The organism is Buttiauxella sp. JUb87 (assembly GCF_004361975.1).
Classification (GTDB): Bacteria; Pseudomonadota; Gammaproteobacteria; order Enterobacterales; family Enterobacteriaceae; genus Buttiauxella; species Buttiauxella ferragutiae.
Genome location: NZ_SNVY01000001.1, coordinates 1416517 through 1474187 on the forward strand (window position 1 = coordinate 1416517; position 57671 = coordinate 1474187).

At 51.0% G+C, this 57671-nt stretch carries 48 protein-coding genes, 2 tRNA genes and 1 pseudogene (1 of these 51 running past the window's edge); 6 read left to right on the forward strand and 45 right to left on the reverse strand.

Annotation, left to right across the window (positions count from 1 at the left end; translation table 11 throughout):
• Positions 1–5: 5 nt before the first annotated feature.
• The 15 genes and pseudogenes from EC843_RS06665 to mngA form a co-directional block, all read right to left on the reverse strand.
• Positions 6–81: transfer RNA gene (locus tag EC843_RS06665), tRNA-Lys, on the reverse strand.
• A gap of 63 nt (positions 82–144) precedes the next feature.
• Positions 145–220: transfer RNA gene (locus tag EC843_RS06670), tRNA-Lys, on the reverse strand.
• A 164-nt stretch (positions 221–384) separates the two neighbouring features.
• Positions 385–1182 (reverse strand): cell division protein CpoB, encoded by a 798-nt coding sequence (cpoB, locus tag EC843_RS06675; RefSeq protein WP_064544888.1) that lies wholly within the window; start codon positions 1180–1182, stop codon positions 385–387.
• A gap of 9 nt (positions 1183–1191) precedes the next feature.
• Positions 1192–1713, reverse strand: coding sequence for a peptidoglycan-associated lipoprotein Pal (gene pal / locus EC843_RS06680; RefSeq protein ID WP_064544887.1), 522 nt, complete (start codon positions 1711–1713; stop codon positions 1192–1194).
• A gap of 26 nt (positions 1714–1739) precedes the next feature.
• Positions 1740–3032 carry a Tol-Pal system beta propeller repeat protein TolB gene (gene tolB / locus EC843_RS06685; RefSeq protein WP_064544885.1) on the reverse strand — a complete coding sequence of 431 codons (1293 nt, stop codon included), beginning with the start codon at positions 3030–3032 and terminating at the stop codon, positions 1740–1742.
• Positions 3033–3163: 131 nt separating this feature from the next.
• On the reverse strand, positions 3164–4420 hold the full coding sequence (tolA, locus tag EC843_RS06690) for a cell envelope integrity protein TolA (protein WP_064544883.1): 1257 nt from the start codon (positions 4418–4420) through the stop codon (positions 3164–3166).
• 28 nt (positions 4421–4448) lie between these two features.
• Entirely contained in the window at positions 4449–4880 is a 432-nt protein-coding gene (tolR, locus tag EC843_RS06695; RefSeq protein ID WP_064544880.1) for a colicin uptake protein TolR, read from the reverse strand.
• 10 nt (positions 4881–4890) lie between these two features.
• Positions 4891–5577, reverse strand: coding sequence for a Tol-Pal system protein TolQ (gene tolQ, locus EC843_RS06700; protein WP_072009447.1), 687 nt, complete (start codon positions 5575–5577; stop codon positions 4891–4893).
• Complete coding sequence (gene ybgC / locus EC843_RS06705; protein WP_064544878.1) at positions 5574–5978, reverse strand: tol-pal system-associated acyl-CoA thioesterase; 405 nt, start codon at positions 5976–5978, stop codon at positions 5574–5576. The genes tolQ and ybgC overlap by 4 nt, the downstream gene beginning before the upstream one ends.
• A gap of 147 nt (positions 5979–6125) precedes the next feature.
• Positions 6126–6419: a cyd operon protein YbgE gene (ybgE, locus tag EC843_RS06710; protein ID WP_133521948.1), complete on the reverse strand. Its 294-nt coding sequence runs from the start codon at positions 6417–6419 to the stop codon at positions 6126–6128.
• Complete coding sequence (cydX, locus tag EC843_RS06715) at positions 6419–6532, reverse strand: cytochrome bd-I oxidase subunit CydX (protein ID WP_064544874.1); 114 nt, start codon at positions 6530–6532, stop codon at positions 6419–6421. The genes ybgE and cydX overlap by 1 nt, the downstream gene beginning before the upstream one ends.
• Positions 6533–6546: 14 nt before the next feature.
• Positions 6547–7686, reverse strand: coding sequence for a cytochrome d ubiquinol oxidase subunit II (gene cydB / locus EC843_RS06720; protein WP_064544872.1), 1140 nt, complete (start codon positions 7684–7686; stop codon positions 6547–6549).
• 15 nt (positions 7687–7701) lie between these two features.
• Positions 7702–9270: a cytochrome ubiquinol oxidase subunit I gene (cydA, locus tag EC843_RS06725; RefSeq protein WP_064544870.1), complete on the reverse strand. Its 1569-nt coding sequence runs from the start codon at positions 9268–9270 to the stop codon at positions 7702–7704.
• 752 nt (positions 9271–10022) lie between these two features.
• Positions 10023–12632: pseudogene (gene mngB / locus EC843_RS06730) on the reverse strand (mannosylglycerate hydrolase); the annotation flags it as partial.
• Between the two features lie 25 nt (positions 12633–12657).
• Positions 12658–14577 carry a PTS 2-O-a-mannosyl-D-glycerate transporter subunit IIABC gene (mngA, locus tag EC843_RS06735; protein ID WP_133521950.1) on the reverse strand — a complete coding sequence of 640 codons (1920 nt, stop codon included), beginning with the start codon at positions 14575–14577 and terminating at the stop codon, positions 12658–12660.
• A 184-nt stretch (positions 14578–14761) separates the two neighbouring features.
• On the opposite strand from mngA, the gene EC843_RS06740 reads away from it, so the two are divergent.
• Both EC843_RS06740 and EC843_RS06745 read left to right on the forward strand, forming a co-directional pair.
• Positions 14762–15478, forward strand: coding sequence for a GntR family transcriptional regulator (locus EC843_RS06740; protein WP_166642044.1), 717 nt, complete (start codon positions 14762–14764; stop codon positions 15476–15478).
• Between the two features lie 443 nt (positions 15479–15921).
• Positions 15922–16116, forward strand: coding sequence for a hypothetical protein (locus EC843_RS06745; RefSeq protein ID WP_133521951.1), 195 nt, complete (start codon positions 15922–15924; stop codon positions 16114–16116).
• 24 nt (positions 16117–16140) lie between these two features.
• Here EC843_RS06745 and sucD read toward each other — a convergent pair whose 3' ends face one another.
• From sucD to sdhC, 8 genes are all read right to left on the reverse strand, one after another.
• Positions 16141–17013 carry a succinate--CoA ligase subunit alpha gene (gene sucD / locus EC843_RS06750; protein WP_064544863.1) on the reverse strand — a complete coding sequence of 291 codons (873 nt, stop codon included), beginning with the start codon at positions 17011–17013 and terminating at the stop codon, positions 16141–16143.
• Positions 17013–18179 carry an ADP-forming succinate--CoA ligase subunit beta gene (gene sucC, locus EC843_RS06755; protein WP_064544861.1) on the reverse strand — a complete coding sequence of 389 codons (1167 nt, stop codon included), beginning with the start codon at positions 18177–18179 and terminating at the stop codon, positions 17013–17015. The genes sucD and sucC overlap by 1 nt, the downstream gene beginning before the upstream one ends.
• A gap of 133 nt (positions 18180–18312) precedes the next feature.
• Complete coding sequence (odhB, locus tag EC843_RS06760) at positions 18313–19539, reverse strand: 2-oxoglutarate dehydrogenase complex dihydrolipoyllysine-residue succinyltransferase (protein ID WP_064544859.1); 1227 nt, start codon at positions 19537–19539, stop codon at positions 18313–18315.
• Between the two features lie 14 nt (positions 19540–19553).
• On the reverse strand, positions 19554–22361 hold the full coding sequence (gene sucA, locus EC843_RS06765; RefSeq protein ID WP_064544857.1) for a 2-oxoglutarate dehydrogenase E1 component: 2808 nt from the start codon (positions 22359–22361) through the stop codon (positions 19554–19556).
• A 275-nt stretch (positions 22362–22636) separates the two neighbouring features.
• Positions 22637–23353 carry a succinate dehydrogenase iron-sulfur subunit gene (locus EC843_RS06770; RefSeq protein ID WP_064544855.1) on the reverse strand — a complete coding sequence of 239 codons (717 nt, stop codon included), beginning with the start codon at positions 23351–23353 and terminating at the stop codon, positions 22637–22639.
• 15 nt (positions 23354–23368) lie between these two features.
• The gene (gene sdhA / locus EC843_RS06775) at positions 23369–25135 is read right to left on the reverse strand and encodes a succinate dehydrogenase flavoprotein subunit (RefSeq protein ID WP_121815192.1); all 1767 of its coding nucleotides are present in this window, start codon (positions 25133–25135) and stop codon (positions 23369–23371) included.
• Positions 25135–25482, reverse strand: a complete 348-nt coding sequence (gene sdhD, locus EC843_RS06780; RefSeq protein WP_064544851.1) for a succinate dehydrogenase membrane anchor subunit — start codon at positions 25480–25482, stop codon at positions 25135–25137. The genes sdhA and sdhD overlap by 1 nt, the downstream gene beginning before the upstream one ends.
• On the reverse strand, positions 25476–25880 hold the full coding sequence (gene sdhC / locus EC843_RS06785) for a succinate dehydrogenase cytochrome b556 subunit (protein WP_166642045.1): 405 nt from the start codon (positions 25878–25880) through the stop codon (positions 25476–25478). Before sdhC ends, sdhD begins: the two co-directional genes overlap by 7 nt.
• A gap of 642 nt (positions 25881–26522) precedes the next feature.
• On the opposite strand from sdhC, the gene EC843_RS06790 reads away from it, so the two are divergent.
• A complete protein-coding gene (locus EC843_RS06790; protein ID WP_064544847.1) occupies positions 26523–27809 on the forward strand; it encodes a citrate synthase in 1287 nt (428 codons plus the stop codon).
• A gap of 115 nt (positions 27810–27924) precedes the next feature.
• Here the strand turns inward: EC843_RS06790 and EC843_RS06795 are convergent, their stop codons facing one another.
• The 7 genes from EC843_RS06795 to EC843_RS06825 all read right to left on the reverse strand — a co-directional run bounded on the left by EC843_RS06795 (position 27925) and on the right by EC843_RS06825 (position 34098).
• On the reverse strand, positions 27925–28452 hold the full coding sequence (locus EC843_RS06795; RefSeq protein ID WP_232886232.1) for a hypothetical protein: 528 nt from the start codon (positions 28450–28452) through the stop codon (positions 27925–27927).
• Positions 28453–28544: 92 nt separating this feature from the next.
• Positions 28545–29336: an endonuclease VIII gene (nei, locus tag EC843_RS06800; protein ID WP_133521953.1), complete on the reverse strand. Its 792-nt coding sequence runs from the start codon at positions 29334–29336 to the stop codon at positions 28545–28547.
• 17 nt (positions 29337–29353) lie between these two features.
• Positions 29354–30286: a 5-oxoprolinase subunit PxpC gene (gene pxpC, locus EC843_RS06805; protein ID WP_064544844.1), complete on the reverse strand. Its 933-nt coding sequence runs from the start codon at positions 30284–30286 to the stop codon at positions 29354–29356.
• The gene (pxpB, locus tag EC843_RS06810) at positions 30280–30936 is read right to left on the reverse strand and encodes a 5-oxoprolinase subunit PxpB (RefSeq protein WP_064544842.1); all 657 of its coding nucleotides are present in this window, start codon (positions 30934–30936) and stop codon (positions 30280–30282) included. The genes pxpC and pxpB overlap by 7 nt, the downstream gene beginning before the upstream one ends.
• A gap of 20 nt (positions 30937–30956) precedes the next feature.
• Positions 30957–31700 carry a type 2 GTP cyclohydrolase I gene (locus EC843_RS06815; protein WP_133521954.1) on the reverse strand — a complete coding sequence of 248 codons (744 nt, stop codon included), beginning with the start codon at positions 31698–31700 and terminating at the stop codon, positions 30957–30959.
• A gap of 10 nt (positions 31701–31710) precedes the next feature.
• Positions 31711–33129, reverse strand: coding sequence for a deoxyribodipyrimidine photo-lyase (gene phrB / locus EC843_RS06820; protein ID WP_133521955.1), 1419 nt, complete (start codon positions 33127–33129; stop codon positions 31711–31713).
• A 12-nt stretch (positions 33130–33141) separates the two neighbouring features.
• Positions 33142–34098: a 2-thiouracil desulfurase family protein gene (locus tag EC843_RS06825; protein WP_133521956.1), complete on the reverse strand. Its 957-nt coding sequence runs from the start codon at positions 34096–34098 to the stop codon at positions 33142–33144.
• 382 nt (positions 34099–34480) lie between these two features.
• On the opposite strand from EC843_RS06825, the gene EC843_RS06830 reads away from it, so the two are divergent.
• Positions 34481–36268, forward strand: coding sequence for a methyl-accepting chemotaxis protein (locus tag EC843_RS06830; protein ID WP_064544834.1), 1788 nt, complete (start codon positions 34481–34483; stop codon positions 36266–36268).
• A gap of 125 nt (positions 36269–36393) precedes the next feature.
• Here EC843_RS06830 and nuoN read toward each other — a convergent pair whose 3' ends face one another.
• The 14 genes from nuoN to lrhA all read right to left on the reverse strand — a co-directional run bounded on the left by nuoN (position 36394) and on the right by lrhA (position 53263).
• Positions 36394–37851, reverse strand: a complete 1458-nt coding sequence (gene nuoN / locus EC843_RS06835; protein WP_064544832.1) for an NADH-quinone oxidoreductase subunit NuoN — start codon at positions 37849–37851, stop codon at positions 36394–36396.
• 6 nt (positions 37852–37857) lie between these two features.
• Positions 37858–39387 (reverse strand): NADH-quinone oxidoreductase subunit M, encoded by a 1530-nt coding sequence (gene nuoM, locus EC843_RS06840; protein ID WP_064544830.1) that lies wholly within the window; start codon positions 39385–39387, stop codon positions 37858–37860.
• 129 nt (positions 39388–39516) lie between these two features.
• Positions 39517–41358, reverse strand: coding sequence for an NADH-quinone oxidoreductase subunit L (nuoL, locus tag EC843_RS06845; protein ID WP_133521957.1), 1842 nt, complete (start codon positions 41356–41358; stop codon positions 39517–39519).
• Complete coding sequence (gene nuoK / locus EC843_RS06850; RefSeq protein ID WP_034458791.1) at positions 41355–41657, reverse strand: NADH-quinone oxidoreductase subunit NuoK; 303 nt, start codon at positions 41655–41657, stop codon at positions 41355–41357. Before nuoK ends, nuoL begins: the two co-directional genes overlap by 4 nt.
• Entirely contained in the window at positions 41654–42211 is a 558-nt protein-coding gene (gene nuoJ / locus EC843_RS06855) for an NADH-quinone oxidoreductase subunit J (RefSeq protein ID WP_064544827.1), read from the reverse strand. Before nuoJ ends, nuoK begins: the two co-directional genes overlap by 4 nt.
• 12 nt (positions 42212–42223) lie before the next feature.
• Complete coding sequence (gene nuoI / locus EC843_RS06860) at positions 42224–42766, reverse strand: NADH-quinone oxidoreductase subunit NuoI (protein WP_064544825.1); 543 nt, start codon at positions 42764–42766, stop codon at positions 42224–42226.
• 14 nt (positions 42767–42780) lie between these two features.
• Positions 42781–43758: an NADH-quinone oxidoreductase subunit NuoH gene (gene nuoH, locus EC843_RS06865; protein WP_064512669.1), complete on the reverse strand. Its 978-nt coding sequence runs from the start codon at positions 43756–43758 to the stop codon at positions 42781–42783.
• On the reverse strand, positions 43755–46478 hold the full coding sequence (gene nuoG / locus EC843_RS06870) for an NADH-quinone oxidoreductase subunit NuoG (RefSeq protein ID WP_133521958.1): 2724 nt from the start codon (positions 46476–46478) through the stop codon (positions 43755–43757). Before nuoG ends, nuoH begins: the two co-directional genes overlap by 4 nt.
• Positions 46479–46680: 202 nt before the next feature.
• Positions 46681–48021 (reverse strand): NADH-quinone oxidoreductase subunit NuoF, encoded by a 1341-nt coding sequence (gene nuoF, locus EC843_RS06875; protein ID WP_133521959.1) that lies wholly within the window; start codon positions 48019–48021, stop codon positions 46681–46683.
• Complete coding sequence (gene nuoE, locus EC843_RS06880) at positions 48018–48518, reverse strand: NADH-quinone oxidoreductase subunit NuoE (protein ID WP_064544821.1); 501 nt, start codon at positions 48516–48518, stop codon at positions 48018–48020. The genes nuoF and nuoE overlap by 4 nt, the downstream gene beginning before the upstream one ends.
• Positions 48519–48520: 2 nt before the next feature.
• Positions 48521–50332 (reverse strand): NADH-quinone oxidoreductase subunit C/D, encoded by a 1812-nt coding sequence (gene nuoC / locus EC843_RS06885; RefSeq protein ID WP_121815184.1) that lies wholly within the window; start codon positions 50330–50332, stop codon positions 48521–48523.
• 89 nt (positions 50333–50421) lie between these two features.
• Complete coding sequence (gene nuoB / locus EC843_RS06890) at positions 50422–51096, reverse strand: NADH-quinone oxidoreductase subunit NuoB (RefSeq protein WP_034458804.1); 675 nt, start codon at positions 51094–51096, stop codon at positions 50422–50424.
• A 15-nt stretch (positions 51097–51111) separates the two neighbouring features.
• On the reverse strand, positions 51112–51558 hold the full coding sequence (nuoA, locus tag EC843_RS06895; protein ID WP_064544817.1) for an NADH-quinone oxidoreductase subunit NuoA: 447 nt from the start codon (positions 51556–51558) through the stop codon (positions 51112–51114).
• 769 nt (positions 51559–52327) lie between these two features.
• A complete protein-coding gene (gene lrhA, locus EC843_RS06900) occupies positions 52328–53263 on the reverse strand; it encodes a transcriptional regulator LrhA (protein ID WP_064544815.1) in 936 nt (311 codons plus the stop codon).
• A gap of 1010 nt (positions 53264–54273) precedes the next feature.
• Here lrhA and alaA point away from each other — a divergent pair.
• Both alaA and yfbR read left to right on the forward strand, forming a co-directional pair.
• The gene (gene alaA / locus EC843_RS06905) at positions 54274–55488 is read left to right on the forward strand and encodes an alanine transaminase AlaA (RefSeq protein WP_064544813.1); all 1215 of its coding nucleotides are present in this window, start codon (positions 54274–54276) and stop codon (positions 55486–55488) included.
• Between the two features lie 80 nt (positions 55489–55568).
• Entirely contained in the window at positions 55569–56168 is a 600-nt protein-coding gene (yfbR, locus tag EC843_RS06910; RefSeq protein ID WP_064544811.1) for a 5'-deoxynucleotidase, read from the forward strand.
• A 93-nt stretch (positions 56169–56261) separates the two neighbouring features.
• Here the strand turns inward: yfbR and EC843_RS06915 are convergent, their stop codons facing one another.
• Positions 56262–57671, reverse strand: partial view of an SLC13 family permease gene (locus EC843_RS06915; protein ID WP_133521960.1) — the 3' portion only. 423 nt of this gene lie beyond the right edge of the window; the window shows 1410 of its 1833 coding nt (coding positions 424–1833); its start codon lies off the right edge, out of view; the stop codon is at positions 56262–56264.

A 57671-nucleotide genomic window follows, 5' to 3' on the forward strand; every position in this document is an offset into this window, starting at 1 on the left:
ATAATTGGTGGGGCGTGCAGGATTCGAACCTGCGACCAATTGATTAAAAGTCAACTGCTCTACCAACTGAGCTAACGCCCCGCAATGCGGTTTACTGCTTCTTCAAACTCTTCACGATTCACTTACTTCGTACTGCTTCGAAATTGGTGGGGCGTGCAGGATTCGAACCTGCGACCAATTGATTAAAAGTCAACTGCTCTACCAACTGAGCTAACGCCCCAATTTCGTGTCACTTTCGGTTTGTTTGATATCCCTTGGCAACGGCGGCATATATTACTGATTTAAGATTTTGACGCAACAAGAATTTCGATCAAGATCACCTAATGGCTTGTGTTTTGCTCGGCTTGACCAGAAAAGCAGCGATATCTGGTCAGGCCGCACTCATTACATCGCATTCAGACGTTTTTGCGCCTGCTTTGCACCATCGGTATTTGGGAACTGTTTGATCACTTGTTGGTAGACAGCTTTCGCTTTGGCGGTATCGCCTTTGTCTTGCATGATCACACCGACTTTAAACATTGCATCCGGGGCCTTAGGAGATTTTGGGTAATTTTTCACCACAGAGGCAAAATAAAACGCCGCATCATCCTTTTTCCCCTTGTTGTAATTCAACTGACCGAGCCAATAATTTGCATTTGGCTGATAAGTTGAATCTGGGTACTTCTTAATAAAACTTTGAAATGCAGCAATAGCTTCGTCCTGGCGGGACTTATCCTGCACCATGGCAATAGCTGCATTGTAGTCACTGTTAGCGTCACCACCTTGCGCAGGGGCTGCTGCTGCAGGTGTCTGAGCTGCCGCACCGGCATCAGGTGTTGCCGCTGCAGCGGCACCCTGATCGGTACTGCCTGCCGCTTGTCCTGCCGCAGCACCACTGCCGAGGCTGTCTATCTGCAATAAAATTTGCTTCTGACGCTCCACAACCTGATTCAACTGGTACTGGTTTTCCTGAATTTGACCACGCAGGGAATCAATATCATTTTGGTTATCAGAGAGTTGTTGCTGAAGTTGGGTTAAGAGTTGACTGTGAGCGTTAGAAATACGCTCGAGTTGAGTGACACGGTCTTCGACCGAGCCTGAGCCGACACTACTGATTGGCGCCTGAGCAGTAGCGGCCCAAGGGGCCGCTATGCCAACCAGTAACGACAGACTCAACAAGTGATGTCTGAGGTTACTGTTCATACTGTTCTCTTAGTAAACCAGAACGGCACGACGGTTTTTAGCGTAAGCCGCTTCGTCATGACCCAGTACTGCTGGTTTTTCTTTACCGTAAGAAACGATGGAGATCTGGTCTGCAGAAACGCCTTTACCTTGCAGGTACATCTTAACAGCGCTAGCACGACGCTCACCCAGGGAAATGTTGTATTCCGGAGTACCACGTTCGTCCGCATGACCTTCTACAGTCACTTTGTAAGATGGGTTGCTACGCAGGAAGTTAGCGTGCGCATCCAGCATTGCAGCGAATTCAGAAGAAACATCATATTTGTCCAGACCGAAGTATACGATGTTGTTCTGTTGCAGCTGTTGCATCTGCAGGCGAGCCTGTTCTTCAGATGACATGTTGCCATTGCTACCGTTAGCGTCCATACCAGTGCCGGCGCCCAGCATACCTTCGCCGCTCTCGTTGTTGGCGCTCTTGTTAGAACTACACGCAGCGATTGCCATAACAGGCAGTGCCAGCATCAGCCCTTTCAGCACTTTGTTCAGTTGCATTTCTTTGATCCTTTAATATTTTATTATCACAGATACGGCGACCAGGCAGGGAATTTAACCTGACCATCGGTTGCCGGAAGACGCGCTTTGAAACGCCCATCTGTTGAGACCAGATTCAGCACAGATCCCATCCCCTGAGAAGAGCTGTAGATTACCATCGTGCCGTTAGGTGCCAGACTTGGCGTTTCATCCAGGAACGTTGACGATAAAGTTTGTACGCCACCCGCTACCAGATCCTGTTTGGCGATATGTTGTTGCCCACCATTGGAGCTCACCATCACCATAAACTTACCGTCGGAACTCACATCTGAATCCTGGTTCTGAGAACCTTCCCAGGAAATACGTTGTGGAGCACCGCCATTTACATTCACTTTGTAAATCTGAGGACGACCAGCCTGATCGGAGGTGTAAGCCAGGTTCTGGCTATCCGGGAACCAGGTTGGTTCAGTGTTATTGCTACGTCCATCAGTCACCTGACGAATCTGGCCAGAGCCAATATCCATTACATACAGGTTCAAGCTACCGGTTTTCGACAATGCGAACGCCAGTTTGCTGCCATCTGGAGAGAAGGCTGGCGCACCGTTATGACGTGGGAAAGAAGCTACCTGACGCACTGCGCCATTTGCCAGAGTCTGGATAACCAGCGCTGAACGGCCACTTTCAAACGTTACATAAGCCAGTTTGCTACCATCTGGAGACCAGGCTGGTGACATCAACGGCTGCGGAGAACGGTGAACCACAAACTGGTTGTAGCCATCGTAATCAGACACGCGCAGTTCGTATGGGAACTGGCCGCCGTTAGTCTGCACAACGTAAGCGATACGCGTACGGAATGCACCTTTGATACCTGAAAGCTTCTCAAACACTTCATCGCTGGCGGTATGACCGGCATAGCGAAGCCACTGTTTGTTCACTTTGTAGGAGTTCTGAGCCAGTACAGTACCCGGTGCGCCAGAGGTATCAACCAACTGGTAAGCAACGGTATAGCTGCCATCACCGTTTGGTGTGACCTGGCCGACGACAACGGCATCAATACCCAGAGCGGTCCACGCTGCCGGTTGCACTTCCTGGGCGGAGCCAGGCTGCTGCGGTAAACGTGAACGATCCAATGGATTGAATTTGCCACTGTTACGTAAATCAGCAGCAACGATGCCACCAATATCTTCTGGTGCAGCACCTGGGCCTGCCCATTTGAACGGCGCAACACCAATTGGACGTGCTGAGTCAACCCCTTGGGTTATCTCAATACGAACTTCTGCGTGCAGTACTGCTGCCCACAGCATTAAAAAACTTAATGCAACTCGAAATGCCTGCTTCATCATATCTCCCTTATCTGGACCCACAGCCCACGATAATTTAGCAGAATGTTAACAAACTCAAATACACAAAACTACCAAAACTCTGTGACACAGCCTGGTTAGTTTTCCCCACTTTCGCGAGGAAAATTTTACTATGGCTTAAAGTCGATAGGCGCGTTTTTGAAAACTTCATAAACGTCCTGGCTAGGCGGTTTCGGAATCTTCGCCAGTCGTGCCGCCGCAATGGCAGCCTGACAAAGTGCCGGATCGCCACCTTCTGATTTGATATCAAGTAATAGGCCATCAGGAGCCAGTTTTATGCGCAATGTGCAAGTCTTGCCGCTAAAGGCAGGATCCTGGTAAAACTTGCTTTCAATTGCTGCTTTTATCTGCCCTGCGTAACCATTGATCTCAGCACCAGTAGCGCCATTTTTTTTATTATTCCCTTTTCCGGCAGCCGCAGCGCTATTACCTTGCGCCCCAGCACCCGTTTTCGGTGCATTCTTACCTGAACTCAGGTCGCCGAACAGATCGTCAACGCCTGCAGCTGCTGCTTTATCGGCAGCGGCCTTATCAGAGGCTGCTTTTTTCTTAGCATCCGCAGCGGCTTTCTTATCAGAAGCGGCTTTTGCAGCAGCAGCCTTTTCAGCCGCGGCTTTATCCGACGCCGCTTTTTCTGCAGCGGCAGTTGCTGCAGCTTCTTTTTTGGCAGCCTCAGCAGCGGCTTTCTTCTCTGCATCTTGCTGAGCTTTCTTCGCTGCTTCTTCCGCAGTTTTCTTCTCAGCTTCTTGCTGCGCTTTTTTAGCCGCAGCCACAGCTACTGCAGCAGCTTTCTTCTCAGCATCAGCCGCTTTTTTAGCAGCCTCTTCAGTCGCTTTCTTCTGTGCATCCGCAGCCGCTTTCTTCGCTGCGTCTTCCGCAACCTTCGCCTGAGCATCAGCTTGAGCTTTGGCATCTGCTTTAGCTTTCGCTGCCGCGGCTTCTGCTTGTTTCTGTTGCTCTTGCGCTTCTTTGGCTGCTTCTTGCGCTTGTTTCTGCTGTTCTGTTTGCTGCTTCGCTTGTTCCTGCGCTTCCAGGCGTTCTTTCTCCAGAGCTTTCAGACGCTGTTGTTCAGCAGCCTGTTTTTCCTGAAGTTCTTCAGCCTGTTGTTGCGCTTGTTTCTCGCGTTGCTCTGCTGCACGTTTGCTACTCGCCTGCTGTTGCTGTTCACGATTGTACTGCTGAACAACTGCACCTGGGTCGACCATGACCGCGTCAATAGCCGAACCCCCACCGCCACCAGCACTACTGGCGTCGATGTTCTCGTCAAACGAACTCCAAATCAGGACTGCAACCAAAATGATATGCAGGATCACTGAGACGATTATCGCGCGCTTGAGCTTATCGTTTTCTATGGTTGCCTTTGACACTATCGGTTCCCAAATATCGCGAGATGGATCAGATTGGCTGCGTCATCAGACCGACGGATTTCACCCCTGCACTATGCAGCAGGTTAAGCGCCTTGATGATTTCCTCGTAAGGAACATCTTTAGCACCACCGATCAAAAAGACCGTTTTTGGATTTGCCTGTAAACGACGTTGTGCTTCCGCAACAACCTGCTCAGACGGCAACTGGTCCATACGATCTTTCTCAACCACCACGCTGTACTGCCCTACCCCGGACACTTCAATAATGACCGGCGGTTCATCATTACTGCTTACCGTTTGCGAATCTGTCGCATCAGGTAAATCAACCTCAACGCTTTGCGTGATAATAGGAGCCGTTGCCATAAAAATGAGCAACAACACTAACAGCACGTCTAGCAGAGGAACGATGTTAATTTCGGACTTTAATTCCCGACGACCACGCCCACGTCCACGTCTGGCCATGACTTACCCCTTACTGCTTATCGCTGCTGGTAAAAGCCTGACGGTGCAGGATAGCCGTGAACTCTTCCATGAAGTTGTCGTAATTCAATTCCAGTTTGTTCACACGTTGGTTCAGGCGGTTATACGCCATAACCGCAGGGATTGCAGCAAACAGGCCGATTGCGGTTGCAATCAGAGCTTCTGCGATACCTGGCGCAACCATCTGTAGGGTTGCTTGTTTTACCGCACCGAGTGCGATAAAGGCATGCATGATCCCCCAAACCGTACCAAACAGGCCGATGTATGGGCTGATGGAACCGACCGTTCCGAGGAATGGAATGTGCGTTTCAAGCGTTTCCAGCTCACGGCTCATGGAAATACGCATGGCACGAGATGCCCCTTCGACGACCGCTTCCGGCGCATGTGTGTTAGCACGGTGCAGTCGGGCAAACTCTTTAAAGCCTGAATAGAAAATTTGTTCAGAGCCAGCAAGATTGTCACGGCGGCCCTGGCTTTCTTGATAAAGACGGGACAATTCAATGCCCGACCAGAACTTATCTTCAAACGCTTCTGCTTCACGAGTAGCAGCATTGAGGATTCGCGTACGCTGAATAATGATTGCCCATGATGCAATGGAAAAACCAATCAAAATCAACATGATAAATTTGACCAGAAGGCTAGCCTTCAGGAACAAATCAAGGATATTCATGTCAGTCACTGCTTGAACTCCGCGACAATAGACTTGGGAAGCGCACGAGGCTTCATTGAGAGAAGATCAACACAAACAATCAGGACCTCAGCTTCATTGAGTACCCTGCCATCGGCATTGACTATTCGCTGCGTAAACACCAAAGATGTGCCACGCATTGATGTAATTTCACTTTGGATTTCGAGTAAATCGTCGAGTCGGGCAGGCGCAAGATAATCCACTGTCATCTTGCGTACGACGAAGGCGATGCTCGCTGCCAACAAATCCTGCTGGTTAAAGTGGTGTTGGCGCAGCATCTCTGTGCGTGCTCTTTCATAAAAAGCAACATAACTGGCGTGGTATACCACACCACCGGCGTCAGTATCTTCGTAGTAGACACGAACCGGCCATCGAAACAACGTTGTACTCACTTTACATCCCGGTAATGCAATTAAACGTTGCTACTATACGCAAGAGGATGGGGGTTGGGAATGGGTAGCACTAAACGTTAGGTAAATATTTATGGGCTTGTTAATGCCCATAAATATTAAGGAAAAATCTTAGCGGTTAAAGAAGCATCAGAAGAAGAAAATAGCCAATCCGGCCAGCAAAACTAATTGCGCAGGTAACGGGCTAAAAACGCCCTGCCACAGCACTTTGCGCGGGCGAAAGCCCACGCCATGTATCACACCGGTGCATACCGCCCACATCAGCAAAAAACCATGCCAGATTTCCAGACCACTGGTTTTCGCTGCGAAACGTGACGGGTCCCAAAACATACATCCGGCCAGAACTAATGCCATGATCAAGGAAAGAGCCCTTAAAGGGCTCTTGTCCATTACCGCATACAACTTTGCGATAATTCCGTCCATTAATGTTCTTCTTTACCCGCTTTAGCAGCTTCTACGTGCTCAAGTGCCAGGGCGGTAATGATGCCGAAAGCACAAGCCAGCAGCGTCCCCAGAATCCATGCAAAGTACCACATAATCAGCTCCTTACTTAGTACAGAGAGTGGGTGTTGCTTTCGATATGCTCTTTGGTGATTCGACCGAACATTTTCCAGTAACACCAGATGGTGTAGATGAGAACGATCGGCACAAATACCGCAGCAACAAAGGTCATCACGTTCAGCGTCAGCTGGCTGGATGTTGCATCCCACATGGTCAGGCTAGCGTTCAGCATGGTGCTCGAAGGCATCACGAACGGGAACATCGCCACACCAGCAGTCAGAATCACACAAGCCAGAGTCAGTGAGGAGAACAGGAATGCCATCGCACCTTTCTCCAGACGGGACATCAACACAGTCAACAGCGGCAATACCACACCCAATGCAGGGATGAGCCACAGAATCGGCATGTTATTGAAGTTCACCATCCAGGCACCCGCCTGACGTGCCACTTCTTTAGTCAACGGATTCGATGCTGCGTGGTGGTTCAACTCTGAAGTCACAACGTAGCCATCGATACCGTAGATTACCCAAACACCCGCCAGTGCAAAGCACACCATCATCACCAGCGCTGAGATTTGCGCCGCCGCTTTGGTACGCAGATGTAGTTCACCTACGGTACGCATTTGCAGGTAAGTTGCCCCCTGAGCAAGAATCATCGATACGCTCACGACACCTGCCAACAGGCCAAACGGATTCAGCAACTGGAAGAAGTTACCGGTGTAGTACAGGCGCAGATATTCATCAACGTGGAACGGCACGCCTTGCAGCAAGTTGCCGAACGCCACACCGATAACCAACGGCGGCACGAAGCTACCGATGAAAATGCCCCAGTCCCACATACCACGCCAGCGCATGTCTTCAATCTTCGAACGGTAGTCAAAACCTACCGGACGGAAGAACAATGAAGCCAGCACCAGAATCATCGCTACATAGAAGCCGGAGAACGCAGCCGCGTAAACCATCGGCCAGGCAGCAAATAGCGCACCACCTGCGGTAATGAGCCATACCTGGTTACCGTCCCAGTGAGGGGCGATGGAGTTCACCATGATGCGGCGTTCAACGTCATTACGGCCAATGATGCGGGACAGCATACCTACGCCCATATCAAAGCCATCGGTGACTGCAAAACCAATCAGCAGAATGCCAACCAGCAGCCACCAGATAAAACGCAATACTTCATAATCGATCATTTGACGACTCCTGTCTTAGCGTGCCGGCTGAGAAGCCACATTGGACTGCTCAAAGTGATAGCGACCTGTTTTCAGACTGCTCGGCCCAAGGCGAGCAAATTTGAACATCAGGAACAGTTCCGCCACCATAAACAGCGTGTAAAGGCCGCAAATCAGTACCATGGAGAAGATCAGATCGCCCACGGTCAGAGAGGAGTTGGCAACCGCAGTCGGCAATACCTCACCAACAGCCCATGGCTGACGACCGTATTCAGCAACAAACCAGCCAGATTCAATCGCAATCCACGGCAGTGGGATACCATACAGCGCAGCGCGCAGCAGCCACGTTTTCGAGCCGATGGCATTACGCGTTACGGTCCAGAAGGAAGCCGCAATGATGAACAGCATCAGGAAGCCACAACCCACCATGATACGGAACGCAAAGTACAGCGGGGCAACACGTGGAATCGAGTCTTTAGTTGCTTTCTGAATCTGATCTTCCGTCGCATCAGCAACATTCGGGGTATAGCGTTTCAGCAGCAAGCCATAACCCAGGTCTTTCTTGACGGACTCAAAGTTATCGCGAACGGCCTGGTCTTTCGAACCAGCACGAAGTTGTTCCAGCAGGCTATAAGCCTTCATGCCATTACGAATACGCTCTTCGTGTTGCACCATAAGGTCTTTCAGACCGATAACCGGTGTATCCACTGAGCGAGTGGCAATGATGCCCAGCGCGTAAGGAATTTGAATTGCGAAGTGGTTTTCTTGCTTATCCTGATCCGGGATACCAAACAGCGTAAAGGCTGCCGGAGCCGGTTGAGTTTCCCACTCGGCTTCAATGGCAGCCAGCTTGGTTTTCTGCACATCACCCATTTCGTAACCAGACTCATCACCCAGCACGATAACAGACAGGATTGCCGCCATACCGAAGCTTGCAGCGATGGCAAATGAACGTTTCGCAAATGCGACGTCACGGCCTTTGAGCAAGTAGTAAGAACTGACACCGAGGATGAACATCGCACCGCACACGTAGCCAGAAGCCACGGTGTGAACGAATTTAACCTGAGCAACCGGGTTCAGTACCAGTTCGGAGAAGCTCACCATCTCCATACGCATGGTTTCGAAATTGAAGTCGGAAGCAATTGGGTTCTGCATCCAGCCGTTGGCGACCAGAATCCACAGAGCAGAAAGGTTGGAGCCAAGAGCCACCAGCCAGGTTACCGCCATGTGTTGAACTTTACCCAGGCGATCCCAACCAAAGAAGAACAGACCTACAAAGGTGGATTCAAGGAAGAACGCCATCAGACCTTCGATGGCCAGCGGGGCACCAAAAATGTCACCCACGTAGTGTGAGTAGTAAGACCAGTTTGTGCCGAACTGGAACTCCATGGTTAAACCAGTGGCCACACCCAAAGCAAAGTTGATACCAAACAACTTGCCCCAGAACTTGGTCATATCTTTATAAATTTGCTTACCTGACAGAACGTACACGGTTTCCATAATGGCCAACAGGAACGCCATACCGAGCGTTAGTGGCACAAACAGAAAGTGGTACATCGCGGTCAAGGCAAACTGTAAGCGCGACAGTTCGACAATATCAAACATCTTGACTCCTTGCTCTTCGCATGAAGACTCCGACCGTGGTTCGCCGTAGGGAAAACCACAACGCATGCCCTAATACAAAAACATTCGCTTCCAGACTTCATCCCTCCGTCATTTTATTTACATGTAACGAAGAAAGATGAAAGGTTACAAACACGTTAATAAAAACCAAAAATAATCCGCAAATATATTACCCTGCAATTTCCCTACGATAAACAGGTAATTGCTTAGTGTTATTTACGTTTCTCGACAGTGATCAATTTATAGCGAAAATGTCGTCTTACCGCCATCTTGATCTGCAACAATTTACGCCCTTTCCCACACCATTTGCTAGTTTTACATATTGATCTAGCGCAATTTTCCCTTCTTTTGTTAATTTAGTTTCTCATTGAGCTTAATGGTAAACCCATTGTTAATGATGTGTTTTATAAAACGTACTATCGTTAATGAAAGGATGATATCTATAAACAAAAGTTATTTATTTGAAGTCAGGTTTGGAAATTAAACTCTCACGAAGTAGTGACGTATTGTGTTAATCACCTCACGGTATTTCTCTGAATTCGTTTCTTTTCTGGCTTGAAATTAACAAATATTTCACCTTTAATAATTATTAATTTAACAAAACATTATTTTTGATAGGGTTAGCAGGTCGTGATGAAGTCAAAAAAAACAAAAAAGCCACGTAAAAACGTGGCTATAAAACACCGATGATGACAATGAAACTATCTTGAGCGGTCTGGTGCCAGGCTAAATGTGCGTGACTGGCAAGGTTGAAGCCGCGCAAAGTGCCCTGCCCTTTCTGATTGTTGTTGCAGCGGATTTTCATCCATTCCTGTTTCCATCCACCCCACGACAGGCAGTGTGCAAGCCACCATGCCTTCCCCACAATGCTGCTCATCAGGGTTAAAAATACGCATAATCAACTCATCACGATCTTCGGCTTTTTTGAGTGCACTGAGCATACAACCGACTGAAGGCATCGTAAGCAGGCTAAATGTGCACGGCGTGGAAAAATCTGCCCGGTTAAGCTTCATCGCATCAAACGGAATTTTGTTATAGCACTGAACCGGTGTCAGCCAGGTACGAGCGTGCTGAGCAATGCCCGCAGTCGTTGGCGAACCGCAAAATGCCATCAGGCTAAAGCGACAGCATAATTTTCCGCGCAGTTGTGAATCTGGCGTCGGCAGTTTGATGCCTGATGGCCTTCCAGGGCGTAATACCAGTTCTTCTTTACCTAATACTCCTACCGAACGGAATAACGTCAGTGCGAAAGTGTCTTTTCTCTCACCGACGATTTCAAATTCACGCAGCCCGTCAGTAAACAGAGCCACTCCATTCTTACCGTCATGCAATGCAGCGTAATTCAACAAATTCCACACCGGGATTGGCGCTTCTTTCCAGCCTTCCTCCTGCCAGTTTTGCATTGCCACATCCTCTACCGGACGCGTGATAGTGCCGAACTGGTTATCCGCCAGCACCGTTGACGAGGCAAATGGCGTTGGGATCAGGACTCGCACACGATGATCGCAGGCCTGGTTATCAAGGCACATTTCGATATCAATGCGGCGGCTGTGATGCGCCAGCGTAACGTGGCATTCCACATCCAGATAACCGCTAGTTTGCCGTTGAGCCCGTTGTTGCAGATTATCAGGCAGCACCATGCGCAATTTCAGCGTTGCGATGCTTTGCCAGGCTTCATGCTTCACCTCACACTGGTGAGCACTTTCTGTCGAGTAAATCAGCCACTCCTCTTTGGCAGGTGAGTAATCGTACTCATCGCCATCATCTGACCCCTCTTCCAGCTGCAAAACCTGGTCGTAACTCAGCCCACTTTGCTTATCGGTAATATACAGTGTGCCGTTTTGATTGAGATTGATACGATAGAAATTGTTTTCCAGCAGCGCTTCACCCGCTTCAGGCAGTACACGTTGCAGTCCTGGTTTTTGCCCTTCAACATACAACGTGCAATACCCCATCGCAGGCAGTACCTGGTTAAGCTGAATATCGTATTCCATGAAGGGATCGTAATTGCCGTAATGGACGATTTGCCTGTCGACCAGGCCTGGGTCAATTTCCCGCGCTTCGCGAATGAAGTACTCCACTTCATTGCCATGTTCATCTTTCAGGGAAAACTCACGGGCACGGATACGAATCGTGGTGTTAATCACCTCTTCGCGTGGATAAGGCATCATGTTGAAAAATGTCAGCTTATCGGCACTTGTTGTCGGCATATTGTCGACAATTTTACGCATATAAAAACGAATCAAATTTTCAGCCATGTCGTCCGCCAGCACAAAGCGGGTCATGATTTCCTGATGCACCTTATCGCTACAGCAGCAACCGATGCTGTCGTGAGCGTGGTTTTTGAGGATCTCTTTCCACATTTTCTCCAGCAGGCCGTGGTGATACTCAAAACCTAGTGACCAAGCGATAGACGCCAGCGGCTCAAGAATATTGACGATTTTGTTTTCAATTTGCGCATGAGCAATTTTGATATCCATGCGAGTGGAGCTGATAGTGCGGTGCACTCGCATATACTTACCATCAATGAACTCCCCTTCCAGCGTGGCAAGTTTGTCGCGTAACGCTTCAATTTTTTCGAATACGTCTTCATAGCGGCTCATGACAAATTCACGTTGCGGGTAAATCTCGCGCAGTTTATCGATAACCGCGAAGATATTTTGTTGCAGTGGCATTTGGTCATGCCCGTTTGGCAGCAAGATTTCCTGCGTGGCGGAAGCGTTTTCCAGCACCTCAAAGTAACTGTCGAGGCGTTTACGCAGGCCGACTTCATCTTCTGGCAAATATTTACCAATCGCATAACCCAACGGCAGTACCTGAGTGACCACTTCACTGCCGTCTTTGCTTTTCCATAAGAATTCGGTTCGGTCTGTTCCGTGACGCTCGGAACAACCTCGCCAGAACATCGCGCGTTTAATACCAAAGCCGTTAAAAATATGCGGCAGTTGTGCCGACATCCCAAACGAATCGGGCAAATAACCAATCTTCATCGACTCGCCAAACGCCATGCAATCACGCATGCCGTACATCAGGTTGCGCACAATCGACTCACCAGAAACAATGGTGGTGTCAGTTTGCGTATACCACGGGCCGATAATCAGCTTGCCCGCTTCTACCATCGCTTTAACACGTGCTTTATTTTCCGGCTTAATCGCGAAGTAATCTTCCAGTACCGCCGTTTGTCCATCGAGCACGTAATATTTATAGTCAGGGTCACACTCAAGGCGTGCCAGAATCTCCTCCATGTTATTAATCAACAGGATGCGGGATTCCTCAGTGGTGAAATACCATTCACGGTCCCAATGCATATGGGGAGTAATATGAACACGAGATACAGCTTTCATTCTTGTTTGCCTTACTTCTGAGTGATTACGATAGAGCGCTTTCTGGGGAATATTTGCCCTGCTTAACGGCGTGCTTACGCCACAAAATCAATACCGATGTTGAAATGACCGTGCCAACCAATGCCGCACCGAACCATCCCGCAGCGGCAGTCAGGCCACTGAAGTCACCGGAATGCAGCAGGAATAAAGAAAAGATGCCCGCACCCGGTGTCGATAAGCCAATATTCATCGCACCAACCATCGCACCAGTGACTACCGATCCCACCAGGAATGAACCAATCACACGGATCGGATCTTCAATTGCCATTGGGATCGCGCCTTCGGTGATCCCTGCCAGCCCGAGCAGCCAGGTTGATTTACCGGTTTCAATCTCAAAATCTTTGAAAAGACGAGGAGCGATTAACGTAGAAGCGGTGACCGTAAAGGCCGATACCATTTTAACCGAGGCGAAAATGGCGTATGGGCCAAACACGCCGTTCGCCATCGCGCCGAGACAAAATGCGTATGAAGCCTTATTCACCGGGCCGCCGAGGTCAAACGAACACATAAAGCCGATAATTGCGCCCAGCAATAAGGCATTGCTGCCGGATAATCCGTTCAACCAGTGGGTGAGCGAAGTGTTGAGCCACGCAACAGGTTCGCCAATGACAAACAGCATCAGGCTGCCCGCGACCAGCGTGCCAATCACCGGATAGAGATAGAAGGTTAAAAAGCCGTTGAAGTTAGGGCTGAGGCGAATGTGTTTTTTCACCCAGCGCATCAGGTAGCCTGCGATTAAGCCACCCACTACCCCACCGAGAAAACCAGAACCAATCATGTTGGCCGCAAGGCCCGCTGCAAAACCAGGCCCGAGCGCGGGTTTATCAGCCAAAGAGTAAGCGGTATAAGCCGCCAGAACCGGCACCATCAGCGTGCCCAGCATTCCGCCGCCAAGTTTGCGGTACATCCACAACCACGAGTTTTCGAGTTCGAACAAATGCTGCAAACCAAAAATCTGCGCCAGCAAAACAGCGACCGCTAACACGGTGCCACCGGCAACAATCAGCGGAACGGCAAAAGAAATGCCGCTGAGTAGCGCCTGCTTTAACTCAGTTTTAAAACCTGGTGCGGATTGCGTTTCATCTTGCTGTTGCAGGCGCTCATCAGAAATGGGTTCCAGCGCCAGCGCCTGCTGCAAAATGCGCTCGGCGTGTTTAATCGGTTCGGCAACAGGGGTACGAATAGCAGGAATACCTTTGAAGCGTTCGGCTTCTTTAATTGCCACTTCTGCCGCAAACACGCAGGCATGTGCCTGATTAATCTGCCGGGCCGTTAACCGCCCTTCAACGCCGTTCGCCCCTTGCTTTTCGACGTAAACATTGATGCCAAGCTTACGCCCGGCTTTTTCCAGATACTCAGCCGCCATATAAGTATGAGCAATCCCTGCCGGACAAGCGGTTACACAAACAATGGTCGGGCGTGTTGTATCTTCATCCCGCGCCACACTTTCTGGCTCACTATTTAGCAACGCCATAAACTCGTCCACGCTGGTCGCACGCAGTGCTTTATCGCGCACCTCGTCATCCACCAATGCAGTGGTCAACGCGGTCAGAAGCTGCATATGTGTTGATCCAGCCTCCCCTTCAGGGATTGCCAGCAAGAAGATCATCTGTACCGACTCCAGCCCGTCGATTCCTTCCCAGTCAATCGGTGACGTCAGCGTCGCGGCTGCAAAAGCCGCTACTTTTACGGCATTCGTTTTGCCGTGAGGGACTGCCAGCCCTTCGCCCAAAGCGGTTGGACCTTGCGCTTCTCGGGAAAATACTTCGGCCAGGAATTGCTCCAGATTATGTAATTTCCCCAATGCCGACAGTTGGCCTGCCATGGCACGAATCGCATCATCACGGCTGTTAAACGTAGTTTGCAGCGTGATCAAATCTGGGTGAGTTAACGCCGTCAGCTTCATTATTTCCTCGTCGGGAATGAGTTTTGATGTTGCGCAGTGTATCGATATAAATAATACCTTTGTGTGATCAATTTAACCTTATCGATAATTTGTATTTAATTTGTATTAATACTTATCGATTAACAGCTGCCATGATTGGGGCTATCATCTGGTGAGATTTCTAACGTTCTAAGAGGACTATGTGGTGGGTAAAAAACCGATGTACCGTCAGATTGCCGATGCTATCCGCTTGCAGGTGGAAAACGGTGAATTGAAAGCGGGTGACGCACTGCCCACAGAATCAGCGCTTCAGGCACAGTTTGCGGTGAGCCGGGTGACTGTCCGTCAGGCGCTCAAACAACTCACCGAACAGCAAATCATCGAGAGCATTCAAGGCAGCGGTTCATACGTTAAAGAGGAAAAGGTCAATTACGACATTTACCAGTTGACCAGCCTCTATGAAAAACTGGCCGACAGAAATGTCGAAACCCACAGCGAAGTGCAGATTTTTGAAGTTACTAAAGCGGATGACATTCTGGCCGCCCACCTGCAACTGGCGGTCGACGACAAAGTCTGGCATGTGAAACGCGTGCGTTTCATTAAACAAAAACCCGTTACGCTGGAAGAAACCTGGATGCCACTCACGCTGTTCCCCGATCTCACCTGGGAGGTGATGGAGAATTCGAAATATCACTTCATCGAGAACGTGAAGAAGATGGTTATCGACCGCAGCGAACAAGAGATAATTCCGGTGATGCCATCTGAAGACGTCGTTAAAGCGTTGGGAGTTGATGCCAGCAAACCGGTTCTGGAAAAGGTGTCGCGTGGCTATTTAAGGGACGGACGGGTGTTTGAGTTCAGCCGTAACGTATTCAAAAGTGACGATTACAAATTTACGTTAGTGGCGCGGCGTAAGCATTAAATTTGTTAAAGCCCTTCCACTTATTTCCCTCATAGCATCATTGAATTCACTACATCAAATGGTGCTATAAACAGCAATCAGTGAGCAAGAGCGCATTCGTATGCAAACTGTGGAATCGATTTGGGTCTGAATGACTTCATCACTCAAAGAGTGGCAATGCTAAAATAACAATGATGATATTGCGTTTAATTCACAACACGAATCCCTTCATCACACCTATCCATGAAATCAATTAATTAATTGATATATAGAATATATATTTACACGCCCTCTGATTTTCAACCTAAAAAGTTGATGTCTTTCACATAATAAAAAACCAGACAGATTATTCTTCTCCCCCTGTTCACGGTGTTTATTTTTTGCCCGCTACGGCGTTGATGTCGTCCGCAGGCAAGCGCCTGAAGCCAATCAATTTTCAGTTATGTAAACAAAAGGATTTGTGTATGACCGGTAAACCCGCGGCACGGATGGGTGACATGACGGCAACAGCCGCGCTGGAATTGGGATCAGGACCGAGTTTTAATGACTCGTTCATACGAACGAAATATGCCAATCATAAAAAAGGCCACTCAATAGAGCGGCCAACCATGTCGAACATTATCCCCTTCCCATTTGAAACTACAGCTTCAACTGCTTAGGGGATTTACTCTTATTTCTTTTACTTACTGAGGCAAAATAGCTTTCAGTGCGTCGCCGATGTCAGCCAGGCTGCGAACGGTTTTCACGCCAGCGGCTTCCAGTGCTGCGAATTTCTCATCCGCGGTACCTTTACCACCTGCAATGATTGCCCCCGCGTGACCCATACGCTTGCCTTTCGGCGCAGTCACACCTGCGATGTAACCAACAACTGGCTTGGTGACATGCTCTTTGATGTAAGCAGCAGCTTCTTCTTCGGCACTACCACCGATCTCACCGATCATCACGATAGCTTCAGTTTTCGGATCTTCCTCGAACATCTTCAGGATATCGATGAAGTTAGATCCAGGGATTGGGTCACCACCGATGCCCACACAAGTGGACTGGCCCAGACCGATATCAGTAGTCTGTTTAACCGCTTCATAAGTCAGCGTACCAGAGCGGGAAACGATGCCCACTTTGCCTGGCAGATGGATGTGACCTGGCATGATACCGATTTTGCACTCGCCTGGGGTGATAACGCCTGGGCAGTTTGGCCCAATCATGCGCACGCCTGCTTCGTCCAGTTTCACTTTCACAGTCAGCATATCCAGCGTCGGGATGCCTTCGGTGATGGTGATAATCAGCTTAATGCCTGCATCGATAGCTTCCAGAATGGAGTCTTTGCAGAACGGAGCTGGAACGTAGATTACCGTTGCAGTTGCACCAGTAGCTTCTACTGCTTCGCGTACGGTGTTAAATACTGGCAGACCCAGATGCTCGGTGCCGCCTTTACCTGGCGTTACACCGCCAACCATTTGCGTACCGTATGCAATCGCCTGCTCGGAGTGGAAAGTCCCCTGGCTGCCGGTGAAACCCTGGCAAATCACCTTGGTGTTTTTATCGATCAAAATGGACATTATTTCCCCTCCACGGCAGCAACAACCTGCTGTGCTGCATCCGTCAGACTTTTCGCTGCAATAATATTCAGGCCACTATCTGCCAGTTTCTTCGCACCCAGTTCCGCATTGTTACCTTCCAGACGTACTACCACTGGAACGTTAACACCCACTTCTGCAACCGCGCCGATGATGCCGTCTGCGATCAGGTCGCAACGCACGATACCGCCGAAGATGTTAACCAGAACGGCTTTCACTTTGTCGTCAGACAGAATGATTTTGAATGCTTCGGTTACGCGCTCTTTCGTTGCGCCGCCGCCAACGTCCAGGAAGTTAGCTGGTTCGCCGCCGTGCAGTTTAACGATGTCCATGGTGCCCATTGCCAGGCCTGCACCGTTAACCATGCAACCGATGTTGCCATCAAGCGCAACGTAGTTCAGTTCCCACTGTGCAGCCTGAGATTCACGTGCATCTTCCTGGCTTGGGTCACGCATTTCACGCAGCTCTGGCTGGCGGAACAGTGCGTTGCCATCGGCACCCAGCTTGCCATCAAGACAAATCAGGTCACCCTGCCTGGTGATAACCAGCGGGTTGATTTCGATCAGCGCCAGGTCGCGCTCAAGGAAGATGTTCGCCAGACCCATAAAGATCTTGGTGAACTGCTGAACCTGTTTACCTTCCAGACCCAGTTTGAACGCCAGTTCACGGCCCTGGTAAGGCATTGGGCCTGCCAGCGGATCCAGTGCAACTTTGTGGATCAGGTGCGGGGTTTCTTCCGCAACTTTCTCAATTTCAACGCCACCTTCGGTGGACGCCATAAACACTACGCGACGGGAACTACGATCAACCACCGCGCCAAGATACAGTTCTTTATCAATGTCAGTTGCAGCTTCAACCAGAATCTGGTGAACCGGCTGGCCGCCTGCATCTGTTTGATAGGTCACCAGGCGTTTGCCCAGCCAGTGTTCAGCAAAAGTACGGATGTCTTCTTTGCTGTTAACCACTTTCACGCCACCCGCTTTACCGCGGCCACCAGCATGAACCTGACATTTTACTACCCACGGGCCTGCACCAATTTTGGATGCCGCTTCTTCCGCTTCACGCGGTGTGTTACAGGCGTAACCGACTGGAGCCGGTAGGCCATATCGAGCAAACAACTGTTTCGCCTGATACTCGTGTAAGTTCATGAGTTCTATCCATCCTTCATAAAAACATGTAGGTCAGTTGTCGCAATTCTCATCGGATGACGCTTCGCTTATCCGACCTACAAGGCAGGTGATAATTGTAGGCCCGGTAGCTTTAACTACCGGGCGTAGGGTACTAAACGTCCAGCAGCAGACGAGTTGGGTCTTCCAGCAGCTCTTTAATTGCCACCAGGTAGCCCACAGACTCGCGGCCATCGATCAGACGGTGATCGTAAGACAGTGCCAGATACATCATTGGCAGGATCTCAACTTTACCGTCGACCGCCATTGGTCGGTCTTTAATAGCGTGCATGCCGAGGATCGCGCTCTGCGGCGGGTTGATGATCGGCGTAGACATCAGTGAACCAAACACACCACCGTTGGTGATGGTGAAGTTACCGCCGGTCAAATCTTCCACGGTCAGCTTGCCGTCACGGCCTTTAACAGCCAGTTCTTTAATACGTTTTTCGATGTCAGCCATACCCAGGGTATCAACATCACGCAGTACTGGCGTTACCAGACCACGCGGTGTGGAAACCGCGATGCTCACGTCGAAATAGTTGTGGTAAACCACGTCTTCGCCATCGATAGAAGCGTTAACTTCTGGGTAGCGTTTCAGTGCTTCAACCACCGCTTTGATGTAGAAGGACATGAAGCCCAGACGTACACCGTGGCGTTTTTCGAAAGATTCACCGTACTGCTTACGCAGTTCCATGATTGGCTTCATGTTCACTTCGTTAAACGTGGTGAGCATGGCGGTGGAGTTTTTCGCTTCCAGCAGACGCTCAGCAACACGCTTACGCAGGCGAGTCATCGGCACGCGTTTTTCGCTGCGGCCAGCCAGTGGAGCAACCGGTGCTTTAGTTTCTGCCGCCGCTTTAGCTTGAGCAGGTTGAGCTGATTTCGCCTGAGTCAGATGTTTATCAACATCTTCACGGGTGATACGACCACCGACACCGCTACCTTTAATGGCATTAGCGTCCAGGGAATGCTCGGCAATCAGGCGGCGAATCGCCGGGCTGAGTGCGTCATTGCTCTGCTCTTCCAAAGAAGCCTGCTGGCGCTGTGCCGGAGTAGACTCTTTGGTTTCAGCTTTCGCAGAAGTCTCTTTACCAGAGCTGTTGCCTTCACGCAGGCGGCCAAGGATTTGACGAGAGGTTACGGTTGTCCCTTCATCTTCCAGTACAGCATCCAGAACACCATCTGCAGACGCCGGTACTTCCAGTACCACTTTGTCAGTTTCGATTTCTACCAGCACTTCGTCACGGGTAACGGTGTCACCCGGTTTTTTATGCCAGGTTGCAACTGTCGCATCGGCAACGGACTCAGGCAGGTCAGGAACTAGAATATCTACGCTACTCATTTTTTATCCTTTAATTAATCGACGTTCAGCGCGTCATTAACCAGATCTTGCTGCTGTTTCTGGTGAACGGACAAGTACCCTACCGCAGGTGATGCGGAGGCTGGGCGACCTGCATAACGCAGGGCTGATCCAAATGGAACGACTTCACGGAAGTGATGCTGGCTGCAGTACCATGCGCCCTGGTTAAGCGGCTCTTCCTGGCACCAGACAAAATCATGTACGTGAGCAAATGGTTTCAATGCTTCCTGCACCGCCTGGTGCGGGAATGGATACAACTGTTCGATGCGCACAATTGCGACATCTTTTTGATCATTCTTACGACGCTGTTCCAGCAAATCGTAATAAACCTTACCAGAACACATTACCACGCGTTTCACGCCTGCCGGGTCCAGCTCGTCAACTTCGCCAATCGCTGGCAGGAAGCTGCCGTTAGCCAGTTCATCCATAGTGGAAACGGCCAGTGGGTGGCGCAGTAAAGATTTCGGTGACATGACGACCAGAGGACGACGCATCCCGCGCAGCGCCTGACGACGCAGCATGTGGTAAACCTGCGCTGGAGTAGAAGGCACGCAAACCTGCATGTTTTGCTCTGCACACAGTTGGAGATAACGCTCAAGACGTGCGGATGAGTGTTCCGGGCCCTGGCCTTCGTAACCGTGCGGCAGCAACATCACCAGGCCACACATACGGCCCCATTTCTGCTCGCCAGAACTAATGAACTGGTCGATAACAACCTGAGCACCGTTAGCGAAGTCGCCAAACTGAGCTTCCCAGATAGTCAGCGTACGTGGTTCCGCCGTGGCATAACCGTATTCAAACGCCAGTACCGCTTCTTCAGACAGGACGGAGTCCCAAACTTTGAACTGGCCCTGGCTGTTGTGAACGTGTTGCAGTGGGGTGTAAGTCGAACCGTTAGTCTGGTTGTGAATCACAGCGTGACGGTGGAAGAAGGTTCCACGGCCAACGTCTTCGCCAGACAGACGCACAGAAACACCTTCATCAACCAGGGTTGCATACGCCAGGTTTTCAGCCGCGCCCCAATCGAATTTCTTGGCGCCGTTAGCCATTTCCATGCGGTCGCTGTAGATTTTCGCCACACGTGACTGCATTTCCACGGTTTCAGGCGCGCTGCTAATACGCTTAGCCAGCTCCTGTAAACGCTTCATTTCTACCTTGTTCGGATAGCTCTCATCCCACTCGTGGTTGAGGTATGGCGACCAGGTAAAGGAATGCATGTTCATCGGGCGGTATTCTTTCACCACACATTCGCCAGCATCCAGCGCGTCACGATAGAGATTCACCATTTCGGTAGCATCTTCTAACGTGGCCAGCTTTTGCTGCTCCAGACGGTCTGCGTAGATTTTACGTGGCGTCGGGTGTTTCTTGATTTTCTGGTACATCACTGGCTGAGTGGCACTTGGCTCATCAGCTTCGTTATGACCATGGCGACGGTAGCAAACCAGGTCGATAAACACGTCGCGCTTAAAGGTGTTACGGAAATCCAGTGCCAGACGGGTGACAAACGCCACCGCTTCAGGGTCATCAGCATTCACGTGGAAAATCGGTGCCATCACCATCTTACCGATATCAGTACAGTACGGTGTAGAACGCGCATCCAGCGGGTTGGACGTGGTGAAACCAATCTGGTTGTTGATAACGATGCGAACAGTACCGCCCACTTCGTAACCACGCGCTTTGGACATGTTCAGGGTTTCCTGAACTACGCCCTGCCCGGCTACCGCTGCGTCACCGTGAATGGTGATTGGCAGAACCTGATTAATACCTGGTTTTTCCAGACGATCCAGACGCGCACGCACCGAACCGATAACCACAGGGCTGACGATTTCAAGGTGCGATGGGTTAAACGCCAGCGCCAGGTGAACCAGGCCACCTTCGGTTTCAACGTCAGATGAGAAGCCCATGTGGTACTTCACATCACCGGTGCCGAGGTGCTCTTTATGTTTACCCGCGAACTCGTCGAACAGTTCCTGTGGTTTTTTACCCAGCACGTTGATGAGCACGTTCAGGCGGCCACGGTGTGCCATGCCCAGAACCACTTCACGTGTGCCGCTCTTACCCGCATGGCGGATCATCTCTTTGAGCATTGGCACCAGTGCGTCACCGCCTTCCAGCGAGAAGCGTTTAGCTCCTGGGAATTTCGCGCCCAGGTAACGCTCAAGGCCTTCTGCTGCGGTCAGTTCGCTCAGGAAGCGTTTTTTCTCTTCAACAGTAAATGTTGAGTGACCGACAACCGATTCAATACGCTGCTGAATCCAGCGTTTCTCTTCGGTGCTGGTGATGTGCATATATTCCGCACCGATTGAACCGCCGTAAGTCTGTTCGAGCGCATCAATCAGGTCAGCCAGCTTCATGGTTTCTTTGCCGCTGGCAAAAGAACCCACGTTGAAGGTTTCCTGAAGATCAGCATCAGTCAGATTATGGAAGGCTGGGTCCAGATCGGGAACCGCATCCTGCTTCCACAGGCCAAGCGGGTCAAGATTTGCAGCTTGATGCCCGCGGAAACGCCAGGCGTTGATCAGCTGCAACACTTTGACTTGCTTAACGTCAGTGTCAGGGTCGGTAATTGCGGTGGAATAACGTGAGGCATCCTTCGCCAGACGACGGAAATAATCACGTGTTTTGGAATGGAATTGATCCGGTCTGGCCCCGGTTCCAGGTAATTGCTGGAACATTGAGCGCCAGTGCGCATCAACAGAGTCAGGATCGGTTAAGAAGTCTTCATAGAGCTGCTCTATCCAGGACTGGTTTGCACCTGCCAGGTAAGAGGAATCCAGCCAGGCTTTCATTTCGCCGTTCTGCATCGTGATCCCTTAAGCATTTATATGCTTATTTCGCCGTGAATAACTATTACGTACAGAATACAGAAGTTGTACGCATTACCGGGGTTCACAACAACGAGCCATTAACTTGTCAGGCAGCTCGCGAAGGAACCTTTAAAAACTGTCGCAACAGGGCAGTTTTTAAAGATTTCCTGCATTTTTATTACTCCCTCTCCCTCAGGGAGAGGGTCGGGGTGAAGGCTGTGTTCAGCATCGATTGCCCTCACCCTAACCCTCTCCCCCAGGAGAGGGGACTATCATGCGCTTCTTTGCAGCAACATCGACTTAATGTGGCCGATGGCTTTCGTCGGGTTCAGCCCCTTAGGACAAACACTGACGCAATTCATGATGCCATGACAGCGGAATACGCTGAAAGCATCACTGATACCGTCAAGACGACTGGCGGTTTCAGTATCACGGCTATCGATCAGGAAACGATATGCCGCCAGTAAACCTGCAGGCCCGATGAACTTATCTGGGTTCCACCAGAAGGACGGACAGGAAGTCGAGCAACATGCGCAAAGAATACACTCGTACAGGCCGTCCAGTTTTTCACGCTGCTCAGGTGACTGTAAATGCTCACGAGCAGGTGGATTTTGTCCATTATTCAACAGGTAAGGCTTAATCTTCTCATATTGAGCATAGAATTGTCCCATGTCCACCACCAGATCTCTCACAACTGGCAATCCAGGTAGTGGCCGGATCACAATCTTTTGCTTTCCATTACCTAATGCGGAGATTGGGGTGATACAGGCCAGACCATTTTTGCCATTCATGTTCACACCATCGGAGCCACAAACCCCTTCACGGCATGAACGACGAAACGACAACGTCGGATCTTTTTCTTTCAACTGCATCAGCGCGTCAAGCAACATCATGTCGCGCCCTTCTTCCCCTTCCAGGGTGTACTCCTGCATACGCGGAGCATCGTCAACATCCGGGTTGTAGCGATAAATAGAGAATTCGAGTTTCATCACTTTGCTCCGCTATTAATAAGTACGCACTTTCGGCGGGAATGCCGGACGCAGTTTCGGTTGCATGTTGACCTCACGGCGCGTCATGCTTTCCGACTCAGGCAAATACAAGCTGTGGCACAGCCAGTTCGCATCGTCACGGTCCGGATAGTCGAAGCGGCTATGTGCGCCACGGCTTTCGGTGCGGAAGTTAGCGGAAACAGCGGTAGCAAAAGCGGTTTCCATCAGGTTATCCAGTTCCAGGCACTCAACACGCTGGGTGTTGAACTCGCTTGAAGTGTCATCCAGACGGGCATTTTTCAGGCGTTCGCGGATGAGTTTCAGTTGCTCAAGGCCTTTCGCCATCGCATCACCTTCACGGAATACCGAGAAGTTATGCTGCATACATTCCTGAAGCGCTTTGCGGATTTGCACGGGATCTTCACCGTCACGGTTGTTGTTCCAGCGGTTCAGGCGTTCCAGAGCGACATTAATTTCGTCTTCGCTGGCATCACGCAGTTCGCCTTGCTCAGCGATACACTCCAGCAGATGCAGGCCAGCTGCACGACCAAACACCACCAGATCCAGCAGCGAGTTACCGCCCAGACGGTTAGCACCGTGAACCGATACGCAGGCAATTTCGCCTACCGCAAACAGGCCCGGAATGACGACGTCTTCGCCCTGCTCGTTCACCGTCAGTGCCTGACCAGTCACTTTGGTCGGAACGCCGCCCATCATGTAGTGGCAAGTTGGGATAACCGGAATCGGTTCTTTAACCGGGTCAACGTGTGCAAAGGTACGTGAAAGCTCAAGGATACCCGGCAGACGAGATTCCAGAACTTCTTTACCCAGGTGGTCGAGTTTCAGTTTAGCGTGTGGACCCCATGGGCCATCGCAACCGCGACCTTCACGGATTTCAATCATGATGGAACGCGCAACAACGTCACGGCCCGCCAGGTCTTTGGCGTTTGGCGCATAACGCTCCATGAAACGCTCGCCGTGTTTGTTCAGCAGATAACCGCCTTCACCACGGCAACCTTCTGTGACCAGTACACCTGCGCCAGCAATGCCGGTTGGGTGGAACTGCCACATTTCCATATCTTGTACTGGCACGCCTGCACGCAGCGCCATGCCAACACCGTCACCGGTATTAATGTGCGCGTTAGTGGTGGACTGATAAATACGGCCCGCACCACCGGTTGCCAGAATGGTCGCTTTCGCTTTGAAGTACACCACTTCGCCGGTTTCGATACACAGCGCGGTAGTACCGACCACAGCGCCATCGGCGTTTTTCACCAGATCAAGCGCATACCATTCGGAGAAGATCGTGGTTTTGTTTTTCAGGTTTTGTTGATACAGCGTGTGCAACAGTGCGTGACCGGTACGGTCAGCCGCAGCCGCTGTACGTGCCGCTTGCTCGCCGCCGAAGTTTTTCGACTGGCCGCCAAACGGACGCTGGTAAATAGTGCCATCATCAAGACGGGAGAACGGCAGACCCATGTGCTCCAGTTCCAGAATCGCTTCCGGGCCGGTTTTGCACATATATTCAATGGCGTCCTGGTCACCGATGTAATCGGAACCTTTTACCGTGTCATACATATGCCATTCCCAGTTGTCTTCGTGGGTATTACCGAGTGCTACGGTAATACCACCCTGCGCAGACACGGTATGGGAACGGGTTGGGAAAACTTTGGACAGTAAGGCGCAAGTCTGGCCTGACTGGGAGATTTGCAATGCGGCGCGCATACCTGCACCACCCGCACCGACAACAACTGCATCAAACTCTCTGACCGGTAACTTCATTACACACCCCACACCACAACGAATCCATAAATGACGTAAACCAACAGTGCAACAACAATCAGCAGTTGCAGCCCAAGGCGAATCGCCACTGGTTTAACGTAGTCGGTCAACACCTGCCACATGCCAATCCAGGCATGGATCAAAATCGAGAACAATGTCAGCAGGGTGAACACTTTGGTGAAGGCGGAGCCGAAGAAGCCACTCCAGACCTCGTAGGTTAAATCGCCAGCGGTGGCGAAGAACCCAATCATATAAATGATGTACAGGGTGATTACGATGGCGGATGCACGAACCAGAATATAGTCATGCACACCATTGCGACCCAATGCGGAGGCATTGCTTACCATACGAGGACTCCTTCGAGAAGTGAAAGCACGACAGTAATAACAAAGGAAATCATCGCGGATCGTTTGCCCGCTATCAGGGTTTCTTCCAGCAAACCGGTGTCCATCATGATGTGGCGAATACCCACAACAACGTGATAAGCCAGTGCTGTGAGGATGCCCCACATAATGAATTTAACAAAGAAGCTGCCCATTATTGCTGACGCAACAAGGAAGCCTTCTGGAGACGAGAGTGACTGGCCTAACAACCACAGTAGGATGCCTACAGCCACAAAGGTGATCACGCCGGATACACGATGGAGGATGGAAGCGATTGCAGTGACGGGGAACCTCATTGTAGTGAGATCGAGGTTTACAGGTCTTTCTTTTTTCGCATTTTTTATCATGAATAGCGCCCACATGCTGTTCTTATTGTTTCCTTCCTCCGGGTCTGCAGGCGGGGTCAGACAGCGTGAACTTTCTATAACTGTGCGTCATGCAAAAACAGCTACATCCAGATGCCAAAAAACTGGCTACAACGCTGGGTGGCTCCCGGTGGCAGGGTATTCCGGAGACCTGGCGGCAGTATAGGCTCTTCACAAATTCATTACAATTAACCTACATATAGTTTGAAGGGTTTTAGTCGGAACAGTGAGCAGGATCACGATAACAACATTATTTTAAATTTTAATCATCTGATTTGACAAAAGTTAAACATTATTGTTACAAACGGAGCCAGAAAAGCCGTATAATTCGTAAAAGTTATAGGGTCAGCCTTTCACCTGATAATAAGTTATGTAACAGTGTGTCAGTCTTGACCCAGTCAATTAGGACGGTTATTAGTGGTATACAGGTTTGAATGATATGGACTGCTAACACCTTGATTTGCTGATTTTTCGCCTGCGTGGCATATGTTACCTGCAAGCGCCCATCGCTCTGTACCCTGGCAGTACACAATCAAAACAGAGCCACGAGCGAACAAAAAACGGGTAACGAACACGATGTGTTTGAACGCAAATCAGGTATCCCGCAGTCTGATAAAATGAGGCGCTAAGGAGACCGTAATGGCTGATAAGAAAGCAACTCTCACCTACAACGGTGATGATGCTCTGGAACTGAATGTGCTAAAAGGCACACTCGGCCAGGATGTAATTGATATTCGTAGTCTTGGTTCTAAAGGTGTGTTTACTTTTGACCCGGGTTTCACCTCTACGGCTTCATGTGAGTCAAAAATCACCTTTATCGACGGTGATGAAGGCATCTTGTTGCACCGTGGTTTCCCAATCGATCAGTTGGCAACCCACTCCAATTATCTGGAAGTCTGCTATATCCTGCTGAACGGCGAAAAACCGACTCAGGAACAATACGAAGAATTCAAAACTACCGTTACCCGTCACACCATGATCCACGAACAAATCACCCGTTTGTTCCACGGTTTCCGTCGTGACTCCCATCCGATGGCGGTAATGTGTGGTGTAACCGGTGCGCTGGCTGCGTTTTACCATGACTCCATGGACGTGAATAACCCACGCCACCGTGAGATAGCCGCGTTCCGTCTGCTGTCCAAAATGCCAACGATGGCAGCAATGTGTTACAAATATTCTATTGGCCAGCCGTTCGTTTATCCACGTAACGACCTGTCCTACTCCGGTAACTTCCTGAACATGATGTTCTCCACGCCGTGTGAGAAATACGAAGTTAACCCGATTCTTGAGCGCGCAATGGACCGTATTCTGATCCTGCACGCCGACCACGAGCAAAACGCCTCTACTTCTACCGTCCGTACCGCAGGCTCTTCTGGCGCTAACCCGTTCGCCTGTATTGCTGCCGGTATCGCATCCCTGTGGGGGCCAGCACACGGTGGTGCTAACGAAGCTGCACTGAAAATGCTCGAAGAAATCAGCAGCGTTGAGCACATTCCAGAATTCATCCGTCGCGCGAAAGACAAAAATGACTCTTTCCGCCTGATGGGCTTTGGTCACCGCGTGTACAAAAACTACGACCCGCGTGCCACTGTAATGCGTGAGACCTGCCATGAAGTTCTCAAAGAGCTGAATCTGAAAGATAACAGCCTGCTGGAAGTGGCGATGGAGCTTGAGCATATCGCGCTTAACGACCCGTACTTCATCGAGAAGAAACTCTACCCGAACGTGGACTTCTACTCAGGCATTATCTTGAAAGCAATGGGTATTCCATCGTCCATGTTTACCGTTATCTTCGCGATGGCGCGTACCGTTGGCTGGATTGCTCACTGGAACGAAATGCATGATGACGGCATTAAAATTGCCCGCCCACGTCAGTTGTATACTGGCTACGCGCAGCGTGATTTCGAATCTGATTTGAAAAAATAAGTTCGATGCTGGAAACAAAAACGCGCCAATCGGCGCGTTTTTTTATGCTTAAAACTGCTGGCATCCCCATGTTTTACATGGGCTTTGTCTTTTCGGAGCGGGGAGTTGGCCAGCATTATACCTGCGGCGTTTCCGGCGTTACTAATGGCGCAGCAGGTGCTTCAGCTTGCGCCGGTTCGGCAGTGACTGGGGCTTCAATTTGCTGCGGCATAACCGGAACGGGTTCTGCGGGAATCGATTCTGACTTCGGTTGCGGAACCGGGGTTGCGGCACGGACGATAAATATCGGTTTGCCGTTCGTAACAGAATAGGTCACATGGCTGATAACATCGCGCGATGACGACACTTCGACAGGCGCTATGGTCACACGGCCAATCAGCGTACGGGCATAGCCGCCGACTTTGTGTTTGCCCTCTGGAAGTTGTACCTCAAGGCTCTCACCCGTCCCCAGCACACCGGCATCCTTGTTATCAATGGTCACGTGTATAGCGGTGCCATCGTCGGTTTTTGTCGGGATATGCGTCACGGTCACCCGCGAGGAGCCGAAATCAAATGCTGGCGCCGGGTCGGTGCTTTTCGATTTTGCACACCCTGTCAGGGCTAAAACGGCTGCCACGGCAGCAATGGCGAAACGATAACTCATAGTGCAACATCTTCCTTTAAGACTTTTTTGTGATCTGCATCTCAATATACTCGATTTCCGCCCTATGAAATAAACGCAATCTTCAGGATTCTCTAATGCTGGCAGCCAGGGCACCAATAAAACGGCCTCGAAGAGAGCATCGTTTTCTCGATTACCCCACCGCAGCGCTCGCATTTCTCCCCTGCCCGATGAAAAACCTTGAAGCTGAAAATCGCCCCATGGTGTTTGTTTTCATCCACAGTGCCACGCGTGTTGTATGAAAACCGTGGAATATCCAGCAGCGCGTAAGACAGTTTTTCGAGTTGTTCAGGGGTTAAATCCTGTGCTTTGTGATGTGCCAGTAACCCAACGGCCCAGAGAATTTCAACCCGCAGGTAGTTTCCCAAACCCGCCAGAAAAGCCTGGTCCAACAGAAGACCACTAAACTGCCGCTTACGAAAGCGTGACGACAATAAACGATCTTTTACCTGCTGTGGCGTCAGCGTCATATCAAGCACATCCGGCCCCACACGCAGCAAGAAAGGATGGTTCGATAGCTGATTTGCATCGAGCATTTCGATATCTGACGCGCTGTAGAGCAGAATGGCTTTATCCGCAGTCTGTAATTTCACGCGTAAGATTCGTGTGGTTTGCGGCATTTCACCGGCATTAACCACGCGCCATACCCCATAAAGCTGATTGTGGCTGTAGAGGATTAAGCCACTGGAAAAGTGTGTCAGTAAAGCTTTGCCGCGCGTTTCTATCCGCGCGACTTTTTGACCAACCAACTCAGTTTCAAACGCCTTCAGTTCCGGAAACGCAAACCAGGCACCCGTTAACGATTTACCTAAAACGGCGTCCTCGAGTTTATCTGCTGCGCGCCGGATTTCTGGGCCTTCTGGCATCACATCATCCTTAATAATCAGTCTTCGTTATTCAGCCGCCAGGCCAACTGTTCAAGATAGATTTGCTGTTCGCGTCGTGCTTTGAGCGCCTCTTCCAGAGTGCAGTGCACAAAATGGATCGGTTCACCAAGCCGTAATTGTGCCAGATTAAACATATCCGCTTCGATAACGCAGGCAATCCTTGGATAGCCACCGGTGGTCTGCGCATCATTCATCAATACGATGGGCTGACCGTTATGGGGGACTTGAACCACTCCCGGCAACAGCCCGTGTGACAGCAATTCGCGGTCGGTGGTGCGCTCCAGACGCTGCCCCTGCAAGCGATAACCCATCCGGTTACTTTGCGGGCTTAGCTGCCATGGTAAACGCCAGAACGCATCCTGCGAGGTTTGCGTAAACTCGTGATATTCCGGCCCTTCCAGTGCGCGTATGCGGTTTCCCCACAGCAGTTGCTTCACCCCACGCGCTTCGCGGAAATGCCGCGTTGCAGGCAGCTGTGGGATTTCATCGCCATCTTTAATTAACCGCCCTTCCAGACCGCCAACCTGTGCTTTCAAATCGGTGCTATAAGAACCCAGCACTTCAGGAATATCTAACCCGCCCGCCACAGCAAGATAGCTTCGCATCCCACGTTCCGGTGCTTTCAGGCGCAGTTGTTGGCCTGCTTTCACTGCCAGGCGCCAGCCTGTCCACACGGCATGACCATCCAGCTCTGCGTGACAGCCCGCCCCGGTTAAGGCAAACCAACCATCCTGAGTGAACTCAATGACACAATTGCCCAGGGTGATTTCTAGCGCCGCACTTTCTGGTGCATTACCCACCAGTAAATTCGCCATTTGCAGTGCTGGCGCATCCAACGCACCACAACGGCTCACGCCCAATTGCCGATAACCATAACGTCCGGTGTCCTGCACCGACATGTGCATTCCTGCACGAATTATTTTCAGCACACACCCTCCTTTTGAGGCACGAAGCGTACGGTATCACCCGGCGTTAACAACGTTGGCATTTCAGCTGTCGGATTGAATAATTGCACCGGGGTCTGGCCGATAAGCTGCCATCCACCCGGTGTCGCGAGCGGATAAATCCCTGTCTGGCTGCCACCAATCCCCACCGAACCAGCAGGAACGATCAAACGCGGTTCAGCACGACGCGGAGTCTCAAGCTTTTGTGCCAGACCGCCGAGATAGGCGAAACCAGGCTGGAAGCCAAGGAAGTAGACGATGTAGTCAACCGAGGAGTGCAACTCCACAACCTGACGCGGCGATAATCCACAATGCCCGGCCACTTCGTCGAGATCAGGGCCGAAACTGCCGCCATAAATCACCGGGATCTCAATGCGCCTGGATTCCGGTACCATCGCCTCACTCTCTTCCCACCAGCGCTGAATCCGCTCAATGCCATCCAGTGCCAGGCTTTGTGGTTCACGCAGAACCACAGTGATGTTGTTCATCCCAGGAATCACTTCCGAAACCGCTGGTGATTCCAATAGTCGTTGAGTTAATCCCCAGATGCGTTGCTGACTTTCTAGCGATAAAGGGGGTTCCAGCTCAAGAACCACTGCGCTTTCGCCTAACAGATAACACCGTGCTCTTTGCACTTTTGCTCCTTGGTTTGGCGCTATGCCGGATTAGGGATATCGATAAAGGTTACGTCCAAATCTGTTTCGCTATTCAGCCAGCCACTCAGTGCCTGAATGCCGCCGCGTTCAGTGGCGTGATGCCCGGCCGCATAGAAATGCAGCCCCTGTTCGCGTGCCGAATGGATCGTTTGTTCGGACACTTCGCCAGTGATAAACGCATCAACACCGAAACGAGCCGCACTATCGATAAAGCTTTGCCCACCACCAGTACACCAGGCGACACGGCGAATTTGCTCAGGACCGGTATCACCGCTCCACAGCGGTGTACGCCCAAGGCGCATCTCAATCCATGATGCCAGTTCGACACCGGAAAGCGGCGTCGGAAACTCGCCCCACGGCACCAGTGGCTCAACCTCACCTTTGGTTTCAATCCCCAGCAGCGCCCCGAGTTGCGCGTTGTTGCCAAGCTGTGGATGAGCATCGAGCGGCAAATGCCAGCCGTAGAGATTGATGTCGTGACTCAGCAACGCTTTCAGGCGATTGCGCTTCATGCCACGAATCACCGGTGACTCTCCTTTCCAGAAGTAACCGTGATGAACAATCACCGCATCCGCTTGCTGGCGTATCGCTTCATCTATCAAGGCCTGACTTGCCGTCACGCCAGTGATAATTTTGCGCACTTCTTCGCGCCCTTCAACCTGCAAACCATTTGGCGCATAGTCGCTGATTGCGGCGCTGTTGAGTTTTTCGTTAATCAGGCGTTCCAGTTCGCTATTTTTCATTTTCTTTCTCTCAAGATTTACGCGCCGCTTCATAAGCCGCGAGTGTCGTTATACGTGCTTGTTTATGGTCAACAATGGGACGGGGATAGTCCAGCGTCAGTGACTGCTTCTCGGCCCAAACCCATGGGGTATGAATGTGTTTATCAGGCACCCTACTCAGTTCTGGCAACCACTGGCGGATAAATTCACCTTTCCCATCGAATCGCTCGCCTTGGGTGGTCGGGTTAAAGATACGAAAATAGGGTGCGGCATCAGTCCCCGTCGAGGCAGCCCACTGCCAGCCACCGTTGTTTGCGGCCAGATCGCCATCAATCAGTTGTGACATAAAGTAGCGTTCACCCTGCCGCCAGTCGACCAATAAATCTTTGACCAGAAAACTGGCCACCACCATTCGTAAGCGGTTGTGCATCCAGCCCGTGGAGCTCAACTGCCGCATCGCCGCATCGACAATTGGAAAACCGGTTCTGCCTTGCTGCCAGGCAACAAACTGAGCGTCATCTTGTCGCCAGGTGACGTTGTCTGTCCATGAGATAAACGGTTGATGACGGCAAAGTTTTGGGTATGCCACCAGCAAATGGCGATAAAACTCACGCCAGATTAACTCGTTTAACCAGACGGCCCCGCCCCCCCCTTCCAGCGCCTGAGGATGCTCTTTCAATAATCTATGCAGGCACTGGCGCGGCGACAACACCCCAACAGCCAAATAAGCCGACAGACGGCTGGTGCCGTCGATGGCGGGAAAATCTCGCTGTTGCGCGTAATCCACGACCGACTGGCGGCAAAACAGGCGCAACTGGTTAATCGCCTGTTTTTCACCACAGGGGAAAAGATTCGGGTCAATGGGCTGGCACGGGTAATCAAATACGGTGAGTTTTTGTGGTTCAGGCATAGTGGTTTTGCGCACTTGCGGCGCTGAAACACATTCAGGCAGACCTTCATTAAGGCGCTTGATAAATGCTCTGCTAAACGGCGTAAACACTTTGTACATCTCGTGATTACCCGTCGTCACACTACCTGGCGGCAATAAAACGCTGTCATCAAAACCCTGGCAAACCACGCCTGGGGATAACACCTTTTCTACTGCGGCATCGCGCTGGCGCTCATTCAGCTCGTATTGATAGTTATAAAAAAACGCGTCCACCTTCTGCGTTTCACAGAAGTTTTGCAGGAAACCGACGCAGTCATCAAAACCATCAGCTTGCCGAACAAACAGCTCAATTCCCCTTTCCGCAAGCGCGGCATGCAAGCTTTGCAAATGCTGCCAGATGAATTCAGCCTGACGAGGCGACATCTCATGTTTACGCCATTGCAGCGGAGTGGCGATAAATATGCCAATCACTCGGGCACCAGGGTCACGGCAGGCCGCTGCCAACGCCAGGTTATCGTTCACCCGTAAATCATTGCGAAACCAGACCAAATGCGTGGTCATACAACTCCATGATTAATTGCCCAAACGTAAGCGTAACGTTTCAGGATAAGGCTCAAAGTAGCGCTGCTGCGCCAGATAAGCGTCAGGATATTCTGCCATATAGTGTTTTAACAAGGTGATGGGTGCCAGTAAAGGCTGGGTTCCCTGGCGATATCTGTCGATAAGCCCTGATAGCTCCTGGCGCTGGCGCGAATTTAACTGGCGGCGGAAATATCCCTGAACGTGCATCAGCACATTAGTGTGGTTACGACGTGTCGCCTGATGGGCAAGCAAATCCATCAAGCGCTGACGGTATTCAATGAAAAAAGCATCCAGTGAATCCCAGCTTTCTATATTGGCAACAAAGCGCCCCAGTTCGCGGTATTGCGGCTGAGAATGAGCGAGGAGCAATAATTTGTATCGGCTATGAAAACCAATGAGTCCGCCTCGTGTCAGACCAGACTGGCGTAAAATATTAAGTTCATGAAGTGTATAAATGCGCTCGACAAAGTTCTCGCGAATTGCCGGATCGTACAAACGCCCATCTTCTTCAACCGGAAGCCACGGCAATTGTCGTTTCAGTTCCGCGGTAAATATCCCGGTGCCACTTTTTCGGTTATTACTTCCCTCGGGGTCGTAAACTCTTACCCGTTCCATGCCACAGCTTGGAGATTTAGCACAAACAATATAACCGCACAGATGATCGAGACTGGCTACACGACGTGTGGAAAATTGTTGCATCGCCAGGGTTAAATCCCCTTCGTGATGATTGCTAAAGCGCAAGGCTACTTGCCCCTCATCTAGTTTGACTAGCCGCAAAGCAGGCCTTGGTGTCGGTAAACCAATCGCCATTTCAGGGCATACAGGTTCGAAATGCACCCACGGCGCTAATTCATTGACGGCAAATGCCAGCCGTTTATGCCCGCCATCAAAGCGGACATTTTCCCCGAGTAAACAAGCGCTGATGCCAATGGGAATTTTATCGCTCATGACGTACTCCTTTGAATGTGTCCCGTTAAGTGTAGCAAGCCCAACAGATAATCTTTGCTGCATCGGGATGACTTCTCTTGCCATCTCAATACAACCAGAATTATTTTTTAAAGGATAACTCTATGACAAGCCAACGTATTTTAAACAAAGCCAATGTTTTCCCGCCTTTTGACTCATTAATACTACGAGAATTTGAAGCTCAGCTCATAAGATATATTAACAACCCTTTTGGATTGGGATTGTAGCGTTTTAACACAGCAACAACTTGCGTATATATTGACTATATTCAGCCACCCTTTATCGGTATAAATAATTAAAGTTATCCCCATTCCGGTCGTTAATAGCCACTAATGAATTTATAATTAACCCGGAAGGTTACAGCATGTTTAACTCCATCCGCAGTAGGGTTTTAGTTGCGACTACATTAATTGTCGTCGGCGCATTATGTGTAAATACCTCTATTAATTATCTAATTAGCCATTCGGCAAACAATAATTCAATCAATAGTACGCTTACCGCCCTGGCGCAGAGTCACTCGGCAACCGTGAATCAGTGGACTGAAACCAAAGTCGCACAAATTAGTTCTCTGACACCCCATGTCAGCGATACCGATCCGGTTCCACTGTTAACCCTGGTTGCCACTTCAGGGAATTTTATTAATGTCGATATTGGTTATCCGGACAAACGAGATATTTCCTCCGATGCGTCGGGTATTCCTGAAGGTTACGATCCCACTTCTCGTCCGTGGTATATCCAGGCTGCTCAAGCGAAAAAGCCCATTGTGACGAATCCTTATCAGGATGCCGGTACGCGAAAACTTATTGTCACCGTGGCAGCTCCGCGTATTGAAAACGGAGAACTACTGGGTGTGGTGGAAGGCGACATCAATATGGATGCGGTGATAGCCAACGTTCGGGCTATTCATCCAACCGCAGGCAGCTTCGGCATGTTGATGGATGCTAATGGAACGATCATCGCGCACCCGGACGAATCGCTCACCCTCAAACCCCTGTCCGGCATCGCACAGGCACTCAGCCTGCCAGAGTTGCTGAATTCTTCAGTACCGATTCAGGCTGATGTTTTGGGACGCCCAACCTTTATGATTGCCATGCCGGTTAAAAGCACCAACTGGTACATCGTTGTGGCGATGGATAAAGCAGAGGCAACCGCAAGCATGCGTTCACTGCTCTGGACTTCAACTGTCTCTATGTTCGTACTAATTGCGCTCGCCGCACTGATCGTCAGCTTTATCACTAAACGCAGCCTTGGCCCGCTGATCCGCATTCGCGAGGCAATGGATTCCATCGCTCAGGGTACGGAGGACTTAACCCAGCGCTTAGCGGTAGACGGCAAAGATGAAGTGGCACAGATTGCCAGCGCGTTTAACCGGTTTGTCGACAAACTCGCGGTGGTGATGAAATCTATTCGTAGCAGCAGCGAGTCGGTGCGCATTGCTTCCGAGGAAATATCCTCCGGGAATATCGATCTTTCTGCGCGGACAGAATCTGCTGCCGCAAGCCTGCAAGAAACCTCAGCGGCACTAGAACAGATCGCCTCAACAGTCGCGCACTCTGCCAGTTCATCTCATGAAGCAAACAAGGCCGTTCTTTCTGCCGCTGAGGTGGCACGTCGTGGTGGTAACTCAGTACGCGAAGTGATTCAGACCATGAACACCATAGAAGCTGCCTCCGAGAAGATCGGCAATATTATCGGCGTCATTGATGGCATTGCGTTCCAGACAAATATTCTGGCACTCAATGCCTCGGTAGAGGCCGCTCGCGCAGGTGAACAAGGAAGAGGATTCGCGGTTGTGGCAAATGAAGTACGAAACCTGGCAAGTCGTAGTGCGCAGGCAGCTAAAGAGATAAGAGTGCTTATCGACTCGACAGTGACGAGTGTGTCATCGGGTGCAAAGCAGGTTCACCATACCGGTAATACCATGCAGGAAATTGTCACCAGTGTTTCTTCAGTCACGACGATGATGGCGGAGATTAACCAGGCTGCGGATGAGCAAATGAAAGGCATTGCAGAGATCAATACTGCGGTAGCGCAACTCGATACCATGGTGCAGCAGAACGCCGCCCTGGTTGAGGAATCAACCACCGCTTCGGCGGCACTCCAGGATCAGGCAAGTGAACTGACTCTTGCGGTGAATCAGTTCCGTCTGTAAGGCGGCAGGAAAAACCCGGCTTCGGCTCCCCAGTAAACTCAGAGCAAAAAAAGGCTACCCGATTCGGTAGCCTTTATATTTGGGGATTTAGCAGGGGTCGCGGGCGCTAACCCGACCAAAACCACTTACATCATCGGTGTTGCCAAACGCACCAGGCTGATCAACGGTTGCGGATAAACACCCAGCAACAACACCAGCACGGCGGAGATCAACACCACCACACCGCCAGCAGTGAACGCCCAGTTAGTCGGAGCATCACGGTTTGGCTGTTGCGGTGCATTCAGATACAAACTCACCGTCACACGCAGGTAGTAGTACAAACCAATCGCACTACCCAGTACCACAGCGCCAGTCAACCACCACAGGTGAGACTGAACACCGACCGCAATGATGTAGAACTTACCAATAAAGCCCAGTGTCATTGGGATACCTGCCAGTGACAACATCATCACCGTCATGACCGCAGACAAAATTGGTTTGTGCCAGAACAGACCACGATAAGAATACAGCGAATCTGCATCCGGGCCACGGTACGGGCTGGACATCAGGCTCACCACGCCGAACGCACCAAGGCTGCTGAACAGGTAGCCTGCCAGATAAACACCAACCGATTCCATCGACATGTCGCCGCTTTGCAGCGCAATCAATGCCACCATCAAATAACCAAGGTGTGAGATAGACGAGTAACCAAGCAGACGCTTGATATTGGTCTGGCTCAACGCCATCAGGTTACCGAAGATGATAGAGATGAAGGCGATAATACCGAGCACCACGCGTACTGCTTCGCTATCGCCCACTGGCGCGTAGAGGAACAGACGCATCACCACACCAAAAATGGCGATTTTGCTGGCGGTTGCCAGGAAAGTGGAAACCGGAGCCGGAGCGCCCTGGTACACATCTGGGGTCCACAGGTGGAATGGAACCAGTGACAGTTTAAAGCCGAGGCCGACAATCATCAGACCAAAACCTGCCAGCAGCAGCGGTTCGTGGAGCATGTTGTCTGCGAGGCTCTTACCGAGCGTTACAAACGACAAGTCGCCAGACTCTGCGTACACCAGCGCCATACCGAACAGCAGGAATGAAGAGGCTGCGGCAGACAAAATGGTGTACTTGATACTGGCTTCCAGCGAACGTTTCTGTCGGAAGGCGTAACCAATCAGGCCGAACAGCGGCAGTGAAATTAACTCAATGCCAAGGAACAGTGCCGCCAGGTGATTGGCGTTTGCCAGCAGAATACCTCCGAGGGCTGCAATCAGCACCAGCAGGTAAAACTCTTCGCGGTTGTCGGTGTAACCCTCGAGCCACGGGTAAGCAAATGTACAGGTCGCGAGGCTCGCCAGCAAAACCAAACCGGTGTAAAGCATCGCATAACCATCGACGCGCATCAGCGGCGTGACGTCCATTGCGCCAGCCTGGCCAACAAACCACAGTGAAACGAGTGCGGCATTCAGGCCGATTACTGCCAGTGTTGCATTGACAAAATGGTCGCGTCGCCACGCTATGGAGAGCATCACAACCACCACCGTCAATCCGACGACGAGCAGCGGTAGCAGCGCGATCAATTGTTGAGGAGTTATAGTCATGGCGAATTACGGCCTTGTAGTTGGAATTGAACTGGTAAACCACTGCTGAATATTGCTCATCGCGGCATGCGAAGTATCCAGAATTGGCTGCGGGTAGAAGCCCAACAGGACTAACAACACCACCAGCAACAGGATGATAAAGAACTCGCGCGGCGACATGCCTGGCAGTTGCTTATCACTGATTTCGCTTTTTGCTTTACCGAAGTAAGCACGATGAATCATCGCCAGAGAATAAACAGAGGCAAAGACCAAGCCGAAGGTAGAGATAATGGTAATCACTGGCACGACATGGTAGCTGCCGAACAGAATCATAAATTCGCCAACGAAGTTACCGGTACCCGGCATCCCCAGAGTTGCCACCGCAAAGAACAACGACAGACCCGGCAGCCATTTAATTTTGTTCCACAGGCCGCCCATCAGACGCATATCACGAGTATGCAGACGCTCGTAAATCTGACCACAGATGATGAACATACCGGCCGCAGAAAGACCGTGCGCAATCATCTGAATCACCGCCCCCTGGTAAGCCAGTTGGCTGCCGGTATAAATGGCAATCAACACGAAGCCCATGTGGGAAACGGAGGTATAAGCAATCAGGCGTTTGATATCGGTTTGTGCGAAGGCCATCCACGCGCCGTAGAAGATACCGATGACACCCAGCCACATAGCGATTGGGGCAAATTCAGCGGAAGCTTCCGGGAACAGCGGCAGTGCGAAACGCAGCAAGCCATAGGCCGCGGTTTTCAGCAAGATACCTGCGAGGTCAACAGAACCCGCCGTTGGTGCCTGGGAGTGCGCATCCGGCAGCCAACCGTGCAAGGGAACCACTGGCATTTTCACCGCAAACGCAATGAAGAAGCCCAGCATCAGCAACCATTGAACGCTGCTGGACATTTCAGTGTGCAGCAATTGTTCGTAGTTAAATGTCCAGACGCCGGTTGAGTTGTAATGCACAAACACCAGACCAAGAATCGCAATCAACATCACCAGGCCGCTTGCCTGGGTATAGATGAAGAACTTGGTTGCAGCGGTGATACGCGTCTTCCCGTCGGAGGCTTTGTGGCCCCACAGTGCAATCAGGAAGTACATCGGCACCAGCATCATTTCCCAGAAGAAGAAGAACAGGAACATGTCGATGGCAAGGAACACGCCGATAACGCCACCGAGGATCCACATCAGGTTGAGGTGGAAGAAGCCCTGATATTTTTCGATTTCATTCCAGGAACAGAGTACCGCCAGCACGCCGAGCAGGCCGGTCAGGACCACCATCAGCAGTGACAGGCCATCCAACGCCAGATGGATTTCAATCCCAAAACGTGGGATCCACGGCAGGATAAATTCAGACTGCCACTGCGGCAAACCTGCAGATTGCGTTAGCGTGTAGCCACCGGCTAACCACAGTTGCATCGAGAGAGCCAGTGTCAGTCCCATCGTTATCAGCGCAATCCAACGCGGCACTTTTACGCCGAAGCGTTCAGTCTGCCAGCAGAAGAAGCCGCCAATAAAGGGGATGAGTATCAGCCAGGGTAATAGCATGGCATTTGTGTCCCTAAGTCAAAATAAACCAAAACATCACTCACTTTCCCATCTGTATTAAGACGCCGGGGAAGGTAAACCACCCTCACCCCGACCCTCTCCCTGATGGAGAGGGGGAGTTGTATGGAGTTAGCGCAAGACCAGCAGCAAGCCCAGAATCACGACCGCACCGATACTCATTGAAGCCACATACCAGCGCAGGTAACCGTTCTCGCTCACCAGCAGGCCACGGCCTGCAAAGCGTGAAAGAACTGCCGGAATGTTCATCAGTGAATTCAGCGGATCGCTCTTAATCAACCAGGCGATACCCAGGAATGGCTTAACGAAGACTTTATCGTACAGCCAATCGAAGCCCCAGGCATGGAACCACCAGGTACCGAAGAAGCGGCCCGGTGCGCTGTTGGCAATGGCGGTGACCAGAGTGCGTTTGCCCAGCCACAACCAGGCAGCAATCAGGATACCGGCGATAGCCACAACGCCTGAAGTAATCTCCAGGGTCAGCACGCTACCGTGCGCAAGCTCAGTGGTTGCTGGCAGGACGCCCGCTAATGGCGGAACAATCATGGCCCCCACGAAAGTGGACAACACCAGCAGCACAATCAGCGGCAGGTTGTGAGTAATGCCTTTGAGCGCATGCGCGTGAATCTGCTCTTTACCGTGGAAGACGATGAAGATCATACGGAAGGTATACAGTGAGGTCATAAACGCACCGACCAGACCAGCAACCATCAAGTTCACATGACCATTCGCCATCGCACCGGCCAGAATCTCATCTTTACTGAAGAAGCCCGCAGTAATGAGTGGCAACGCAGACAAGGCTGCACCGCCGACCAGGAAGCAGATATACACCAGCGGAATGGACTTACGCAGGCCACCCATTTTGAAGATGTTTTGTTCGTGGTGGCAGGCAAGGATAACCGAGCCGGATGACAGGAACAGTAACGCTTTAAAGAAAGCGTGAGTCATCAGGTGGAAAATCGCCGCATCCCACGCTTGTACACCCAGTGCCAGGAACATGTAGCCAATCTGGCTCATGGTCGAGTACGCGAGCACACGTTTGATATCGGTTTGCACCAGCGCCGCAAAGCCTGCCATTACCAGCGTCACTGCACCCACGATGCCCACTAAATGCAGCACTTCAGGCGTTAACAGGAACAGGCCGTGAGTACGGGCAATCAGGTAGACACCGGCGGTAACCATGGTGGCCGCGTGGATCAGCGCTGAAACTGGCGTTGGGCCAGCCATCGCATCCGCAAGCCAGGTCTGCAATGGCAACTGAGCAGATTTACCTACCGCGCCGCCTAACAGCATCAGGGTTGCCCACATCAGCATTTGGTTGCCAGCCGCAAAGTGCTGCGGTGCCAGCTCAACCATTTCGCGGAAGTTCAGCGTGCCCAGTTCGTTGTAAAGAATGAACAGTGCGAAAGCGAGGAACACGTCGCCCACGCGGGTTACCACGAACGCTTTCATGGCCGCCGCGCCGTTCTTCGGATCGGTGTAGTAGAAACCAATCAGCAGATACGAGCACAGACCCACGCCTTCCCAGCCGAGATACATCAGCAGCAGGTTATCGCCCAGCACCAGAACAACCATGCTTGCGATAAACAGGTTGGTGTAGGCGAAGAAGCGGGAATAGCCCTCTTCCCCACGCATATACCAGGAAGCGTACATGTGGATCAGGAAGCCAACACCCGTGACCACAGAAAGCATGGTCAGTGACAAACCGTCGAGGATCAGATTGAAGCCGATATTAAAATCGCCCACTGACATCCACGTCCACAACGGCTGGGTAAAGGCTTGTTGCCCGTTATTGAAGAAGTCGAACCCAACAATCGCCGTGACTAACGCGGACAGCCCAATCGAGCCGACCCCAACCGTGGCAGAAAGGTTTTCTGACCAACGACCACGCGAGAACGCCAACAACAAAAAGCCAATAAAAGGCAAAAGAATGGTTAACCAGAGAAGGTTCATCCACGCATCTCACTTACTGAATCGATATTCAGGCTCTGGCGACGACGATGGAGCTGCAGTAACAGTGCGAGGCCGATACTGGCTTCGGCAGCAGCTAAGCTAATCGCGAGTATATACATCACCTGGCCATCAGCCTGGCCCCAATAACTGCCCGCGACCACAAAGGCGAGAGCCGCGGCGTTAATCATCACTTCCAGGCTAATCAGCATGAAAAGCAGGTTGCGACGAATCACCAGGCCAGTCAGCCCCAGTACGAACAAGATAGCCGCGAGGATAAGTCCATGTTGCAGCGGAATCATACGTGCTCCTCCGTTTTTCTTTTCACAGCCTGGTCAGCCTGGCGGTTGCTCAGCACTTCACCCGGACGGTCTTCACGACCCAGGTGGAATGCCACAACCAGACCCGCCAACAACAGCATCGAGGCTAATTCCACTGCCAGAACGTACGGTCCAAACAGTGCGATACCCACTTGTTTAGCACTGACGGAGGTACCGTCGATCCCCTGGTCATTAAGACTCAGAATCGCGTACACCAGCACCGAAAGCAGGATGGCTGACAAAATGCCAGGACCAATCCACAACTGCGGTTTCAGCCAGTTGCGCTCTTGTTCAACCACCGCACCACCGAGGTTCAGCATCATGACCACGAAAACGAACAACACCATGATGGCACCGGCGTAGACGATAATCTCAAGCGCTGCGGCAAAGTACGCTCCCAGCGCGAAGAACACGCCGGAGATAGCCAACAACGAGATGATCAGATACAGCAAGGCATGCACCGGATTGGTATGCGTGATCACCCGTAAGGTGGTCCCAACCGCGATGATTGCGCAAATATAAAAAGCGAATTCCATTGCCTTGCTCCTTTAAGGTAATAGGCCTTTGACGTCGATAGGCTTGGCTTCGTTTTCCGCTTCACCCTTATCTTTGCCGTCGATTGCCATACCCGCCATCCGGTAGAAGTTATATTCCGGGTATTTGCCCGGACCGGAAATCAGCAGGTCCTCTTTTTCGTAGACCAAATCCTGGCGCTTAAACTCACCCAGTTCGAAATCTGGTGTCAGCTGAATCGCCGTGGTTGGGCACGCTTCTTCGCACAAACCACAGAAAATGCAGCGCGAGAAGTTGATACGGAAGAACTCTGGATACCAGCGGCCGTCTTTGGTTTCTGCTTTTTGCAAAGAGATACAGGCTACCGGGCAGGCTACCGCACACAGGTTACAGGCAACGCAACGCTCGGAGCCGTCCGGATCGCGCGTTAACACGATGCGGCCACGGTAGCGCGGCGGTAAATAGACTGGCTCTTCCGGATACATCTGCGTTTCGCGTTTGGCAAACGCGTGCAGACCAATCATCCAGATACTGCGTACCTGGGTGCCGAAACCAACCACTAACTCTTTCAATGTCATGGTTTTTTCACCCCTTATGGTGCCTGATAGAGAATGACCGCGGCGGTCACCAGCAGATTGACCAGTGTCAACGGCAGGCAAATTTTCCAGCCGAAGGACATTACCTGGTCATAACGTGGACGCGGTAATGCTGCACGGATCAAAATGAACATCATCATGAAGAACGCGGTTTTCAGCGCGAACCAGATGAACGGCGGTAACCACGGGCCATGCCAGCCACCAAAGAACAGGGTCACAATCAGGGCAGAAACAGTCACGATACCGATGTATTCACCCACGAAGAACAGGCCAAATTTCATGCCTGAATATTCGATGTGATAACCATCGGCCAGCTCTTGCTCGGCTTCTGGTTGGTCAAACGGGTGACGGTGACAAACCGCGACGCCTGCGATAGCGAAGGTCACAAAACCGAAGAACTGTGGGATCACGTTCCACAGGTTCGCCTGGTTATCCACGATATCGCCCATATTGAACGAACCCGCCTGCGCCACAACGCCCATCAAAGACAGACCGAGGAACACTTCGTAGCTGAGTGTCTGCGCAGAAGCACGCATTGCACCCAACAGTGAGTATTTGTTGTTACTTGACCAACCGGCGAACAGCACGGCGTAAACCGCCAGACCCGCCAGCATCAGGAAGAACAAAATACCAATGTTCAGGTCGGCAACCACCCAGCTTGGGCTGACCGGCACAATAGCAAAGGCCAGCAACAGCGAGGTGAAAGCAATCATCGGTGCCAGAGTAAAGATGACGCGGTCCGCAAAGCGCGGAGTCCAGTCTTCTTTAAAGAACATCTTGATCATGTCCGCGACTAACTGGAGCGAACCGCCCCAGCCCACACGGTTTGGCCCGTAACGGTTCTGGAACAGGCCCAGCAAACGACGCTCACCGAAACTCATGAACGCGCCGCATGTCACCACGACCAGCAGGATTACGACCGCTTTGAGAATGCTCAGCAGAATGTCGATAACATCCGGTGTTAACCAACTCATTGGCCAGCCTCCTGAAGATTTTCAAGACAAGCACCCGCCAGTACCGGAGCGATGCCAGGCATCCCCATCGGTAAACCTACCTGCCCTGCCGCCAGTCCTTCGGAAAGTTGCAGCGGCAGACTTAGCGTCTGGCCTTCATAGCTAAACGAAATCAGGCTACCCGCATTAACACCGAGTTTTGCAGCATCAGACGGATTAAGCTTGATGTACGGCTCAGTCATACGGCTCTGGAACACCGGAGAACGCTGGGACATTTCATCACTACCAAACAGATGGTAGTACGGCGCGATACGCCATTTCCCGTCTTCAGCGTGGAAGATTTCCGGCACATCAGTGAAGAAATCCATACCCGTTTCGGAGGCTTCAATCAGGCGCACACCCGGATCGCCGTGACGCAGATTGCCCCCCACTTCGGCCTGGAATTTGTTCCATGCTTGCGGTGAGTTCCAGCCTGGTGCCCATGCGAATGGAATTTGCTGACGATTAGCCGTCGGGCTGTTGTTCCCTTCCATAGAGAAGGCGAACATGGTGTCTTTATCCTGCGGCTGACGCGGTTCATGCACGCTAATGTTGGCGCGCATCGCGGTACGGCCACTGGAGCGGATTGGAGAACGCGACAATTTCTGACCACGAATACGGAAGCTGGCATCCGGTGCCGCATCTTTAATTCCGGCCAGTTGTGGCAACGCTTTCACGCATGCATCGATAACATCATCTAACTGCGTCCAGTCCACTTCACGGCTTTCAACTGTGCTGTGCAGAGAATGCAGCCAGCGCCAGCTTTCGAGCATCACCACGGAGTGGTCATAGTAAGACGGGTCATAAACCTGGAAGAAACGCTGTGCGCGACCTTCGTTGTTAATCACCGTACCGTCACTCTCAGCGAAGCTTGCGGTGGACAGCACCAGATGGGCTTTGTCCATAATTGCCGTGCGTTGGTGGTCAATAACCATCACCAACGGCGCTTTGCTCAGTGCTGCATCAACGCGAGTTGCAGAAGCATGGCGATGCAGATCGTTTTCCAGCACCACTACCGCATCGGCAGCACCGCTTTCCAGTTCACTCAACGCTTCTTCCAGCGAGCCGCCGCCAATCAGACCGAGGCCAACGCTGTTTACCGCACGAGCCACCATGGTGATACCGACATCGGCACCACGGTCTTTCAGCGCTTTAGCCACGTTGGCTGCCGCCTGAATGACCGCTTCGCTACCGGCGTTAGTACCGGAAACGATCAATGGTTTCTTCGCACCCGCCAGCGCTTGCACAATCACGTCGACTTTGTTTTTCAGGTCGCGATCGAGTTCAACGGCTGGGGAATTGCTATCCAGCGCGTGAGCAACCGCAAAGCCCAGACGAGCCTGATCTTCAACCGGAGCGCGGTAAGTCCATGCTGCGATGTCGTCCAGACGAGTGCTGTCTATATTGGTGACAAACAGTGGGTGTTTAGCGTGCTGACCAATGTTGAGGATTGCGGCAATCTGCCAGTCAGCCACTTTCTGTGCCGCTGCCATTTCACGCGCTTTGCCTTTCACGGCCTGACGCACAGCCAGCGCAACACGCGCACCGGTCTGAGTAATGTCTTCTCCGAGTACCAAAACCGCATCGTAAGATTCGATTTCACGCAGGGCCGGAGTATGAATGCCGCTTTCTTGCAGCACTTTGAGCATCAGTTCCAGACGTGCTTGCTCACCGGTTGCAATACCGGTGTAGAAGTTGTCCGCACCGACCAGCTCACGCAGCGCGAAGTTGCTTTCAACGCTGGCACGTGGGGATCCGATACCGATCACTTTCTTCGACTGGCGCAAAATATCTGCCGCGCCCTGCATTGCCTGATCGGCATTCAGCGTGATCAGATCGTCGCCACGACGTTGGATCGGCTGACGTGGACGATCCTTCAGGTTGACGTAGCCATAACCGAAGCGGCCACGGTCACACAGGAAGTAATGGTTCACGGTGCCGTTGTAACGGTTTTCGATACGACGCAGTTCACCGTAACGCTCACCCGGGCTGGTGTTACAGCCGATGCTGCACTGCTGGCAGATGCTTGGTGCGAACTGCATGTCCCACTTACGGTTATAACGCTCGGAGTGCGTTTTATCTGTGAATACGCCGGTCGGGCAGATTTCTACCAGGTTACCGGAGAATTCACTTTCCAGCGTACCGTCTTCAGGACGACCGAAGTAGACGTTATCGTGCGCGCCGTAAACACCCAAATCGGTGCCGTCAGCGTAATCTTTGTAGTAACGCACGCAGCGGTAGCAGGCGATACAGCGGTTCATTTCGTGAGAGATGAATGGGCCGAGATCCTGATTGCGGTGAGTACGTTTAGTGAAGCGGTAGCGACGGAAGCTATGGCCGGTCATCACCGTCATATCTTGCAGATGGCAGTTGCCACCTTCTTCACAAACCGGGCAGTCGTGCGGGTGGTTAGTCATTAACCACTCAACCACGCTTTCACGGAATTCTTTCGCTTCGCTATCGTCAATGGAGATAAACGTGCCGTCAGAGGCGGGTGTCATACAAGACATCACCAGGCGGCCACGGAGATCTTCTGCGTTTTGATATTGCTTCACCGCGCACTGGCGGCAAGCACCGACGCTGCCTAGCGCCGGGTGCCAGCAAAAATAAGGAATATCGAGGCCGAGAGACAGACATGCTTGTAGCAGGTTGTCTGACCCGTTTACCTCATATTCTTTGCCGTCTACATGAATCGTAGCCATAGTCAGCATGCTTCCAGTTGGCCTGAATAATCTTCGTCTTTCACACTGCGACTGCGTTGGCTTCTCTCGCTCACCCTGGTCATTTAGTTAACTAAACTCCCAGGGATTCACTCCTTTGCCGCCTTGCCTCAGTGCGAAATTCTTGATTACTTTTCAGGCATTAATTATAAAATTTTATAACCTGCAAACTTGTTGTCAGGTGTTACCAGCGCGCTTTTAACAAGTTCGGTTGAATCCCGCTAATCGCGCGGGTGTTCCCGAAATCTTGTTTGGCAATGCCCGCTTCGAATTCGTCGCGGAAATATTTAATGGCACTCTGCAATGGCTCAACCGCCCCTGGCGCATGCGCACAGAAGGTTTTACCTGGCCCAAGGAAACGACACAGTTGCTCAAGTGTCTCGATATCCCCAGGCTGGCCTTCGCCACGTTCCAGCGCACGCAGTATTTTCACGCTCCACGGCAGACCGTCACGGCAAGGTGTACACCAGCCGCACGATTCACGGGAGAAGAACTCTTCCAGGTTACGAACCAGCGGCACCATACCAATTTCATGGTCTACGGCCATCGCCAGTGCGGTACCTAAACGGCTACCCGCTTTACCAATGCTTTCGAATTCCATCGGCAGATCAAGGTGTGATTCGGTCAGGAAATCCGTCCCTGCCCCACCTGGCTGCCAGGCTTTGAATTTCAGGCCATCGCGCATGCCACCAGCGTAATCTTCGAGAATTTCACGCGCGGTGGTACCGAACGGTAACTCCCAAACGCCTGGGTTTTTCACACGACCAGAGAAGCCCATCAGCTTGGTGCCAGCATCTTTGCTGGTCGAAATGCCTTGATACCACTCCACGCCGTTGGCCAGAATCGCTGGCACGTTGCACAGGGTTTCAACGTTGTTTACACACGTTGGTTTACCCCACACGCCGCTTGAAGCAGGGAATGGGGGTTTTGAACGTGGGTTCGCACGGCGGCCTTCCAGGGAGTTAATCAGCGCGGTTTCTTCACCACAGATATAACGCCCGGCACCGGTATGTACGATCAGCTCAAAATCAAAACCAGAACCGAGAATGTTTTTGCCCAGCAAGCCCGCTTCGGTCGCCTCAGCAATCGCGCGGCGCAGATGCACAGCCGCTTCGATATACTCGCCGCGCAGGAAGATGTAACCGCGGTAAGCTTTCAGGGCGAATGCAGAAATCAGCATGCCTTCCACCAACAGGTGTGGCAGTTGCTCCATCAGCAAACGGTCTTTATAAGTACCTGGTTCCATTTCATCGGCATTACACAGCAGGTAACGGATGTTCATGGACTCGTCTTTCGGCATCAGGCTCCACTTCAGACCGGTGGAGAAGCCCGCACCGCCGCGCCCTTTCAGGCCAGAGTCTTTAACACGATTAACGACTTCATCCGGTGCCAGGCCAGTCAGCGCAAGACGAGCACCCTCGTAGCCGTTTTTGCTGCGATATTCATCCAGCCAGACCGGCTGTTTGTCATCACGCAGCCGCCAGGTCAGCGGATGGGTTTCGGCAGTACGAATAACGGTTTTCATTTGTACTGCTCCAGCAAGTCAGGGATCGCTTCCGGCGTCAGATGGCTGTGAGTGTCCTCATCAATCATCATGGTCGGCCCTTTATCGCAGTTACCCAGACAGCAGGTTGGCAGCAGGGTAAAGCGACCATCAAACGTGGTTTGACCCGGTTTGATGTCCAGTTTTGCTTCGATTGCCGACTGAATGCCCTGGTAGCCCGTAATGTGGCAAACCACGCTATCGCAATAGCGAATAACGTGGCGGCCTACCGGCTGGCGGAAAATCTGGCTGTAGAATGTGGCAACACCTTCTACGTCGCTGGCTGGAATGCCCAGAACTTCAGCGATGGCATAAATCGCGCCGTCAGGCACCCAGCCACGCTGCTTCTGAACAATCTTCAGCGCTTCGATAGACGCTGCGCGAGCATCTTCGTAATGATGTTTTTCGTGCTCAATCGCATCACGCTCGAATTGACTCAGCTCAAAGGCTTCTGCCTGGGGTTGTTGTTTATCGTGCATAGTTAGCGATCCACATCAGACATTACAAAATCGATACTACCCAGATAGACAATCAGGTCAGAAACCAGGCTGCCGCGAATCGCCGACGGGATTTGCTGCAAGTGCGCAAAGCTCGGAGTACGAATACGGGTACGGTAGCTCATGGTGCTGCCGTCGCTGGTCAGGTAGTAACTGTTAATCCCTTTCGTCGCTTCAATCATCTGGAAGGATTCGTTAGCCGGCATCACCGGGCCCCACGAAACTTGCAGGAAGTGAGTGATCAGGGTTTCGATATGCTGCAGCGTGCGCTCTTTCGGCGGCGGCGTTGTCAGCGGATGGTCAGCTTTGAACGGGCCAGCAGGCATGTTTTTCAGACACTGGTCAAGAATGCGCAAGCTCTGGCGAAGCTCTTCAACTTTCAACATCACGCGGGTGTAGCAGTCACTGACGCCACCGCCGACCGGGATTTCGAAGTCGAAGTTTTCATAACCAGAGTAAGGGCGAGCTTTACGGATATCGAAGTCAACGCCCGTTGCGCGCAAGCCAGCACCGGTGGTGCCCCACTCCAGCGCTTCTTTCTTGCCATAGGCAGCAACGCCCTGAGAACGACCTTTCAGGATGGTGTTACGCAGCGCAGCTTTCTCGTAGGAATCCAGACGTTTTGGCATCCAGTCGAGGAACTCTTTGAGCAGACGTTCCCAACCGTTTGGTAAGTCGTGAGCCACACCGCCGATACGGAACCAGGCCGGGTGCATACGGAAACCGGTAATTGCTTCAACCAGGTCATAAATTTTCTGACGGTCGGTAAAGGCGAAGAACACCGGAGTCATCGCGCCCACGTCCTGAATAAACGTGGAGATGTACAGCAGGTGGCTGTTGATACGGAACAGTTCAGACAGCATGACGCGGATAACGTCTACACGCTCTGGAACCTTGATACCCGCCAGTTTTTCAACCGCTAGCACGTATGGCATTTCGTTTACGCAACCGCCGAGATACTCGATACGGTCGGTATACGGAATGTAGCTGTGCCAGGACTGACGCTCGCCCATTTTCTCAGCACCACGGTGGTGGTAACCGATGTCCGGTACGCAGTCGACAATCTCTTCACCGTCGAGTTGCAGAACGATACGGAATGCACCGTGCGCGGATGGGTGGTTTGGACCGAGGTTCAGGAACATGAAATCTTCATGCTCGCTGCTGCGCTTCATGCCCCACTCTTCAGGCTTGAAGGTCAGCGCTTCCATCTCGAGGTCTTCTTTCTGTTTGGTCAATTCAAACGGATCGAATTCGGTGGCACGCGCCGGATAATCTTTACGCAGCGGATGGCCTTCCCACGTTGGCGGCATCATGATGCGCGTCAGGTGCGGGTGGCCATTAAAGGTAATGCCAAACATTTCCCAGGTTTCACGCTCATACCAGTTGGCATTCGGGAAAAGTTTGGTGATTGTCGGTACATTCAGATCGTTTTCAGACAGCGCCACCTTGAGCATGATATCGCGGTTGCGATCGATAGAAATCAGGTGGTAGAAAACGGAAAAATCCGCAGCCGGTAAACCGTTGCGGTGAGTACGAAGACGTTCATCCATGCCGTGTAAGTCGAACAACATGACATAGGGCTTCGGAAGTTTCTTTAAGAAATCGACTGCTTCGAGTAATTGCTCTCGCTTAACCCAGACCACCGGAACACCAGTGCGGGTTGGCTGAACAGTGAAGGCATCCGGCCCAAAACGGTTACGCAGTTCGCCAATTACCGGATCATCTAAATGGTCACGGGTTTGCCAGGCTTCCTGGTTGGCATCATGCGCAGTTAAATCGGTCATAATTCTCACCATTGCAAATGGTACTGTGGTGACTGTCAGCAGTGGCTTCGCGCTAGTATTATTGATATGCGAAGTAAACTCACACTGCCCACAGGCGCATATTAAATCTCGTCTGGTGTCCGCAAGTTGGTGACAGCGATACGCTCGCCACGTTTACGTTCACGTTCTGACTGCATGTTGGCGCGATAAACACCTTGATCGCCAACAACCCAGGACAATGGACGACGCTCTTTGCCAATGGATTCTTGCAGCAGCATCAGAGCCTGCATGTAAGCTTCCGGGCGCGGTGGGCAACCAGGGATGTAAACATCCACAGGCAGGAATTTATCCACGCCTTGTACCACAGAGTAGATGTCGTACATGCCGCCGGAGTTAGCGCAGGCACCCATCGAGATCACCCATTTTGGCTCAAGCATTTGATCGTAAAGGCGCTGAATAACGGGAGCCATTTTGGTAAAGCAGGTTCCTGCAATCACCATCAGGTCGGCCTGACGCGGAGATGCACGCAGTACTTCGGCACCAAAACGTGCCACGTCATGAACCGCGGTAAACGAGGTCACCATCTCAACGTAGCAGCAAGAAAGGCCAAAGTTATAAGGCCAAATTGAGTTTTTACGCCCCCAGTTCACCATATCGTGCATGGCATGTTCGAGCTTGCCCATGTACACGCTACGGTTGATTTCTTGATCAAGGGGATCGGTCACGATCTCCTGTTTTTGCAGGGGGTAACGGTCGTTCTCACCGTCGGGGTCTATGCGGGTGAGCGTATAGTCCATCTTATTGCCTCATTTTTACTGCGTATGACGGTTAGTAATACTGTCGGTTTCTGGGTTGATATGGGCGCGACGCGAACGCGCGGGAGTCCAATCAAGCGCGCCAATGCGCACGAGATACACCAGGCCTGCCAGTAGCACAAAAATGAAAATTGCGGCCTCGACGAAGCCTACCCATCCGCTTTCACGAATAGACACTGACCACGCGTAGAGATACAAGGCTTCCACGTCGAAGATGACGAAGAACATGGCAACCAAGTAGAACTTAGCGGATAGGCGTAAGCGCGCTGTACCAACTGAGTCGATACCTGACTCGAAGGGAGTGTTTTTGTGCCGACCCTTAGCTCTCCCGCCAAGGAACCAGGCCCCGAGAAGCATTACGCAACACAGGCCTATGGCAACAATAAGAAAGACTGCGAACGCCCAATGGTGAGCGATAACTTCAGTGGATGTTGACATACTCATTGCTTACTCATCAAAAGTGGCGCCAAAGTCTCTGCTCTTGCTGGCAGATGAACACCACATCGATTCATGGGGAGGAACAATAAACCTTACAATAACTGCCGGAATCAAAACTTTACCAGCACATTGATGGGGTTTTTTACTCCTTTCTATAACCTTTTGTCAACTTTAACAAAAGTATCCACACATTAATTTACATGAAGCCAACTTCATTAACATTAAGTGCCTTAAAAGCTAGTAACGCCGAGTTATTAACTCGGTTTTAATGAAGGTGAATCGTGTCCGTTAAGGAGGAAAAAATTAACTGCTGCTCTATTTTGGCAGGATTTCTCAACTATTCATCCCCCCTATAGGGAGTATTTTCTTGATCTGAGACACGCTTCTGTTAATTCATATCAAAAAATGACAACATTGCAGCGTATTTTTTAACAATTAAACACGAGTTGATTAGTAGGCTAGCAGGAGAAGACAGGTGACAAAGAGGAGGTAAAGTAGATTGTTTTAAAACGTGTTTTTACAAAACACCCGTCAACTTAACGTTCACTGATTAAAAAACAAGCCATTGAGACCCAAAAAGTGCTCAATGACCTGTTTTCGAATTTCATAAATTGTTACTAACAAACCCTTATGACGGCTACATCCCCTAAATAATTCGAGTTGCAGGTAGGCAGATTTGAACGCCGCTTGCGGCGGCCCCAAAGGGGTGAGGCTCGTGGATGAGCCGAATAGTGCAGCCAACACCCCTGCTACTCGAATTATGACGGGGAATGCGTTACTCGAAATCGCCTTCCATCAACATGGTATCGCCGTCCTCGTCTGAGGAAACCACGTAACGATATGGATTCGGGTTGTTTTCCAGCGCACTGAAAATAGCCTGAGCTAAATCATTAGTGGTTTGCAAATTACGGCACAGCATGTATTGCGTATCAGGCATCGCTGGCAAACCATCGGCACCTCCAAGCACGCGCAGTTCTGGGCTCATCATTTCTACAGGCCGTGATGTAATCCCCAACCCGGCTTTTACCGCAGCGCGTACAGCAGAAAGTGTTGACGCAACATAAGCAATACGCCACGGAATGCGTGCAGCGTTGAGTTGTTCAATCATCATGTCACGGTACGGGCTAGGGTTATCGAGCACCACTAAAGGCACCGTTTCACCTTTCTGGAACACGTAATCAGCGGCGCAGTACCATAAAGTTGGCGAAGTCCGTAACACAATGGATTCAAAATGCGCAGGTTTCGACGTCGTGACGACGAGATCCACTTCCTGCTGATTAAGCATTTCAACCATAAACGGATTACGTTTAACACGCACATCCAACGCCAATTTAGGGTACACCGAGCTTATCCGGTTAAGCAGAAACGGCAGGATGGTATCCGCAGTTTCATCAGATGCTCCAATCGTTAATACGCCCTGCAAATTACTAAACATTAGCGAAGTACAAGCTTCATCATTAAAACGCAGAATCTTTCGCGCATAACCAAGGAGCTGGATACCGTGCTCGGTCAGCAGTTTATTACGGCCATGACGGGCAAAAAGCTCTTTTCCTACTAACTGTTCAAGGCGCTGCATCTGCTGGCTTACAGCCGATTGAGTGCGGCAAACCGCAACGGCTGCAGCGGCAAAAGTATTCAGATCCGCTACGGCAACAAAAGTCCTGAGCAGATCGAGGTCGAGATTGAGTATCGGACGATTTGCGTTAATCATAATTTTTTCACTATCAGGTTGCTCTTACGAGTCTGCCTTAGTTTTATTGCTGTGATTTATCAAAAAGATAAAGCAATTCCCTTTTACAGAACGCCTCCCGAAGGGGAGCACCGTCATCCTGACAGCCGTTCTGACTTATTTATTTTTCATACTGCCAGAGGTACGCGAAGCAATAATGCAAAGCACGTATTTCTGGGATATTATACTGTCGTTAACAACATACAAACATTCGTCTTAACGTACTAGTCACTGAAATTAAAACTGAGTAATTATTGTAAAACCACTTCAGTACTGAGCTTTATTTATTCAACTCATAGAAGAAACAAGTGTAAACAGGATGGGGATTTTCTTTAAGTCACTTCATTGTACTGGCAATTGACACACTACAACGCAGACAAACCAACCCACCATAAAACATGGAGTTGCGTTATTTATACCGAAAACCACCTACCATTTTCAGTAGTGTATCTTACCGCAAAACACGCCATCCCATAACTTTTGTTGCGAATTATCCGATCTCATTCTCTTTTTTAATTCATTCATCAGTAGCTTATTCACAGAAATGTCCAAAATTCTACAAGCTAAAAGAGAAGCAATTTAACTATATTCCTTGTTTATATTAATCACATACTCGGTTATTTTTATATACATATTATTAACTCGCACTAATGCACTTCATTTAACCATAAGCATGAATATTCAATTTTCCTTAACTATTACTCAATATAATTCGCATTTCGGTCAGCATGACTGACTACACTCTATGCATTAACGCAGTGACTACCATGGCAAGTAACTCGATAACCTATATTTTCGGTCAATATTGATATGATTATCAACATATAATCCTGCAAAATCACTATTCAACAGCAATTTACTACCACTCTCAAAATTGAAGATTTATTACTATTTGGCGCTTCGATAACCTTCAAATCTGTGCGGCGCAGGAGTACATTGTTCCCTGGTCGCTTCCACGGCAGGAAGTGGCGCTAACATTTAAGGTCAGGTTCATGTCCCCAATCGAAAAATCCAGCAAACTTGATAACGTCTGTTACGACATCCGTGGCCCGGTTCTCAAAGAGGCGAAACGCCTCGAAGAAGAAGGAAACAAAGTCCTCAAACTGAATATTGGCAACCCAGCGCCATTCGGCTTTGATGCCCCGGATGAGATCCTTGTCGATGTGATTCGTAACCTGCCTACAGCGCAAGGGTATTGCGACTCGAAAGGACTCTACTCCGCACGTAAAGCCATCATGCAGCATTATCAGGCACGTGAAATGCGGGATGTGACGGTTGAAGACATCTACATCGGTAACGGTGTATCTGAACTTATTGTTCAATCTATGCAGGCATTGCTTAACAGCGGTGATGAGATGCTGGTCCCTGCGCCTGATTATCCTTTATGGACCGCCGCAGTTTCACTATCGAGTGGCAAAGCTGTTCACTATTTATGTGATGAGTCGTCCGACTGGTTCCCGGACCTTGATGATATTCGTTCTAAAATCACACCTCGTACCCGCGGTATTGTGATTATTAACCCGAACAACCCTACCGGTGCGGTCTATTCCAAAGAACTGCTGCTGGAAATTGTTGAAATCGCCCGCCAGCATAATTTGATTATTTTTGCGGATGAAATTTACGACAAGATTCTGTACGACGAAGCCCAGCACCATTCAATTGCAGCACTCGCGCCAGATCTGCTGACAATTACCTTTAATGGTTTGTCGAAAACTTACCGTGTTGCCGGTTTCCGCCAGGGCTGGATGGTTCTGAATGGGCCGAAGAAACACGCGAAAGGTTATATTGAAGGGCTGGAGATGCTGGCGTCAATGCGCCTGTGTGCCAACGTTCCGGCACAGCATTCCATTCAAACCGCACTTGGCGGTTATCAAAGCATCAGCGAATTTATTGCACCGGGCGGGCGTCTGTATGAACAGCGTAACCGGGCATGGGAATTGCTAAACGATATTCCCGGGGTGTCATGCGTGAAACCACGCGGTGCGCTGTATATGTTCCCTAAAATTGACGCTAAGCGCTTTAATATCCATGACGACCAAAAAATGGTGCTGGATTTCTTGTTGCAAGAAAAAGTGCTGTTAGTTCAAGGAACAGCGTTTAACTGGCCGTGGCCTGATCATGTGCGTATCGTGACTTTACCGCGCGTTGATGAGCTGGATATGGCTATCAATAAGTTTGGTCGCTTCCTCGGTCATTACCACCAGTAATACCCACGGGGGGAGATGTTTGCATCTTCCCCCGACTCCCCGCACAATGGTTTTCTTTGCAGTAGACCCCGAGTGTACCCATGAGCCAGAGCCATTTCTTTGCCCACCTTTCACGTCTGAAATTAATCAATCGTTGGCCACTGATGCGCAATGTGCGTACCGAAAATGTTTCGGAGCATAGTCTACAAGTCGCGATGGTTGCTCATGCCTTAGCCGTGATCAAGAACCGAAAATTTAACGGGCAGGTTAACGCTGAGCATGTCGCACTCTTAGCGATGTATCACGACGCCAGTGAAGTGCTGACCGGTGACCTGCCGACTCCGGTGAAATATTTCAACACGCAAATAGCCCACGAATACAAAGCTATCGAGAAAATTGCGCAGCAGAAATTGATCGATATGGTGCCAGAAGAGTTACGCGATATTTGGGCACCGCTAATTGATGAACATCAGAGCAGCGAAGAAGATCGCGCCATCGTCAAACAGGCTGATGCGCTATGTGCGTATCTGAAATGCCTCGAAGAACTCTCTGCGGGTAACAATGAATTCTTGCTGGCAAAAAGCCGACTCGAGAAAACGCTGGCGGATCGCCACAGCGAAGAGATGGATTACTTCATGAATGTGTTTGTGCCAAGTTTCCAGCTTTCGCTCGATGAGATTAGCCAGGATTCGCCGCTTTAACTCTGGATATTGCGCCCTCACCCTAACCCTCTCCCCCAGGAGAGGGAATTGTCCGGATTGGTGTTCCCCCTCTCCCTCAGGGTGAGGGTTGTTTTAGAATGGAAACAGCATCGGCACCATCACCACACTCACCACCATAACGATGACGGTAAATGGCACGCCCATCTTCACAAAATCACTGAACTTATAGTTCCCCGGCCCCAGAACGAGCGTATTAACCGGTGAAGATACCGGAGTCATAAATGCCGCAGAGGCTGCAAGCGCCACAATCATCGCAAATGGATAAGGCGAGACGCCCATCGTTTTTGCCGCCGCTAACGCAATCGGTGCCATCAGAACCGCCGTTGCCGTGTTCGAGATAAACAGACCAATCGCGGCGCACATGACGAACAGGCAAACCAACATCAGGTATGGGCCATAACCCCCACCCATCTGCATCAGCCCGTTAACTATCAAATCCACGCCACCGGTTTTTTGCAGCGCAAGTGCAAACGGCATCATCCCGACAATCAAGATAATGCTTGGCCAATGCACCGCTTTATAAGCACTTTCCATGTCGATGCAGCGAAATTTGCCCATCAACAAACAAGCGATAATCGCCGCAATGGTATTAGGGATTTCGTCAGTCAGCATCAGGGCAACCATCAGCGCCAGGCAGAAAATCGCGTGGGGAGCCTGGCTGTGAGCAGGTGATGCCTCACCCTCTTCCACTGGCAAATTGAGTACCAGAAAATCTCGGCCTTTTAGTTGCAGCTGGCTAATCAGTTTCCAGTCACCGACCACCAGCAAAATATCGCCCAATTGCAAAGCTTCATCTACCAGCAGACCTTCCAGCGCTGCGCCATTGCGACGCAACCCGACAACGTTCAATCCGTAGCGTGTACGGAAACCTATTTCGCGCAGCGTTTGCCCAATTAATTCTGATTCAGGGATAAGCGACACTTCCGCCATACCAACATCCAGCGCCTGGTCCGAGAAATACTCGCCGCGCAGTATCATCGGCTCCAGCATTTGCTCGCTACAAAACTCACGCAGATCGACTTCAGAAGCCGACATATCGATTAGCAAAACGTCGCGAGCGCGGAATTCGGTGACGCCCGTAACATTAACGATAACCTTGCGGAATTTGCGCCAACGCTCAAGGCCAATCACGTTTGCACCATAGCGCTCACGCAGCTTTAAATCATCAAGACGGCGACCAACCATCGGTGAGCCAGGGCGAATCGCCAGACGACGCGCGCGTCCGGTTAGCCGATAATCTTTAATCAGATCGCGAAACGTGCGGCGTCGCCAGTGTTGTTTGCCGTCGTCTTTTTTCTGCCCGTTTAACGCAAAGCGTGCGATAAGCATGTAGCAGATGCCCAACAGCAAAATAACCAGACCGATTGGCGTAACACTAAAGAATTGAAAGCCCTGCAAACCTTCGCGCAACAGTTCGCTGTTCACCACCAGGTTTGGCGGAGTCGCGACCAGCGTCATCATGCCGCTTATCAGCCCCGCAAA

What these genes read in the sequence shown, in the direction of transcription:
- cpoB (WP_064544888.1), bottom strand. Translation starts at nt 1,182, where the DNA reads ATGAACAGTAACCTCAGACATCACTTGTTGAGTCTGTCGTTACTGGTT.
- pal (WP_064544887.1), bottom strand. Translation starts at nt 1,713, where the DNA reads ATGCAACTGAACAAAGTGCTGAAAGGGCTGATGCTGGCACTGCCTGTT.
- tolB (WP_064544885.1), bottom strand. Translation starts at nt 3,032, where the DNA reads ATGAAGCAGGCATTTCGAGTTGCATTAAGTTTTTTAATGCTGTGGGCA.
- tolR (WP_064544880.1), bottom strand. Translation starts at nt 4,880, where the DNA reads ATGGCCAGACGTGGACGTGGGCGTGGTCGTCGGGAATTAAAGTCCGAA.
- ybgE (WP_133521948.1), bottom strand. Translation starts at nt 6,419, where the DNA reads ATGGACGGAATTATCGCAAAGTTGTATGCGGTAATGGACAAGAGCCCT.
- cydX (WP_064544874.1), bottom strand. Translation starts at nt 6,532, where the DNA reads ATGTGGTACTTTGCATGGATTCTGGGGACGCTGCTGGCTTGTGCTTTC.
- cydB (WP_064544872.1), bottom strand. Translation starts at nt 7,686, where the DNA reads ATGATCGATTATGAAGTATTGCGTTTTATCTGGTGGCTGCTGGTTGGC.
- cydA (WP_064544870.1), bottom strand. Translation starts at nt 9,270, where the DNA reads ATGTTTGATATTGTCGAACTGTCGCGCTTACAGTTTGCCTTGACCGCG.
- mngA (WP_133521950.1), bottom strand. Translation starts at nt 14,577, where the DNA reads ATGAAGCTGACGGCGTTAACTCACCCAGATTTGATCACGCTGCAAACT.
- EC843_RS06745 (WP_133521951.1), top strand. Translation starts at nt 15,922, where the DNA reads ATGACCGGTAAACCCGCGGCACGGATGGGTGACATGACGGCAACAGCC.
- sucD (WP_064544863.1), bottom strand. Translation starts at nt 17,013, where the DNA reads ATGTCCATTTTGATCGATAAAAACACCAAGGTGATTTGCCAGGGTTTC.
- sucC (WP_064544861.1), bottom strand. Translation starts at nt 18,179, where the DNA reads ATGAACTTACACGAGTATCAGGCGAAACAGTTGTTTGCTCGATATGGC.
- odhB (WP_064544859.1), bottom strand. Translation starts at nt 19,539, where the DNA reads ATGAGTAGCGTAGATATTCTAGTTCCTGACCTGCCTGAGTCCGTTGCC.
- sucA (WP_064544857.1), bottom strand. Translation starts at nt 22,361, where the DNA reads ATGCAGAACGGCGAAATGAAAGCCTGGCTGGATTCCTCTTACCTGGCA.
- EC843_RS06770 (WP_064544855.1), bottom strand. Translation starts at nt 23,353, where the DNA reads ATGAAACTCGAATTCTCTATTTATCGCTACAACCCGGATGTTGACGAT.
- sdhA (WP_121815192.1), bottom strand. Translation starts at nt 25,135, where the DNA reads ATGAAGTTACCGGTCAGAGAGTTTGATGCAGTTGTTGTCGGTGCGGGT.
- sdhD (WP_064544851.1), bottom strand. Translation starts at nt 25,482, where the DNA reads ATGGTAAGCAATGCCTCCGCATTGGGTCGCAATGGTGTGCATGACTAT.
- sdhC (WP_166642045.1), bottom strand. Translation starts at nt 25,880, where the DNA reads ATGTGGGCGCTATTCATGATAAAAAATGCGAAAAAAGAAAGACCTGTA.
- EC843_RS06790 (WP_064544847.1), top strand. Translation starts at nt 26,523, where the DNA reads ATGGCTGATAAGAAAGCAACTCTCACCTACAACGGTGATGATGCTCTG.
- EC843_RS06795 (WP_232886232.1), bottom strand. Translation starts at nt 28,452, where the DNA reads ATGAGTTATCGTTTCGCCATTGCTGCCGTGGCAGCCGTTTTAGCCCTG.
- nei (WP_133521953.1), bottom strand. Translation starts at nt 29,336, where the DNA reads ATGCCAGAAGGCCCAGAAATCCGGCGCGCAGCAGATAAACTCGAGGAC.
- EC843_RS06815 (WP_133521954.1), bottom strand. Translation starts at nt 31,700, where the DNA reads ATGAAAAATAGCGAACTGGAACGCCTGATTAACGAAAAACTCAACAGC.
- phrB (WP_133521955.1), bottom strand. Translation starts at nt 33,129, where the DNA reads ATGACCACGCATTTGGTCTGGTTTCGCAATGATTTACGGGTGAACGAT.
- EC843_RS06825 (WP_133521956.1), bottom strand. Translation starts at nt 34,098, where the DNA reads ATGAGCGATAAAATTCCCATTGGCATCAGCGCTTGTTTACTCGGGGAA.
- EC843_RS06830 (WP_064544834.1), top strand. Translation starts at nt 34,481, where the DNA reads ATGTTTAACTCCATCCGCAGTAGGGTTTTAGTTGCGACTACATTAATT.
- nuoN (WP_064544832.1), bottom strand. Translation starts at nt 37,851, where the DNA reads ATGACTATAACTCCTCAACAATTGATCGCGCTGCTACCGCTGCTCGTC.
- nuoM (WP_064544830.1), bottom strand. Translation starts at nt 39,387, where the DNA reads ATGCTATTACCCTGGCTGATACTCATCCCCTTTATTGGCGGCTTCTTC.
- nuoL (WP_133521957.1), bottom strand. Translation starts at nt 41,358, where the DNA reads ATGAACCTTCTCTGGTTAACCATTCTTTTGCCTTTTATTGGCTTTTTG.
- nuoK (WP_034458791.1), bottom strand. Translation starts at nt 41,657, where the DNA reads ATGATTCCGCTGCAACATGGACTTATCCTCGCGGCTATCTTGTTCGTA.
- nuoJ (WP_064544827.1), bottom strand. Translation starts at nt 42,211, where the DNA reads ATGGAATTCGCTTTTTATATTTGCGCAATCATCGCGGTTGGGACCACC.
- nuoI (WP_064544825.1), bottom strand. Translation starts at nt 42,766, where the DNA reads ATGACATTGAAAGAGTTAGTGGTTGGTTTCGGCACCCAGGTACGCAGT.
- nuoH (WP_064512669.1), bottom strand. Translation starts at nt 43,758, where the DNA reads ATGAGTTGGTTAACACCGGATGTTATCGACATTCTGCTGAGCATTCTC.
- nuoG (WP_133521958.1), bottom strand. Translation starts at nt 46,478, where the DNA reads ATGGCTACGATTCATGTAGACGGCAAAGAATATGAGGTAAACGGGTCA.
- nuoF (WP_133521959.1), bottom strand. Translation starts at nt 48,021, where the DNA reads ATGAAAACCGTTATTCGTACTGCCGAAACCCATCCGCTGACCTGGCGG.
- nuoE (WP_064544821.1), bottom strand. Translation starts at nt 48,518, where the DNA reads ATGCACGATAAACAACAACCCCAGGCAGAAGCCTTTGAGCTGAGTCAA.
- nuoC (WP_121815184.1), bottom strand. Translation starts at nt 50,332, where the DNA reads ATGGTGAGAATTATGACCGATTTAACTGCGCATGATGCCAACCAGGAA.
- nuoB (WP_034458804.1), bottom strand. Translation starts at nt 51,096, where the DNA reads ATGGACTATACGCTCACCCGCATAGACCCCGACGGTGAGAACGACCGT.
- nuoA (WP_064544817.1), bottom strand. Translation starts at nt 51,558, where the DNA reads ATGAGTATGTCAACATCCACTGAAGTTATCGCTCACCATTGGGCGTTC.
- lrhA (WP_064544815.1), bottom strand. Translation starts at nt 53,263, where the DNA reads ATGATTAACGCAAATCGTCCGATACTCAATCTCGACCTCGATCTGCTC.
- alaA (WP_064544813.1), top strand. Translation starts at nt 54,274, where the DNA reads ATGTCCCCAATCGAAAAATCCAGCAAACTTGATAACGTCTGTTACGAC.
- yfbR (WP_064544811.1), top strand. Translation starts at nt 55,569, where the DNA reads ATGAGCCAGAGCCATTTCTTTGCCCACCTTTCACGTCTGAAATTAATC.